General features: G+C 61.9%; 40 protein-coding genes (1 of these 40 running past the window's edge). 20 read left to right on the top strand and 20 right to left on the bottom strand.

What is annotated here, in order from left to right; all coding sequences use genetic code 11:
- The 3 genes in view from AC3EA7_RS16275 to AC3EA7_RS16265 are tightly spaced (at most 9 nt apart) and all read right to left on the bottom strand, a layout consistent with a single transcriptional unit that may run on beyond the window.
- A protein-coding gene (locus tag AC3EA7_RS16275; protein ID WP_488615127.1) for a molybdopterin-binding protein crosses the window boundary here: on the bottom strand, positions 1-862 show its 5' portion. Its footprint begins 128 nt before the window's first position; 862 of the gene's 990 nt are visible here — the first part of the coding sequence; the start codon lies at positions 860-862; the stop codon falls past the left edge of the window.
- A 9-nt stretch (positions 863-871) separates the two neighbouring features.
- Entirely contained in the window at positions 872-1498 is a 627-nt protein-coding gene (mocA, locus tag AC3EA7_RS16270; RefSeq protein ID WP_488615126.1) for a molybdenum cofactor cytidylyltransferase, read from the bottom strand.
- Positions 1476-3083, bottom strand: a complete 1608-nt coding sequence (locus tag AC3EA7_RS16265; RefSeq protein ID WP_488615125.1) for an ArnT family glycosyltransferase — start codon at positions 3081-3083, stop codon at positions 1476-1478. Before AC3EA7_RS16265 ends, mocA begins: the two co-directional genes overlap by 23 nt.
- 824 nt (positions 3084-3907) lie before the next feature.
- Between AC3EA7_RS16265 and secA the strand changes: the two genes are divergently transcribed.
- Positions 3908-6976, top strand: coding sequence for a preprotein translocase subunit SecA (gene secA, locus AC3EA7_RS16260; RefSeq protein WP_488615124.1), 3069 nt, complete (start codon positions 3908-3910; stop codon positions 6974-6976).
- 31 nt (positions 6977-7007) lie between these two features.
- Positions 7008-8582, top strand: coding sequence for a 2,3-bisphosphoglycerate-independent phosphoglycerate mutase (gpmI, locus tag AC3EA7_RS16255; RefSeq protein WP_488615123.1), 1575 nt, complete (start codon positions 7008-7010; stop codon positions 8580-8582).
- 2 nt (positions 8583-8584) lie between these two features.
- Here the strand turns inward: gpmI and AC3EA7_RS16250 are convergent, their stop codons facing one another.
- The 3 genes from AC3EA7_RS16250 to AC3EA7_RS16240 are packed head-to-tail and all read right to left on the bottom strand — an operon-like array spanning position 8585 to position 11829.
- A complete protein-coding gene (locus AC3EA7_RS16250; RefSeq protein ID WP_488615122.1) occupies positions 8585-9973 on the bottom strand; it encodes a vWA domain-containing protein in 1389 nt (462 codons plus the stop codon).
- Between the two features lie 9 nt (positions 9974-9982).
- Positions 9983-10963: an AAA family ATPase gene (locus tag AC3EA7_RS16245; RefSeq protein WP_488615121.1), complete on the bottom strand. Its 981-nt coding sequence runs from the start codon at positions 10961-10963 to the stop codon at positions 9983-9985.
- Between the two features lie 14 nt (positions 10964-10977).
- Complete coding sequence (locus AC3EA7_RS16240) at positions 10978-11829, bottom strand: metallophosphoesterase family protein (RefSeq protein ID WP_488615120.1); 852 nt, start codon at positions 11827-11829, stop codon at positions 10978-10980.
- A gap of 287 nt (positions 11830-12116) precedes the next feature.
- Between AC3EA7_RS16240 and AC3EA7_RS16235 the strand changes: the two genes are divergently transcribed.
- Positions 12117-12953 carry a SirB1 family protein gene (locus AC3EA7_RS16235; RefSeq protein WP_488615119.1) on the top strand — a complete coding sequence of 279 codons (837 nt, stop codon included), beginning with the start codon at positions 12117-12119 and terminating at the stop codon, positions 12951-12953.
- Positions 12954-13346: 393 nt separating this feature from the next.
- On the opposite strand, the gene AC3EA7_RS16230 is transcribed toward AC3EA7_RS16235, so the two are convergent.
- The 4 genes from AC3EA7_RS16230 to AC3EA7_RS16215 form a co-directional block, all read right to left on the bottom strand.
- A complete protein-coding gene (locus AC3EA7_RS16230; RefSeq protein WP_488615118.1) occupies positions 13347-14795 on the bottom strand; it encodes an aldehyde dehydrogenase family protein in 1449 nt (482 codons plus the stop codon).
- Positions 14796-15327: 532 nt separating this feature from the next.
- On the bottom strand, positions 15328-17172 hold the full coding sequence (locus AC3EA7_RS16225) for an APC family permease (RefSeq protein ID WP_488615117.1): 1845 nt from the start codon (positions 17170-17172) through the stop codon (positions 15328-15330).
- Between the two features lie 426 nt (positions 17173-17598).
- The gene (locus tag AC3EA7_RS16220; RefSeq protein WP_488615116.1) at positions 17599-20529 is read right to left on the bottom strand and encodes an FAD-binding and (Fe-S)-binding domain-containing protein; all 2931 of its coding nucleotides are present in this window, start codon (positions 20527-20529) and stop codon (positions 17599-17601) included.
- Positions 20526-22061, bottom strand: coding sequence for an acyl-CoA synthetase (locus tag AC3EA7_RS16215; protein ID WP_488615115.1), 1536 nt, complete (start codon positions 22059-22061; stop codon positions 20526-20528). The genes AC3EA7_RS16220 and AC3EA7_RS16215 overlap by 4 nt, the downstream gene beginning before the upstream one ends.
- Before the next feature lie 783 nt (positions 22062-22844).
- Here AC3EA7_RS16215 and AC3EA7_RS16210 point away from each other — a divergent pair.
- The 3 genes from AC3EA7_RS16210 to AC3EA7_RS16200 are packed head-to-tail and all read left to right on the top strand — an operon-like array spanning position 22845 to position 25368.
- Entirely contained in the window at positions 22845-24035 is a 1191-nt protein-coding gene (locus AC3EA7_RS16210; RefSeq protein ID WP_488615114.1) for a CaiB/BaiF CoA transferase family protein, read from the top strand.
- 23 nt (positions 24036-24058) lie between these two features.
- Positions 24059-24547, top strand: coding sequence for a hypothetical protein (locus AC3EA7_RS16205; protein ID WP_488615113.1), 489 nt, complete (start codon positions 24059-24061; stop codon positions 24545-24547).
- A complete protein-coding gene (locus AC3EA7_RS16200; RefSeq protein ID WP_488615112.1) occupies positions 24547-25368 on the top strand; it encodes a TlyA family RNA methyltransferase in 822 nt (273 codons plus the stop codon). Before AC3EA7_RS16205 ends, AC3EA7_RS16200 begins: the two co-directional genes overlap by 1 nt.
- A 520-nt stretch (positions 25369-25888) precedes the next feature.
- Here the strand turns inward: AC3EA7_RS16200 and AC3EA7_RS16195 are convergent.
- Complete coding sequence (locus AC3EA7_RS16195) at positions 25889-29956, bottom strand: LamG-like jellyroll fold domain-containing protein (RefSeq protein WP_488615111.1); 4068 nt, start codon at positions 29954-29956, stop codon at positions 25889-25891.
- A gap of 428 nt (positions 29957-30384) precedes the next feature.
- On the opposite strand from AC3EA7_RS16195, the gene AC3EA7_RS16190 reads away from it, so the two are divergent.
- Positions 30385-31434: a D-TA family PLP-dependent enzyme gene (locus AC3EA7_RS16190; RefSeq protein WP_488615110.1), complete on the top strand. Its 1050-nt coding sequence runs from the start codon at positions 30385-30387 to the stop codon at positions 31432-31434.
- 40 nt (positions 31435-31474) lie between these two features.
- On the opposite strand, the gene AC3EA7_RS16185 is transcribed toward AC3EA7_RS16190, so the two are convergent.
- The 4 genes from AC3EA7_RS16185 to AC3EA7_RS16170 all read right to left on the bottom strand — a co-directional run bounded on the left by AC3EA7_RS16185 (position 31475) and on the right by AC3EA7_RS16170 (position 36095).
- Complete coding sequence (locus AC3EA7_RS16185) at positions 31475-32116, bottom strand: Uma2 family endonuclease (protein WP_488615109.1); 642 nt, start codon at positions 32114-32116, stop codon at positions 31475-31477.
- A 177-nt stretch (positions 32117-32293) separates the two neighbouring features.
- Complete coding sequence (gene rlmD, locus AC3EA7_RS16180; RefSeq protein ID WP_488615108.1) at positions 32294-33601, bottom strand: 23S rRNA (uracil(1939)-C(5))-methyltransferase RlmD; 1308 nt, start codon at positions 33599-33601, stop codon at positions 32294-32296.
- The gene (locus AC3EA7_RS16175; RefSeq protein ID WP_488615107.1) at positions 33594-34964 is read right to left on the bottom strand and encodes a phosphoribosylamine--glycine ligase; all 1371 of its coding nucleotides are present in this window, start codon (positions 34962-34964) and stop codon (positions 33594-33596) included. The genes rlmD and AC3EA7_RS16175 overlap by 8 nt, the downstream gene beginning before the upstream one ends.
- Before the next feature lie 9 nt (positions 34965-34973).
- Positions 34974-36095 carry an STAS domain-containing protein gene (locus AC3EA7_RS16170; protein ID WP_488615106.1) on the bottom strand — a complete coding sequence of 374 codons (1122 nt, stop codon included), beginning with the start codon at positions 36093-36095 and terminating at the stop codon, positions 34974-34976.
- Positions 36096-36632: 537 nt separating this feature from the next.
- Here AC3EA7_RS16170 and AC3EA7_RS16165 point away from each other — a divergent pair.
- The 11 genes from AC3EA7_RS16165 to AC3EA7_RS16115 all read left to right on the top strand — a co-directional run bounded on the left by AC3EA7_RS16165 (position 36633) and on the right by AC3EA7_RS16115 (position 48756).
- Positions 36633-37511: a deoxyribonuclease IV gene (locus AC3EA7_RS16165; protein ID WP_488615105.1), complete on the top strand. Its 879-nt coding sequence runs from the start codon at positions 36633-36635 to the stop codon at positions 37509-37511.
- A 6-nt stretch (positions 37512-37517) separates the two neighbouring features.
- On the top strand, positions 37518-38201 hold the full coding sequence (locus AC3EA7_RS16160; RefSeq protein ID WP_488615104.1) for a DUF5679 domain-containing protein: 684 nt from the start codon (positions 37518-37520) through the stop codon (positions 38199-38201).
- Positions 38202-38370: 169 nt separating this feature from the next.
- Entirely contained in the window at positions 38371-39618 is a 1248-nt protein-coding gene (locus AC3EA7_RS16155) for a M24 family metallopeptidase (protein ID WP_488615103.1), read from the top strand.
- 180 nt (positions 39619-39798) lie between these two features.
- Entirely contained in the window at positions 39799-40611 is an 813-nt protein-coding gene (locus AC3EA7_RS16150) for an ABC transporter ATP-binding protein (RefSeq protein ID WP_488615102.1), read from the top strand.
- Between the two features lie 2 nt (positions 40612-40613).
- Positions 40614-42563 carry an AMP-binding protein gene (locus tag AC3EA7_RS16145; protein ID WP_488615101.1) on the top strand — a complete coding sequence of 650 codons (1950 nt, stop codon included), beginning with the start codon at positions 40614-40616 and terminating at the stop codon, positions 42561-42563.
- Between the two features lie 306 nt (positions 42564-42869).
- Entirely contained in the window at positions 42870-43751 is an 882-nt protein-coding gene (locus AC3EA7_RS16140; protein WP_488615100.1) for a branched-chain amino acid ABC transporter permease, read from the top strand.
- 15 nt (positions 43752-43766) lie between these two features.
- Positions 43767-44825 carry a branched-chain amino acid ABC transporter permease gene (locus AC3EA7_RS16135; protein WP_488615099.1) on the top strand — a complete coding sequence of 353 codons (1059 nt, stop codon included), beginning with the start codon at positions 43767-43769 and terminating at the stop codon, positions 44823-44825.
- Positions 44826-44846: 21 nt separating this feature from the next.
- Positions 44847-46097: an ABC transporter substrate-binding protein gene (locus AC3EA7_RS16130; RefSeq protein WP_488615098.1), complete on the top strand. Its 1251-nt coding sequence runs from the start codon at positions 44847-44849 to the stop codon at positions 46095-46097.
- Positions 46098-46500: 403 nt separating this feature from the next.
- Entirely contained in the window at positions 46501-47301 is an 801-nt protein-coding gene (locus AC3EA7_RS16125; protein ID WP_488615097.1) for an ABC transporter ATP-binding protein, read from the top strand.
- A gap of 11 nt (positions 47302-47312) precedes the next feature.
- Entirely contained in the window at positions 47313-48533 is a 1221-nt protein-coding gene (locus AC3EA7_RS16120; RefSeq protein ID WP_488615096.1) for a phenylacetate--CoA ligase family protein, read from the top strand.
- Positions 48514-48756 (top strand): hypothetical protein, encoded by a 243-nt coding sequence (locus AC3EA7_RS16115; RefSeq protein ID WP_488615095.1) that lies wholly within the window; start codon positions 48514-48516, stop codon positions 48754-48756. The genes AC3EA7_RS16120 and AC3EA7_RS16115 overlap by 20 nt, the downstream gene beginning before the upstream one ends.
- Positions 48757-49013: 257 nt before the next feature.
- Here AC3EA7_RS16115 and AC3EA7_RS16110 read toward each other — a convergent pair whose 3' ends face one another.
- On the bottom strand, positions 49014-49265 hold the full coding sequence (locus AC3EA7_RS16110) for a DUF433 domain-containing protein (RefSeq protein WP_488615094.1): 252 nt from the start codon (positions 49263-49265) through the stop codon (positions 49014-49016).
- A 173-nt stretch (positions 49266-49438) separates the two neighbouring features.
- Here AC3EA7_RS16110 and AC3EA7_RS16105 point away from each other — a divergent pair, with 173 nt between their 5' ends.
- The gene (locus AC3EA7_RS16105) at positions 49439-50836 is read left to right on the top strand and encodes an AAA family ATPase (protein ID WP_488615093.1); all 1398 of its coding nucleotides are present in this window, start codon (positions 49439-49441) and stop codon (positions 50834-50836) included.
- Positions 50837-50962: 126 nt separating this feature from the next.
- On the top strand, positions 50963-51418 hold the full coding sequence (locus tag AC3EA7_RS16100) for an RloB family protein (protein WP_488615092.1): 456 nt from the start codon (positions 50963-50965) through the stop codon (positions 51416-51418).
- A gap of 313 nt (positions 51419-51731) precedes the next feature.
- Here AC3EA7_RS16100 and AC3EA7_RS16095 read toward each other — a convergent pair whose 3' ends face one another.
- From AC3EA7_RS16095 to AC3EA7_RS16080, 4 genes are all read right to left on the bottom strand, one after another.
- Positions 51732-52772, bottom strand: a complete 1041-nt coding sequence (locus tag AC3EA7_RS16095; protein WP_488615091.1) for an endonuclease/exonuclease/phosphatase family protein — start codon at positions 52770-52772, stop codon at positions 51732-51734.
- Positions 52773-52851: 79 nt separating this feature from the next.
- Positions 52852-54186 (bottom strand): ABC transporter permease, encoded by a 1335-nt coding sequence (locus AC3EA7_RS16090; protein WP_488615090.1) that lies wholly within the window; start codon positions 54184-54186, stop codon positions 52852-52854.
- Positions 54173-54877 (bottom strand): ABC transporter ATP-binding protein, encoded by a 705-nt coding sequence (locus AC3EA7_RS16085; RefSeq protein ID WP_488615089.1) that lies wholly within the window; start codon positions 54875-54877, stop codon positions 54173-54175. Before AC3EA7_RS16085 ends, AC3EA7_RS16090 begins: the two co-directional genes overlap by 14 nt.
- Positions 54874-56766: an efflux RND transporter periplasmic adaptor subunit gene (locus AC3EA7_RS16080; protein ID WP_488615088.1), complete on the bottom strand. Its 1893-nt coding sequence runs from the start codon at positions 56764-56766 to the stop codon at positions 54874-54876. The genes AC3EA7_RS16085 and AC3EA7_RS16080 overlap by 4 nt, the downstream gene beginning before the upstream one ends.
- Between the last annotated feature and the right edge of the window lie 905 nt (positions 56767-57671).

The raw sequence follows: 57671 nt of genomic DNA, 5'->3' as shown, positions 1-57671 counted from the left end.
CAAGGATCGGCACACCCTGTTTTGTCCCATCGTCGAGGTACGCCAGCAACAGCAGATTGCCGGGTTCGACCGGCGCGCCGTAGTGCTCAATGTGCCCGCCAGCGATACGAATCCCCTGGGGGGTGACGTCGTCGCGGTCCATAATCGATGTCTCGCCCGCGGTGATCAGAAGGTCGCAGCCAGATGCGTGCAGCGCGGCAATGCCCTCTGCCACCTCCTCTTCATCCAGCCCGGCATACCGCACGACGGCGATAGTCGATCCGAGTTCGGTCACACGCCCTTCGATGGCAGGCAGCACGAGACGGGTAATGCGCTCACGCGCTTCCGGGCTGACGACCAGCAGCACACCGACGTGCCGTTGGAGCAACCGGCGCATCCCAACAACGCCTCCCGCTTCGGCGCCGATCTGCTCCGCTCGCTGGATCAACGCTTCAGGGATCGCAAAGGGAATGATCTTGATCGTCGCCACACGCTTGCGTTCACGCACCAGAGCATGGTTCGGCAGCGTGGCAATGGTCAGTCCATCGATCTCGTTGATCGCCAGCAGAGCAGGCACATCCACCTCGACCACGCCATCGGCCTCTGCCAGGAGATTGACGCGGCTGTGCACGGCGTCGGTCGGCACTATGCCCGGACGCCGCACGGCATCGGCGAGACGCTGTGCGGCATCGTCTTCGTGAACGTCGCCGGGTTCCAGCACCGCCACGCGCACGGTTGCGATCCCCAGCGTAGAGAGACGCGCCACGTCATCAACAGTAATGCGACGACCTTTGGGCAACACCTTGTGTCCGGCAGCATCGGCAATGTTGTGACGCAGAATGTGACCAACCGCCTGATCGATAGGAAGGGTTGTCAGAAACATGGCGCAACCTCACGTGGCGGATTCAAGCAACGCACGAGCGTCAGCATAGGTTTCAGGCGTATCGATATCGAGCAATGGACGGTCGTCATCGAAATGGACATAATGGACGCGCGACGGATTGCGGGCAATGACGCCGCGCGCCCCCTGATCGCCCTCGATGGTGAGCAGTTCTGTGAACACCGACCGGTCGAAGAGCACCGGGTTGCCGCGCATACCGGCGAACACCGGCGCGACGATTGGCGCCCGTTCATTGCACCAGACCCTGACTAACGTCTCGATGATCGTTGCTGTGACAAAGGGTTGGTCGCCAAGCAGAATGACCGCTGCTGCGGTCTCGGGCGATAGAGCGGCAATGCCAGCGCGAAGCGACGTGCTCTGACCGGCGGCAGCGAGCGGGTTCGGCGCCAGGCGCACCGGAAGATCGGCAAGCGCCGCGGCAACCTCTTCGCCTGCGCTTCCAGTGACGACGATCACCTCATCGAGCCTGGCGGCAAGCGCGGTTTCCACAATCGCGCGCACGATTGGGCGTCCCCGCCAATCGAGGAGTTGCTTGGGTTGCCCCATGCGTGACGATGTACCGGCTGCGAGGATGATACCAGCAATCACCGGTCGATCAAGGTGAGCGCTTTTGTTCATACAATTCCATGAGCGGTACACCAGACCGTTCAAGACGTAGAACCGGCTGGCGGTCGGCGATCCAGCGTTCAATTTTGGGATGAGCGGCAAAACCAGTTTGTCGATACGCCACAATGACATAATCAGCGTCGGCAATATCGGCTGGCGTCCCTTCCAGCCCATACCGGCTGAAGAGTGAGCCAGCGCCGGGCGCCAGTGCGATGCGCACATCAGGACGCAATCGCCCGAGAAACTGGTAGGTCAACAGCACATCGTGACTCCAATCCTCTGCCCATACTACCGCGCCGGGCGCGGCGTGCGTGTTGATGTACGGCAAGGCGGCAGCATACGTTTCGCACCAGTAGGTCGTTTCCAGCTTCATGCGCGTGGCGCCGCGCAATCCCCCCACAGTTTCGGAGTAGTAGGAAAGCAGGTGGGGGTACATCTGCGTCGCAGTGGCCAGATGCGGCGTAAACAGCAATGCACACAACAGCACAGCGACCGGTGTTGCGCTGTGCGCCAGCCCTCGCTGCGCGAACCTGCGGCGCAACTCGCATCCAATCCTGCCGAGACCGACGCCAGCCAGCATAGCAACGAAGAAAAATGCTGGCATAAACAACCGCTCATTGTCATACACCATCGTTCGCCCAGTCGTCAACGCCAGCAGCGGCACGATCACACCGAGCGACCAGAGTGCGATCTGCGCGCCCTGGTCGCGTTGCTCTGGTAAAGCGGAACGGAATGCACCAATGCCGCGAACAATGCCAGCAAGCGCCATGAGAGTGATTGCCAGCGGCGTGACTGCGATCAGCATGACGAACGGAAAGTGCCATGGCGGCGGCATCAACGCTTCACCAAAATACCACTGCGCGATCTTCCAGTGATCCACGGTAATGAAGCGGATGTATGCAATCAATCGCGCAATCGTATCGTGATACAGCCATGGCCACAATGCGACGAATGTCGGCAGACCGATGCCCCCGGCAACGATCACACGCCGCAGCAGGAACCCATGGCGGGCGAATGCCAGTGTCCAGACCAACAGCATCGGCAGGACGAACAGCGCATTGATTTTCGTCGCCAGCGCCGCGCCAAGCGCTACATCCCAACCCATACTGCGGCGCTGGCGCGTATGCCAGAAGAGCGCCGTCATCAGGAAGAACGCAACTGCCGCTGGAACATCGAGCGCCGCAAGGTGGGCATGAAAAAAGAAACGCGGCATCGTCATCAGCGCTGCGACTGACGCTACACCCGCCCAACCGCCAAAACTGCTCGCCACTGTGGTGTACAGCACCCCAATAGCAATGGCGACCAGCAACATATTCCCCAACCGATGCGCTGGCAGGTCGTCGAGGAACTGGCGGGCAACCTGCCAGACCATGCCCGACCAGATTTTGTCGAGCGGCGGATGTTCGTGGTTGGCTTCCCAGAAACGCTTGATTGCATCTGGTTGCAGTGCGTCGCCGGGATTGGCTGCCAGCAATTCGAACCAGCCGGCATATGAGCGCGCTGCTACGATGTACGCTGGTTCGTCCCACGTCAATCCGATCTGTGGTTCGGTAATGAATAGCAGCAACAGACTCAGCACCGCCAGAGCGATGGACACAACAGTACGGCGTGTAATAGACCTCTTTTGCGCGTCGTCAAACGCATGTAGCTGGGGAATAGACGAAGAAGGATCTGTCATGACTGCATTTGTCGCAGACGTTCTGTCTGCACGTCGCTTGTGCCTGGCGCAACACTATCATTGAACACCGCGCCTCCTTTTGATGATAGCACGCAGTGTGCGCCATCGCAACGCGGGCGCCGGTTTGGGGTGCAGGCACGATTTGTCAGGAAACGACGCTCCGGCTGCCAGCGATTGACATCGCCCCTGATGGACCTGCGGCCGACCGTCCGCCTGCGCGGACGGGAACGGCGGCATCCACTCGCGGTGAGCGTGCCAAACCGCGCAGGTGGACGCCCGTTTGAGAACATAATCCGGTATCGCTCAGTTACAGGACTGACGCGGTGGCGCATGTTCTGGCTTCGCCAGCGCCTGCGGAAGCGCGGCGCTCCTGGTTAGGTGGTGCGGTGCGGCGGCTTGGCCGCCGCACCGCACCAACAAAGAAGACAAATACCGCTCTGCCGAAGGCAAAAAGAGCCGTCACGCGGCTCATCCGTAAGGTGACCGCGTAACTCCTGTCAGCTAAGCCCGCGCAGGCGGGCTTCGCAACCGTAGCCTGCGACTTCACTCGCCGGGCTGCTACAACGTCGCGCGCGGACCCGCCGGATCCCTGCCAGTCAGAGATTGCGTATGCTATAATGCGAAGGGTATTTTACGCTTTTGCCCACCGGATGAACCGGCATTTTTCCCGTACAAACAGGGCTCGTTGGAACAACGATAATGACAGGCGCTTTATCCCATCCGCAGCACGCGGAGGAGATTCCATGAAAGCATTCTTCGAGAAACTGCTCGGCTTCGGTCCTGACCGTGCGATTAAGCAGATCGAGCCGATTGTGCGTCAGATCAATAGTCTCGAACCATCGATCGAGGCGCTTTCGGACGCCGAACTGCGCGCCAAAACCGATGAGTTCAAGCAGCGTCTCGCCGATGGCGAAACGCTCGATGATCTGCTTCCCGAAGCCTTCGCCGTGGTGCGCGAGGCTGCCCGGCGCACCATTGGTCAGCGCCACTACGATGTGCAGCTCATTGGCGGCATTGTGCTCCACCAGGGTAAAATCGCCGAAATGAAGACCGGTGAAGGGAAAACGCTGGTGGCAACGCTGCCGCTCTATCTGAATGCACTTGCCGGCAAAGGGTGCCATCTGGTCACCGTCAACGACTACCTGGCAAAAGTGGGCGCCGGATGGATGGGTCCGATCTACCACATGCTGGGTCTCAGCGTCGCCACGATCTCGCACGAATACTCGGCGATCTACGATCCAGACTACGTTGATCCGAAGGCGAACCCCGATGATCAGCGCCTCGTTCACTGGCGGCCATGCACGCGGCGCGAGGCGTACCTGGCGGATATTACCTACGGGACGAACAACGAGTTCGGCTTCGACTACCTGCGCGACAACATGGCGTGGGACCTCGCGCAACTGGTGCAGCGCGAATTGTACTATGCCATTGTGGACGAGGTGGACAACATCCTGATCGATGAGGCGCGCACCCCGTTGATCATCTCTGGTCCGGCGCAGGAAAGCGGCGACGAATATCACCAGTTCGCCGCGCTGGTGCGCCATCTCAAGCCCAGCCCCTACACGCCCGACCAGATCAAGAAGCAAATGATCGAGGACCCGGAGGGCGATTTTGTGATCGAGCCGCGCTCGAAGAGCATTCAGTTGACCGATCAGGGGGTGGCGCGGATCGAGCGGTTGCTGAAGATTCCCAAAGGCGAGTCGCTCTATGACCCGAAGTACTACCGCCTGACCCACTACCTGGACAACGCGCTGCGGGCGGAGTTTATCTACCAGCGCGACCGCGATTACATCGTCGAGAATGGCGAAGTGGTCATTGTCGATGAGTTCACCGGGCGTAAAATGATCGGTCGCCGCTGGTCCGACGGACTGCACCAGGCGGTGGAGGCAAAGGAAGGGGTGAAGATGCGCCAGGAAAATGTCACCCTGGCGACGATCACCTTCCAGAACTACTTCCGCATGTACCGGAAACTTGCGGGCATGACCGGCACTGCCTACACTGAGCGCGAGGAGTTTGCCAAGATTTACAACCTGGATGTCGTCGTCATTCCGACGCACCGCCCGATGGTGCGTAAAGATTACGATGACCAGATTTACCGCACCGAGAAAGCGAAGTTCGAGGCGGTGATCCGCGAGATTGAGGAAATGCATGGCATCGGGCGCCCGGTGCTCGTCGGCACCACCTCGGTCGAGACGTCGGAGCGGTTGAGCGAGATGCTGAAGCGCCGCGGCATCAAGCACCAGGTGTTGAACGCCAAGTACCACGAGCGCGAAGCGCGCATCGTCGCTCAGGCCGGGCGCAAAGGCGCCGTCACGATCGCCACTAACATGGCAGGTCGTGGAACCGACATCCTGCTCGGCGGCAATCCCGACGGCCTGATCGAAGAGATCCTTGCCCGACGCGGCATCAAGATCGAGCAGGCGACGCCAGAACAGGTCCGCGAGGCGCAGGAAGAAGCGCGGCGCATTACTGAAGCCGAAGGCGCAGAAGTGCGCGAATTGGGCGGGTTGCATATCATCGGCACCGAACGCCACGAATCGCGGCGCATCGACAATCAGCTGCGCGGGCGCGCCGGTCGCCAGGGAGACCCTGGCTCGTCGCGGTTCTATCTGTCGCTCGAAGACGACTTGATGCGGCGCTTTGGCCCAATGGATCGCGTCAAAGGGTTGATGGAACGGTTCGGCGTCGATGAAAGTCTGCCGATCGAAGCCGGGGTGATCAACCGTACCATCGAAAGCGCCCAAACGCGCGTCGAAGGGTACAACTTCGATGTGCGCAAGCATACCGTCGAGTTCGACGATGTGATGAACAAGCAGCGTACTGTGATCTACGCCGACCGGCGCAAGATTCTCGAAGGCGAGAACATGCGCGAGCGCGTGCTCGACATGATCACCGATGAGGTGCACGCACTGGCTGCGCGGTATTTGCCGGAAACCAAAGGGCGCGCCGACGATTTCGCGGAATGGGACCTCGAAGGATTGGTGCGCGCAGTTCGTGCCATCGATCCTATGCTGACCGACGAGAAAATCTCGCCAGAGCAGCTGGAACATCTTTCGCGCCAGGAGATCGAAGATGCGCTGGTAGACGCGATCGAAGAAGATTATGAGGCGCGCGAGCAGGCGATTGGCGAGGAGCGTATGCGCTCCTTCGAGCGGCGCATGATGCTTGGCGCGATTGACCGCCAGTGGGTCGATTATCTCACCGGCATGGAGGATCTGCGCCAGGAAATCGGGTTGCAGGCGGTGGCGCAACGTGATCCGCTCGTCGAGTATCAGCGCAATGCCTACGCAATGTTCGAGGAGTTGAAAACCAATATTCAACACGACATTGTGTATCAGATTATTCCGGCATCGTTCCAGTACGAGCAGTACCTGCGCCAGGTCGAAGCCGAGCAGCAGCGCCGCCTGATCGCCGCCCAGCATGCGGGAACGGCCGATGGCGACGGAAAAGCGCTGCGGACGGTTCGCCACAGCGTGCAGATGCCGGGACGCAACGATCCGTGCCCGTGCGGTAGTGGAAAGAAGTTCAAAGCCTGCCACCTGGGGCGTGAAGCGGAACTGGTTGCACTGTTGCAGCAGCGCCAGCAATCGGCGGCGCAAAACGTCTCGGTACAACTGGCAACGAAGCAACCCTCAGCAGGGCAGTCCGTAAACGCCCCGGCACAACCGGCGGCGAAACAACCTTCGCCGGGGCAATCCGCGAGTGTTCCGCGCGGGCGCGCGGCGCCTACGCCAGCCGCCAACCCGCAACAGCGCGGCAAGTCTCAAGCCCAGGCGCAGCGCGGGAAAGGCGCGTCTGCCAGAAAGAAGTGATATGCATGTACAAGAAAGGTGATAGAACCCTATGACACCTGTTTCACGTCCGCGCCCGGTGTTGCTGGTTATTCGCGACGGTTGGGGTGAACGTGATGACGTCGAAGGCAATGGCGTGAAACTGGCGCGCAAACCCTACGATGACCGCTGGCGCATCGAGTGTCCATTCACCTTGGTGCGCGCCGCCGAGAAAGACGTTGGCCTGCCGACCGGTCAGATGGGCAACTCCGAAGTGGGGCACCTGAACCTGGGTGCCGGCTTCGTGGTGCGCCAGGATATTACGGTTATCGACGACTCAATCGCCGATGGAACGTTCTTTACCAATCCGGTGCTCTGCAATGCTATTCGCGCCGTGAAAGAACGCGGCACGGCGCTCCATCTCATGGGGTTGCTCGGTCCTGGCGGCGTCCACAGTCACGTCAACCATACAAAGGCGCTCCTTGAACTGGCAAAGCGCGAGGGTCTCGAGCGAGTCTATGTCCACCTGTTCACCGATGGACGCGATACGATGCCGCAGAGCGGGATCGAGTTCGCCCGTGATCTGCTCGCATTTATGGAAGAACAGCAGGTTGGGCGCGTCGCGTCGGTGGTCGGGCGCTACTATGCGATGGACCGCGATAAGCGCTGGGAGCGCACGAAACAGGCGTATGACCTGCTGACAAAAGGCGTTGGCCGCCCTGCGCCCGATCCGCTGACGGCGATCCAGCGTTCCTACGACGACGACGTGACCGATGAGTTCATCAAGCCAGCCGTGATTGTGGACGAGTCTGGCAAACCGGTCGCCACCATTGGCGATGGTGACGCCATCGTATGCTTCAACTTCCGCGCCGACCGGGTGCGGCAGATCAGCCGCGCCTTCACCCTGCCCGATTTCGATGGTTTCGAGCGGGAGATGCTGCGTGACCTGATCTACATCGCCATGACCGAGTACGAGAAGAACATGCCATACCAGGTCGCCTTCCAGAACGACGATGTCGCCGTGCCGCTCGCAAAGGTGATCAGCGACGCCGGGTTGCGGCAGTTCCATGCAGCGGAAACCGAAAAATATCCGCACGTCACCTTCTTCTTCAACGGCGGGCGCGAACATCCTTTCCCCAACGAAGACTGGCAGATCGTCCCGTCGCCGAAAGAGGTGCCGACCTACGACCTCAAGCCGGAAATGAGCGCCTACGGCGTGCGCGATGTGGTGCTGCAAGCGATTGAGTCCGACGCATACGACTTCATCCTTGTCAACTACGCCAACCCCGATATGGTCGGGCATACCGGCGTCATTCCGGCAGTGGTGAAGGCGTGTGAAGTGGTGGACGAGTGCACCGGCGCGATCGTCGATGCAGTCGTGGCGCGCGGTGGCGCGGCGATCGTCATGGCTGATCACGGCAACGCCGAACTCATGATCGACCCGGAGACCGGCGGACCGCACACAGCGCACACGACCAACCCCGTGCCAGCGTACCTGGTCGCTGCTCCGGAGTTGGGGCTGGGCAAAGGGCAGGTGACATTACGCGACGGCGGACGCCTCGCCGATGTTGCACCGACGGTCCTCGATCTGCTGGGGCTCGAACCCGCGCCGCAGATGACGGGTAAGAGCCTGATCGCGCGAACATAGGACTACGAAAACAAACCATCCACCGCTGCAACCAGCTGGCGCAGGTTGCTCACCTGATGCACCGCATCGCACATCGGAGCGTAAATGTGCATGTGGTTGTCTTCACGTCCCCAGCGGTAAGGCGGTTCGGGGTTGAACCAGACGACCCGGTGCGCGCGTCGCTTGATCGTCTCGAAGGCGCGCGGATTCGGCGGCGACATGTGATCATCGCCGTCGCCAAGGAAGATCACCGTCGTGCGGCGGTCGACGGCATCGAGATGATCGCGCGTGAATGTCTCCAGGCATGATCCCAGGCTCGTCTGCCAGGGACCCCCCTGAACCCGATCCGGCACGACGCGGATCGCGTCTTCGGGGCGCAGTTGCTGAAAATCGGACTGGACATCGGCGATGGTGCGGTAGTAGACGAAGGGGCGGGTGCGGCTGATCTGATCCTGTAACGCATAGACGAGCATGAGCATGAAACCGGTAACGGCGCGCATCGAGCCGGAGACATCGCAGATGACGGTAATACGCGGCTTCAGGTGCTTGCGGCGGTGGCGGATGTCAAGCGGCACGCCACTGTAGCGCAGATTGGCGCGGATGGTGCTCTTCGCATCGAGCGTCCCTTTGTTGGCGCGTTTCTGCCGTAGCGCGACGCGCGTGCGCAACTGCGCCGCCAGGCGATTGATGATCGCGCGCATATTGTCGTCGTCCTGGTACTTTAGTTCCTCAAATGGGCGATCCTGCAAATCCTCGGCAGGGCGACGGCGGCGTTCTTCGGCTTCGCGCTGTTGCAGCCCATTTCCCACTTCTTTGCCGATCTGCTGCGCGAGCGCCTCGCGGTTCTCGCGCGCCTCCTGTTCGAGTTGCTGGAGCGCCGCTTCACTCACTCCCGCCTCGCGCAGTTTCTGGAGCAGCTCCTGAAGCAACTGCTCCAGGCGGTCGAACTGCAACTCGCGCAGAGCACGGCGGGTGGCCCACGGCTGGAAGCCAGTCGTCATCTGGGTGGCAGTTGTGTTCTCGTCGATGAACTGGCGCATCTGGCTGCCGCTCATGCCCTGTCCGGTCATCATCATCTCGAACAGGCGCCGGAGTTGCTCCGGCGTGAGCGACGCGAGCATCTGTTGCAGCATCTGCGCCAGTTGTTCACGTTCTTCGGGGGACATGCCGCCGCCGGGTTGCTGCAGCGGCGGCGGCGCGTCGAGACCAAAGAAACGCGGGAAGAGTTCATCGAACGTCGGCAGGTCGCGCGGCTCTTTCACCAGCGACGCGCGCAGCGCCGAACGGAAGAACTGCTTATCGGCGACGCCAGCGATTTCGACGCAGCGCATGGCATCGATGCTTTCGGCGAGCGAGATGCGCACCCCTTTCGCGCGCAGCGCGTGGATAAAATCAACAACCCGCTGATCCATATCGCCTCCCTAGTTGCCGCGAAAGCGACCACTCTCGTCGTCACGCCGCGGACGGCCAAACTCATCGCGTTCGCGTCGGGCGCGGTCGCCCTCATCGCGCACCATGGCGCGGCGCGCGCGCTGCAGATCGCCCTCGAATTTGAGCAGCACATTCAGCGTCTTCTCGATCGTCGCGCGGTCGAGGTGGCGGGCATTGAGTTCGAGCAGCGCGCGCGCCCAGTCGATCGTTTCGGAGACGCTTGGATGTTTCTTCAGGTCCATGCCGCGCAGCCGTTGCACCAGTTCCACCGCCTGCTGCGCCAGTTTCGGAGGAAGACCGGGAACTTTCAGGTTGACGATCTGAAGTTCCTGCTCGGCGGTTGGATAATCGACGTGCAGATAGAGACAGCGCCGTTTCAGCGCCTCGGAGAGTTCACGGGTATTGTTGCTGGTCAACAGCACCATCGGTTGGTGACGGGCGCGGATGGTGCCGAGTTCGGGCACGCTGACCTGGAAATCGCTCAGCACCTCGAGCAAAAAAGCCTCGAATTCAGCGTCGGCGCGGTCAATTTCATCGATCAGCAACGTGACCGGTCGCTCGCTCGTAATCGCTTTGAGCAACGGTCGCGGCAGCATAAAGCGGCTGGAGAAGAACACATCCTCCTCCGCAGCCAGCCGGTCAGCCGCTTCGGCAAGCGTCGTCACGCCAGCCAGGAGATCGTTGAGTTTATCGCGCAGCAACTGCGTGTAGAGCAGTTGCTTGGCATATTCCCACTCATAGAGCGCCTTGGTTTCATCAAGACCCTCATAGCACTGGAGACGGATCAGATCGCGTCCGGTCGCCGCCGCCCACACTTTTGCCAGTTCGGTTTTGCCCACGCCTGCCGGACCTTCGGCGAGGATTGGCTTACCGAGTTTCTCTGCCAGAAACACCGTTGTGGCAATTTCATCGGAAGGAATGTAGCGCTGCGCGCTGAGCGCCGCTGTGACGTCGCCAATGGTGGTGAACACTGCCGATAGCCTTTCTACTCCGGTTGTACACCGTAGACGGTGTGTTCCATGCGAACCGCGCCGTCTGTGAGATCGATCAAAACGCCGTGGAAACGGCGCTGATCGTGTCCTGGATTGACACACCAGGTTGCGCCAATTCGGGTGGTGTATGTTCCACTTAACGCGGGCGCTTCGTGAATATGCCCGTGCAGCGTGAGCGGCGGTTGATGCCGTTCGATGAAGGTGTGCAGCGCGCGGCTGCCGACGTGCCGCCGGTTCGACATCAGATCGAGCGGCGTATTGGCGGGTGGCGTGTGGCAGACATACACCGTGCGGCGCGGATCGCTGCGCCCGGCAAGCGCCGCCAGGTCTTCCGCGATCGATGGCAACTCCTCGAACTCATGGCGCTGCAATGGTCGAATCGCGCCGCCACGGCTGGTCAGCGCATGATCGAAATTGAACGGCGACGTTCGTCCTTCGTCACACCGCTCGAAGTCCTTGATGCTGAACGGCGTCGGCGGCACGCAGGCATACCCCGCAAGCCACAGATCATCGCTCAGTTGATAGATGCGCTCGTGGAGCGGTTGCGCCAGTCCTTCCGCCGCAAGCCCCTCCACAGCGGCATACGCCGCCATCCAATCATCATTGCCCGGCAACAGATAGACCGCCGTCGCCGGATGGCGCGACCGGAATGCGCGCAGCAGCGGCGCCAGATCACGCTCAACAAAGGTCCGCTGCATCGTCAGTGCATCGTCGCGCCGCATTGCATGCGGCAACAGATCGCCCCCGACAATGATGATGTTCGCTTCATAGCGCGCCGCAAACTCGCACAACGCGCGATAGTCGGACAGGTTGCCATGAAGGTCGGCGGTGTAGGCAATACGCATGCTTCAATACTGAAAGAACCGTCTGATAACGACCCTGAACGCACAGCGGACAGAAGCGGGGATCTGTCATGAATTATAGCATGGACAACGGCAAAATGGAGGAGGCACGCCTCATGGATCACCATCAATGGGCAGGCAGGGGCGGGTCTCAGACCCTCCCCCCAGCCGCCCCGCCGTCCGAAAGATGGCGACGGCGGGGCGGGTCTCAGACCCGTCCCCTCTGATCACGCATCACCGACATGTGGTATCATCAAAGGAGAAACGGTTATGCTCCATAGCGCGCTCTTATGACTTCACCCGCACGCCGTCGATTTCGCGCCATCGCCCGTCTTCCCGACGACCAGATCAATCTGGCGGAGGCGGCGCTCTGCATTGCCTGGGAAGATCAGGGAGACGGCAATCCGCTGGCATCGCTGCGAATCATCGATGCTATGGCTGCGGCGGTGCGGGAACGCATCACCGGCAGGCAGGGCGGACGCGCAATTGTTGCAGCGTTGAACACCTACCTGTTTGAGGAGCTCGAATTTCGCGGCAACTACTGGAACTACAACGATCCGGCCAACAGTTTCCTCGATCAGGTGATTGCACGGCGCGTCGGTTTGCCCATCCTTCTCTCGGTGCTGTACCTGGAAATCGGCTGGCGGCTGCGGCTGCCGGTTGTCGGGCTGGCGTTGCCAGGGCATTTTCTGGTCCGCTACATCGACTCCCAGGAGGGCGATCTGTATATTGATCCCTTCAACCGCGGCAGGTTGTGGTCGTATGCGGAGTGTCAACGACAGATCGTCGCATTTGCCAGTACAGCCAATCCTGCGCTGATCCGGCAGATCATGGCGCCGCCATCGCCACGGTCGATCCTGATACGAATCCTGCGCAACCTGAAGAGCGCCTACATTCAACGCGAACAGTTCGAGCGTGCGCTGGCGACTGCCGAACGGATATTGATCCTGGCGTTCGATGCCGGTGAGTTGCGCGATCGCGGATTATTGCGCGCTCGCATCGGGCAGTGGTCGGGTGCGCTGGCAGACCTCGAGCGCTACGCGCATCTGGCGCCGCAGGCGAGCGATCTGGAGGCGATCCGGCATCAGGCGCAGACGCTGGCGGATGCGCTGGTGCAGTACAACTGATGCGAATGCACGCTCATTGCCAGGGCTGCTGCTGCCAACGTGCAGGCGAAACCGGATGTCTTGCTCACGGTTCATCCGCCCGCAGCGTCATCGCACACCGGATGTCATCCGGCATCTTTGCGCCTTTGCGCCTTTGTGTGAGTCTGAGGCGAATGCGCGCTCATTCGGATACTACCGCCGGGCTGCTGCGGCAGGACGCCGCGCCGCTACGGGCGAAAGCCCTCGCTGAGGACGCGGTTCGACTGTGCTCACCGCAAGTGGAAGCCCCGCCAGGGCTGCTGCCGCCAATGCGCGGTTGTGCGTCCACGACATGCCTGCCGGTGCGCGTTGACCATTGCGCCTTGCACAACGAACGCACGAACATCTTGTCTGACTGAACGCCGCCTGGTATGACTATCCTGCGCCGCTGTTCCCCGAACCATACTGCACATACACGGCGCTTGTTTCGCTGAAGAAGTCGATCAGCGCATTGTGATTGACCGGCATCTGCGGCTCGTCGCTGGTGGTTGGCGCATTGATATGGATCGAGCGCGCGTTCATTTCGTCGACGAAGCGTAGCATGCGCGCGCCATCACGGGTGTAGATGCCAGCAGAGAGCACCGAATGCGGTCGGCCAGCATGCACCAGCGCCTCGGCAAAACTCTCGACGCGCGTCACCGCCAGCACCGGTCCTGGCGCCGGCTCGCGCGCAATCCGCATCTCCGGGCGCACCCGATCCACAATCGTTGGGCGCAGGAAGTAGCCATGCGCCAGCGCTTCATCCTGGGCGCGCGCGCCGCCGCAAAGCACTTCTGCTCCCTCTGCCTGCGCCTGCTGGATCAGAACGAGCGACTGCCGAATCTGCGCCTCGTCAGTGCACGGTCCCATCCCGACCCCTTCATTGAGACCGCTGCCCAGGCGGAGTTTGCAGACGCGCGTAACCAGTTCTTCGAGGAACGCATCCGCCACCGGATGCACAAGAATGACCCGTTTGGTCGCCGTGTGCGACTGACCGGCATTCCCAAAGGCGCCAGCGAGCACCCCTGCCAGCGCCAGGTCCAGGTCGGCGTCTTCGAGCACGACGACCGGGTTGACATCCATCTGCTCGCTCTTGAAGCGAATCATGCGCGCCTCCGCCTGTCGCCGTGCGCCGGCAATATCGGCGTGCGACCCGCCGATCCAGACGGCGCGCACCGACGGGTGGTCGATCAGGGTTGCGCCGGTTTCATCGGTGGCGCCATGGACCAGATTGACGACGCCGGACGGCGCGCCGGCATCGGCGAAGCAACGCACCAGCCATTCCGCAGTTTCCGGTGTTGCCAGCGCCGGTTTCAGCACGACAGTATTGCCGCACACCAGCGCCTGCGCCAGGCGCTCGAACGCCAGCGCCAGCGGAGACCATTCGGGCGTCAGCAGCGCCACAACGCCGAGCGCACGGCGGCGCGTATAGCCGAAATATGCGGGGGTGCGCAACGGAACCGTGACGCCGTCAATTGCAGCAGCGGCAGCGCCGCAGAACTTCGCATACGCGATGGCGCGCAGCGCCTCAGCGCGCGCTTCGGCGAGGGTTTTTCCCTGCTCGCGCACCATCACGCGCGCGACGTCTTCCGCGTGTTCCGCCAGCAAGCGCGCCGCGCGCAGCACCAGCGTCCCGCGTTCCGGCACAGGCGTCTGGCGCCAGGAACGAAACGCGTGCGCCGCCACTTCGACGGCGGCAATCGCTTCATCGCTGATCGAAAGCGGCGCCTCACCGATCAAGTCGCCAGCGTCGGCAGGGTTGATATTGGGTGCGTGGCGGCGCGCCAGCGATTCTATCCACGCGCCGCCGATGTAGTTGCGGTAAACTTTGATGTCTTTGTGCATGTCTCTGCTCTTGTTTCACTTCAATCGATCGGCTTGAGAGCGAACTCCTCCGTGATAGTGCAATCGCATGATTGAGTCCACTGCAAAAAGGCTTCACCACCAAGGACACGACGCGCACGAAGGTGAATAAACATGAAGCGCATTTCCTTTGTGTCCCTTTGTGACCTTCGTGTTTACAGCTTTTTGCAGTGAAGTTATGATTGGAATGGACCTCTGCTGCGCAAGCAGTATAGCATGGTTCGCTCGAACAAGCCCGAAGGCGGGAGAGGAGCGACCCCACCCCGATACGCTCAGACGATCGTGGATGGAGAAGCGAAGCCGATAGCGTCGCGGACGTGGTTGAGGAGGTTCTTACAGGAAGATCAACCGGATATGAGACAATCTCGTGATCGGCGTTGGCTTCGACAGGCTCAGCCAACGCCAACCGCTCCACAGATGCAAGCGTGTTTATCCAGGTCTAGATTGATCTTCCTCATCAGGTCTTGGTTCCATCTGGTCAGATCCAGCGGCGGCGGTTGCCGATGAGGTGCAGTCAGTGCTCCAGATGGTACGGCACGCTCGTTACCACTCTACCGCGGCTGAAGAAGAGCGCCGCTTTGAGTTGCAGCCCGGTCTGATTGTGGAGCATGTACTGCCACCACTTCGATGGCACGAACTCCGGCAGAATGATCGTCAGAACATCGTCGTCGTAGCGCGCTTCGACTTCGTCGATGTACTGGAGCAGCGGCTGCATGAGTGAGCGGTACGGCGACGACAGAATGACCAGCGGGATGCCACATCCCCACTCATTCCACTTGCGCCTGATCTTTTCTGTGCTTTCCGCATCGAGATCGACATACACCGCCGTCACATTGTCGGGTGCGATCGATAGCGCATACTGGAGCGCCGGAATGACGCCGCGATGAACCCCGCTGACCAGCACCAGCGCGGTGTGCCGCCGCACCGGCGAGGGGCGCGGCGCGCCTTCCAGCGACAATTGTTCGGCGACTGCGACATAGTGGTTGTGGATGCTCCGCAACACGATCACCATGATCGGAATGAGCAACAGCACTGCCCACGCCCCTTCGCGGAACTTCGTCACTGCCAGCACCAGCATGACGATGCCGGTCAGCAATGCGCCGAAGCCGTTGATCACGGCGCTGCGGCGCCACCCCGGCGTCTGTGCCCGTCGCCAGCGCTGCACCATGCCAACCTGCGAGATGGTGAACGAAATGAACACGCCAACCGCGTAGAGCGGCAACAACGCCTGTTCACGCGCATGGAAGGCGACCACCAGGATCGACGCGATCAGCCCCAGAGCCACGATGCCGTTGGAGAAGACCAGCCGGTCGCCGCGCTGGGTAAACTGGCGCGGGAAATAACGGTCGCGCGCCAGAAAGTATGCCAGCCGCGGAAAGTCGGCGAATGCCGTGTTCGACGCCAGCACCAGGATCGCCATGGTCGCAAGCTGGAGCAGAAAGTACAACGGCGACCCCGCGCCGAAAATGGCGCGCGCCAGTTGCGAGTTCGCCGTCTCCGGTTCGTGGCTGCCATCGGGAATGATGTGATACGCATTCGCCAGCACCGTGATGCCGAGAAACATGGTGATGAGCAGCGCCGCCATGATTGCCAGCGTGATCGCGGCATTGCGCGCCTCCGGCTTCTTGAACGCGGGTACGCCATCGGCAATCGCTTCGATGCCGGTCAGCGCCGTACATCCTGCTGCAAATGCGCGCAGAATAAGGAACAATGACAGCGCGCTGGTCTCAGCCGGCAGGTGCGGCGTCTGCGGCGGCGGCGCGGGCGTGACGTTGCCGGTCACGACATTCAACAGCCCTGTGCCGATCAACAGGAACATGCTGGCGACAAAGGTGTACGTCGGAATGGCGAACATAGCCCCCGACTCCTTCATGCCGCGCAGGTTCGCCAGGCTGACCAGACCGATCAACCCGACTGCGAGTTCGACGCGGTACGGATCTAATGCGGGCCATGCGGAGGTGATCGCCGCCACTCCTGCCGACATGCTGACTGCGACGGTCAGGATGTAGTCAATGAGCAGCGCCGACGCCGCCGTGAGCGACGGGATCGTGCCCAGGTTTTCCCGCGCAACAACATAGGTGCCGCCTCCCTGCGGGTAGGCTTTGATTGTCTGGCTGTAGGATAAGGCGACGGTCATCAGCAGCACGGCGATGCCGAGCGCCAGCGGGGTGGCAAGCCAGAGCGCCGCTGCGCCGGCTGCCGAAAGGACGATCAGGATCGCTTCGGTGGCATATGCCGTCGATGAGAGGGCGTCGGATGAGAAAACGGCAAGCGCCAGGCGCTTGGGCAATCGTTCGTGGACTAACTGTTCGTTGGCGAGCGGACGGCCAACGACCAGACGTTTGAGTTTTGCAATCATAGGCTTATTGTTGCTCCCTCGTACCGGTTGCATCACCAGAGGGACGAGATGTTCTCGAACAAAAAGCGGCCCGCGCTGCGGGGATCATCGTCGCTGATCACCACGCGCCGACCGCGCTATTGTTTTTGAACCGGGTTTGAGCGCCTATCCGCATTACCCGCCGTCGCCATCATTGCGCAGAACGTCAGCGATGACGGGGTGTTCTCTTGCGCAGGGAGATTGCTTTGCGATGCCTGCGGCGAGCGAAGCATGACAGTGGCGGCTCGCCATGACATCGCTCCCCTGGGTATTTGGACAGGTTCTTACTACTTTCGCTTCCTTGTCAAAAGGACGCCGCCGGGGTTTTCCCCCTTTGTGTTGGAAGATCATAGCACTCAGGGGCGAAATATCAAGAGAAGAAACTGCTATTCCTCGGTGACGGCATCGCTACTCCGCAAGAGCATCCGCCAACACTTCAGCGAGGTGCCGCGCGCGTCGTCCGGTTCCATCGGCGATCTGCTGGCGGCAACTGGTTCCCATTGCAACGATCCCGGCATCGGCAGACAATGCGCGCACCGCCGGGAAGAGCGCCCGCTCGCCGATCTTCTGCGAGATGGCGTAATGCTCCGCTTCGTACCCGAAGGAACCCGCCATGCCGCAGCATCCACTGTCAATATCGCGCACGTCGGCGCCGGGGATCATGCGGAGCAGCGCCAGCGCGTGCTGGCTGCCGATCAGCGCCTTCTGGTGGCAGTGCCCGTGGAACAGATACCGGCGCGACGCCTGATCGCGGAAGCGCAACGTTGCGCGACCGGCGCGCACCTCACGCGCCAGGAACTCGTCGAACAGGAACGACATCTGCGCCAGTGTCGCAGTGCGCGGGTCGTCGAGCAGATCGGGATATTCGTCGCGGAAGGTCAGGATACAACTCGGCTCAAGCCCAATGATCGGAATGCCGGCGGCGGCGTAGGGCCCCAGCGCATCGAGCTGGCGCTGCGCCAGCGCCTTGACTTCCTTCAACAACCCCTTCGAAATCTGCGGGCGTCCACAGCAAATTCGGCGCGTCGGCAGGAGCACGCGGTAGCCGGCGGCTTCGAGAACGCGCACCGCGGCCCGGGCAATATGCGGATCGTTGTAGTCGGCGAAGGTGTCGGGAAAGAGCACAACCGAAGGGTGTCCGCCATCGACCGGCGCCGGACGGCTGGCAAACCAGCGATGGAATGGTTGCGGCGCGAACGGCGGCAGGCGGCGGTAGCGACTGACGCCGATCAGCCGTTCCTGCAAAAGCGGAACGAACGGCAGCGCCAGCAGACGGTTCGCCAGCGGCGCAAGGCGACTGCCGAGTTCGTTGATCTTCCGAATGTTGCCGAACAGACGCGACCGTAACGGGATACCGTGCTGTTCGTAGTAGATCGACAGCCATTCCGATTTCAGGCGAGTCATATTGACCCGCGATGGGCACTCACCGGTGCATCCCTTGCATTCCAGGCAGAGGTCCATAACCTCTTTCATGCGCGCGCTGGTGAGCGCGTCGAGCGGGAGCGCACCGGAAAAGACCATGCGCAGCGCATTCGCGCGGCCACGGGTTGAGTGTTCTTCGTCGCGCGTCACCATGTAACTCGGGCACATCGTGCCACCGGTGACTTTACGGCACAGACCGTTGCCGTTGCACAATTCGACTGCGCCGACAATGCCGCCGGTGTCGTTGAAACGGAAGTGGGTGTGCAACTGGATCGGATGGTACTGCTCGCCGTAGCGCAGGTAGTGATCCATCTGCGGGGCATCGACGATTTTGCCAGGATTGAGGATTTCATAAGGGTCGAAGGCATGTTTGATCTCACGAAACGCTTCGTACAGCGTTTCGCCGAACAACTCGCGGTTGAACTCAGCACGCAGCATGCCGTCCCCATGTTCGCCGGAGAGCGCGCCGCCGAACGCGATCACCAGGTCTTTGATCTCCTCGGCAATCGTGCGCATGGTGCGCACATCATCGGCGTTCTTCAGATTGAGCAGCGGGCGGGCGTGGATGACGCCAACGCTGGCGTGCCCGTAAAAAGCGACCTGCACGCCATGCGCGTGGCAGATGTCGCGGAAGCGCCGCAGGTACACATTCAACTTCTCCGGCGGCACGGCAGAGTCCTCGACGAACGTTTCAGGCTTAACGTCGGGCGAGAGAGATTGGAGCAGCGGTAGCCCCGCCTTGCGCACTGCCAGCACTGCGCTCTTCTGGCGTGCATCAACCACACGGGTAATGGCGCTGCATCGGGGGCGTAGATGCTGCTCCAGCCGCAACAGACCGGCGCGCACGTCATCGTCGGTTTCGCCAAAGAACTCGACCTGCAACAACGCCCCCGGCGATCCCTGGACGAACATCGCCAGATACTGCGCATATTCGCGTGATTTGCGCGTCAGATCGAGCAGAATGTCGTCCATGAGTTCGACGGCTGCCGGCTGGCATTCCAGGCAGGGAACCACTGCATCGAGCGTGGCATCGAGCGTGTCGAACTCCAGGATGGCAATCGCGGTATGCTTCGGGCGCGGCACGAGGCGCACGCGCGCCGCCAGCACGAGCGCCAGCGTCCCTTCTGAACCGACGATCATGTTCGCCATGTTGAAGCGCCGGTCGGGCGAGCGCGCGCCGAACATGATGCCGTAGCGCGTGTGATCAGCTTCACTGACCGGCACAAACGCATCGAGGTTGTAGCCGCCGACGCGCCGCAGCACTTTGGGATAGCGCCGCGCAATCTCGTCGGCGTGTTCGCGCGCCAGGCGCGCCACGGTGCGGTAGATGCGCCCTTCGAGTTCGGTGTCGGCGAGTCTGGCATGGAGCTCCGCTTCGTCGAGCGGGCGAAAGGTGGTGATACTGCCATCCGACAGCATCACCTTCAACTCCAGCACGTGATCGATGGTCTTGCCATACACCAGGGAGTACATGCCGGACGAGTTGTTGGCAATCATGCCGCCGATGGCTGCGCGGTTCGATGGGGAGACATCCGGCGCAAACTTCAGATCATGCGGCGCCAGGGCTGCATTCAACTGATCGAGGATGATCCCCGGTTCGACCCACGCCCACTGCTCAGCGACATTCACTTCCAGCAGGCGGTTCATATATTTGGTGAAATCGAGATGGATGGCGCGCCCGACCGCCTGCCCCGCCAGGCTGGTGCCGCCGCCGCGCGCCACAATCGGCAGGCGCCGCAGGCGCGCCAGTTGCACGACTGCCGCGACGTCCGCCTCGTCCTTCGGCAGCACCACACCCAGCGGCTCGATCTGATAGATGCTCGCGTCCGTCGCGTAGAGGGCGCGTGAAATGGCATCGGTCTGCACATCGCCTTTGACGCATTCGCGCAATTCGGCGGCAAGATCATCATAATTCATTGCGGCGTCCTTTCCGGTTGCGCCTGCTGAAGGTGCTGTTGCACCATATGCTTCTGCACCTTGCCCAGCGCGTTGCGCGGCAGCGATGCGGTGAAGACGATTCGCCGCGGTTTTTTGTAACTCGCCAGGCGCGCGCGGCACCAGTCGATCAATTCCTGTTCCAAACCGACGGTCGCTGGCGTTGCCAGCACAACCACCGCCACCACCTGCTCGCCAAACTCTGCGTCGGGCAGACCGACCACAGCAGCCTCGGCAACGGCGGGGTGCTCCTGCAACACTTCCTCGACCTCGCGCGGGTAGATGTTGTACCCGCCGCTGATGATCAGTTCACGGGCGCGCCCGGTGATCGTGAAATATCCGTCGGTGCTGCGCCATCCCAGGTCGCCGGTATTGAACCAGCCGTCGGCGTCGAACGCTTCGGCGGTCGCCTGCGGGTTGCGCCAGTACCCGGCGAACACATTCGGACCGCGCACCTGGATTTCGCCAATTTCGCCATCGGGGAGCGGCTGACGGGTGCACACATCGACGATGCGCGCTTCCTGCCCCGGAAATGGCATCCCGACCGTTCCGGGACGGCGTTCGCCATCGTAGGGGTTGGTCAGGTTCATGACCGTTTCGGTCATGCCGTAGCGTTCCAGGATGCGATGACCAAACAGTTCCTCGAACTCGGCGAAGGTCTGCGGGCTAAGCGGCGCCGACCCGGAGACGAACAGGCGCATGCCCTCAACGCGCACTGGCATTCCGGCTGCACGCCGCCGATGCGCTTCGGCGATCAGGCGGGTATACATCGTCGGCACCCCGAAAAACATCGTCGTCTCGCCGCGCGCCAGGGCATCGAGTACATCCGCGGCATCGAAACCGCGCCGCAGATCGACCGTGCTCATGGTGCAGAGCGTCCCATTGAGACCGACACCAAGACCGTGAATGTGGAAGAGCGGAAGGGTCAGCAACAGGCGGTCATGTTCCGTCCAATGCCACGCGCGGGAGACGGCGGCGCTATTCGCCATGAGATTGGCATGAGTGAGCATGGCGCCTTTGGAGCGCCCGGTCGTCCCCGAGGTATACCCGATCAGCGCCAGATCGCCCGGCGCCGGCGCAAGCGTCCAATCGGGCGCCTCCTCCACGCCTTCCAGCGCCACGTCGGAGGCGAAGACAACCGCGCCAGGCGCCTCCGCCTGCTTCAGCAAATCGGCGTGCTCCTGGTCGCCGGCGATGACGGCTTTCGCTTCCGAGTCGGTCAGAATGTGACGCAGTTCGGTCTGACGATACAGGGTATTGACGAGCACCACGATTGCGCCGATCATGTGCGCGCCCAGGTATGCTGTCACGAACGCCGGGCTATTCTCCAGAAACAGCGCCACGCGATCGCCGCGTTCGACCCCCACGGTTCGCAATCGTAACGCCCAACGGGCAACAATCGCAGCGATATCCTCATATGAGAATGATCGCCCCTCAAAAAGCAGGAACGGGCGTTTCGGCGCGTGCGCCACTGCGCGTCGCAGGGCGTCGATGGTGGTCAAGGGAGTGTTCATCTTGCGAATCATATCATAGATGGACACGGATACGACGGATTCGCACGGATATGCGGTGGAAAATCCGCCCGCCGGCTGATGGACTTTGAATCATTCTTCCGCTATCCGCTCGTCCGCCCGGCGGCTGAAGTCGCGGGCTACGGGAAGCGAAGCCCGCCTGCGCGGGCTCGACCGGGCGATACCGGATGAGTGCTCAAGAACGCTAAGCCTTGCTCAGATCAGGCCAGCCCTCTGGGCTTTCACGCGCTCAACGCGGGCTCCAGCTCGCCGCGATACCGCGTTTCCCGGCGCCTCCGCCTGCACCTCACACAACGGGTCAAAGCATGAATTGTCAGGCGGCAACCCACCGTGCCGCCCGACGCTGAGCCATCGGACTCATCGAACGAAGGGCGCTGCCACGCCCTCGCCCCGGCGTAGACTGAACCAGCCCCGCGTCAGCGGGGCTTTGTGCGCTCAACGCGGGCGTTCACGTCCGCGCGGGCTTACGCAACGGTCACCTTTGTCACGACTCCCCTGCATGGTATAATATCTGGTAACAACTTGCACGTCCAAAAATAATGTGTCACTGTTCACAGCGGGGGTCCATAGCGCTGCTGGCTGCCCACATGGAGGTTCGGGGAAACCCTCAAAAAGAAGAGTCGGCGGCGGAATGGTTCTAACCAGCGCCAACGCACGGCGTCCCGCCGACCCAAGATATCTCTTATGCGGGTGCGATGCTCGCACTCCCAGAAGCAGCGTGAACAGTTACCATAGCGCCATGTACGCGCTTATGTGGGGAAATCGATGACTCTGCCGCTCGAAGGATTGCGCGTCCTCGATCTGAGCCGCGCGCTTGCCGGTCCTTTCTGCTCGATGATGCTCGGCGATCTTGGCGCTGATGTCGTCAAAGTCGAACAGCCGGGCATTGGCGACCATACCCGCGCGTGGGGACCGCCTTTCGAAGGCGAGGAGAGTACATACTTTCTCAGCGTCAACCGCAACAAGCGCAGCCTTGCGCTCGACTTTCGTGACGAACGCGGCGCTGCCGTGCTGCGCCGCCTGATCGCCAGAAGCGACATGCTGCTGGAGAACTTCATTCCTGGCACACTGGATCGGCGCGGCTTCGGTTACGAAGCGTGTCGCGCCATTCGCCCCGATCTGGTGTACTGCTCGATCTCCGGGTTTGGTCAGACGGGACCGGATCGCGAGCGCGCCGCCTACGATCAGATCGCCCAGGGATTGGGCGGGTTGATGAGCCTGATCGGTGAACCTGGCGGACCGCCGATGCGCGTCGGGATTGCGATCACCGACATTATGGCGGGGATGTTTGCGGCTTATGCCATTCTGGCGGCGCTCTACCATCGCGCGCGCACCGGCGAAGGGCAGCGGGTCGATACGTCGCTGCTGGAAGGGCAACTGGCGATGCTGACGTATCAGGCGGGCAATTATTTTGCTACCGGTCGCGCGCCGGAACGACCGGGCAATCAGCATCCCTCAATTGTGCCATATGGCGTCTATCGCGCCGCCGACGGCTACTTTACCCTGGGTGTCGGCACCGACGACCTGTGGGGGCGTTTCTGCGACGCGCTGGAACTGTCGGCGCTCCGCGACGATCCTCGCTTCCGCACGAATGTGTCACGCCTGGCGCACCGCACCGAACTGAACGCGCTCCTCGAACCGGTGTTTACATCTCTGCGCGTTGCCGACATCGAGCACAAACTGAATGCGGCTGGCGTGCCGTGCGGCGCTGTGCGCAATCTGGCGCAGGTGTTCAACGATCCGCAAGTGCAGGCGTTAGGAAGCGTTGTGACTGTCGAACATCCAACAGCGGGCAACATTCGTGTTGTGGCGCCGCCGTACCACTTCTCCGCCACGCCGCCGGTCATCTGCCGACCGCCGCCGCTCCTTGGGCAGCATACCGATGAGATTTTGACCGAAATCGGCTACAAACCGCACGAGATTGCGACACTCCGGTCTGCTGGCGTTGTCGCATAACCTGTTGAGAAAGGGGGAAACGTATGACCGAGCGACAGGGATTGTTCACCGTTCAGACCAGCCTGTATCTCTCGCCTGAAAACCGGGCGCGCCTCGAACATCTGGTACGTGAGCGCCGCAGCGATCCGCCGGACGTCGTTTCTCAGATCCTCGCCGACTATCCGCTCACCCGGCTTCCCGAAGACACGAATGGGATCGAAGGCGAGCCGATCCATATGCGCATCTATCTCACTCCTGAGCAGCGAGCGGCGTTCGAGACGCATCTTGCTGCACACAAAATGACCCTGTCGGCGCTGGTCTCGCGCATCGTCGCCGATCGTCTGGCAGACATGCCGGCGCCGCCGGCAGCGCCGCCGCCACCCCGCCCCAAAGCCGATCTGTCGAAGCGCCGCGCCAATCTTGCCCGCCTGAAAGCGCGCCGCGATGAGGCAGGCAAAGATGCGCCCGCCTGGCTGCATGCCTACATTGCGCAAATGGAAGTCGAACTGCGCCGTCTGGAGCGTGAGGGGTAGTGGCAACGAAGGTGCGGCTCGATCAGTTGCTGGTGCAGCGCGGTCTGGCGGAGACGCGCGCCCGCGCCCAGGCGCTGATCCTGGCTGGCGAGGTGTGGGTCAACGGTGTCACCCGGCATAAAGCCGGTGAACTCATACCCGACGATGCCGAGATCAAACTGCTCAGCGCATTGCCATATGTCAGCCGTGGCGGCTACAAACTGGCGCATGCGCTCGATACCTTCGCACTTTCTCCTGCAAACCTGACGGCGCTCGATGTTGGGGCATCGACCGGCGGCTTTACCGATGTGCTGTTGCAACGCGGCGCTACCCGCGTGTATGCCGTTGACGTCGGGTATGGGCAGATCGACTGGCGGCTGCGCCAGGATCCGCGGGTGGTTGTTCTTGAACGCACCAACATCCGCTACCTGGAAGCCTTGCCTCCACCGGAGGGAATGGAGTCCCCCGCCGCTCCCGTCCTCGTCGATTGCGCCGTGATCGATGTGTCCTTCATATCGCTGAAACTGGTGCTGCCCGCCGTGCAGCGCCTCATACGACCGGGCGCATGGATTGTCGCGCTGGTCAAGCCGCAGTTCGAGGCGGGACCGGCGCAGGTGGGGAAGGGCGGCGTGGTGCGCGATCCGGCGGTTCACGCAGCAGTGCTGCGCGATGTGCTGATGTTTGCCGCCGGTATCGACCTCCCGCCCCACGGTCTCACCCGCTCACCGATCACCGGACCAGCCGGAAATGTCGAGTTTCTGGCGTGGCTCGGCGGTCCCGGACCAACGCTCTACGTCGAGCAGGCAATCGAGGAAGCCGTGAGAAAGACGACCGGCGACTGACAGCGCCTGTGAAGGTCCTTCGTCCAACCACTTACCCTGCAACAAGGGCGCGTCCGTGCTCTTCGTATGGTCAGCCCAAGAGTCATGATTCTTGATACTAACGTGCGATCAGTCAGACAAGACGTTCGAGCGCCTGGTTCGCACGGCGTAAATCCACAACGCGCGGTGGCGGTCGTAGACGTATGACTGCGCCTCGGCGTCAGCAGCCCTGGCGGGGCTTGCACTTGCGGTGAGCATGGTCGAACCGCGTCCTCAGCGAGGGCTTGAGCCCGCAGCGCCCCGGCAATATGGTACGAATGACCGCGCATGAGTATGAGAAATAATCCAGCACTGCGCACACGAGCCTGCGAAGGCACGCTCCGCTTCCTGCAGCCTGCGGCTTCCACCGCCGGGTGCAGCGTAAATGCCAGATGTGGTTGCGCCAAGCCGTGATTGCGCGCCGGTTTGACGCTTCCGCCGCCGGGCGCAGAGCGGATGCCACAGGACGCCACTCTTGCGCTCGCAGGTCATATATACCCCTCTACGGCGTCGTCGACGCCACCCACAACGGGTCGGCGCTATCGGCGGCGCCGGTTGCGCCAAGCGTCAGGTGGTAGCCGTTGCCCGAAGCGTCAGCAGTGGTCTGCCCGCTCCCCTCATCGAGCCGGTAGAGCGCGCGGGTATTCGCATCCGCCGGATGCGCCGTTGACGGCGGCGTAAACGCGCCGCTGTAACGCGCGACGTTCGAGATGCGCACATCGTCGAGGTCGCCGTTGAAGAAGCCGTACCCCGTCAGCCCGCCGATGCGCAGGAATGGTCCTTGCGTGATCGCGCCGATAGTGGCCGCTGAACCAGGCGCGCCGTTGACGAACACCCGCGCCGTCGCGCCATCATATGTCACCGCAACGTGATGCCAGGTATTGGCTGCCAGCGCCGTTGGGTGCTGCGCCGCGCGCCAGCCAGACGTCGAGGCGACCCACCAGGTGGCGCGGCCGCCGTTCAGTTCGAACGACCAGCCCGTGTTATCATCACCGTGGGCGATGATGACGCTGTTCTGCCCGTTGGTCACCGGACGCACCCAGAGTTCGATCGTCTGTGCGCCGCCAAGCCCGGCGATTTGCCCGCCGCGCACCTCATCGTTCACTCCGTCGAAGCGCAGCGCGCCGCTGCCGGAAGGCGCCGTTGTCGCCGTTGGCGTCACGGCAGTGGGCGTGGCGCTTGGCGGCGGCGTCGCCGTTGGCGTTACCGGCGTGGCGCTCGGACCAACCGTTGGCGTGTTGGTTGGCGGTGCAGGCGTAGCGCTCGGCGCGAGCGTGGGGGTGTTGGTTGGCGGCGCAGGCGTAGCGGTCGGGGTGGCAGGCGGCGGCGTGCCATCCATCAGCACTTCGCCATACTCCAGCACCTCGCGCAGGTCAAATGTCTGCACCAGCAGCGGCGCCGTCGAAGGCGGCGGCGTGCCCAGGGTGAACTGCACCGTCTTCGGACCCACCGGCGCACCGTTGGGCAGGCGGATGAGGAGTGCGCCGCGCGCCGCGCCGCCAGAGGCGGCATCAGTCACCGCCGCCGGGTCGGCAACCAGCATTGCGCCTGCGCCAAAGCCGCTGATCGCGCCAGGCGTCACCTGTGCAAAATCAACATCCGGCGGGAGGGTGATCAGGACGCTGCCGCCAGCCGGGATGAAGGACGCGGTCGTGAAACTAAGCGTATACAGGTTGCCGGACACATTCAGCGCAACTGAACCAAGCGGCGCGCCTGGAGTCATCTGCGCCAACCCGAAGCGCTGTGCGTTCGGGCGCGTACTGACCGTGTAGTATTTGCGGTAACTGCTGCCCAGTTTCAGCGCGCGCGCCGCCCATATGCCATCGGGCGAAAATGTGCCGGGATCATCGGCGCCGGTGAAGACCGGGTTGTTCGGCGTTGGGCGCACCCAGTTGATGCCATCGGTCGAAACGACATACCCGGTTGTGAAATCGGTCCTGGCATACGATTTCGCTTCATACCACATGCGGAAGAATGCACCGTCCTTGATCACCGTCGGCACGCCGACGCTGTTGCTGTCGAAGTCGGTAAGATTGTTGATGCGCGCAAAGACAGCGCCGCCGCCGCTGCTGCCAAGCACCCGCGTCCAGTTGATTCCGTCGGGGGATACGGCATAGCCAACAGCAAAGATGTAGGCGCTGACATTATTGACACCTTCGTACCACATGCGGTAGCAGCGCCCGCTGGTGCGCCCATTCTCGCACGGCAGCGCGGGAGAGGCTTCATCGATCAGCACCGAAGGCGCCACGATATAATCCTGATCGAAATCGCTGGCGCCGCCGCGCTCGACCAGAACGGCGTTGCGGTTCGGCGCAGCGACTCCGGCGGTTCCCGGCACGCGCGTCCAGGTGATGCCATCCGGCGATGTCGCATACCCGATACCCTCGATCGCGCCGGTATTGCCGAAGCCGCTGTACCACATACGGAAGGTATTCCCGTCCCGCACAACGTACATCGTTGTGACGCCCGTGCTATCGAAGTCGCCGGGTATGCCCGATGGTCCGAAGACGCTGCCGCCGACCCCTGAGCCAATGTAGCGCGTCCAGGTGATGCCGTCCGGCGAGAGGGCATGCCCGATGCGCCGCGTACCGCTGCCGTCCACGCCGACATACCACATGCGGTAGCAGACGCCGCTGGTGCGCCCATTTTCGCACGGCAGCGACGGTGTGGCGGTATCACGCAGCACCATCGGCGGGAAGATTTCCGATGTATCGAAACTGGCGCCGCTGCCGCCGCAGTTCTGGCCGGAAATGGCAAACACTGCACCCTCAACGGATGCCGGACACGTGCCGGGGATGTGCAGCCACGGCTGGCGGTTCGACGGATTGGCGGTCGGCGCCGGCGTCGCCGTCGGCGGTTGCGGGGTGCTGGTCGCCGTCGGCGACTGCGGGGTGTTCGTCGGCGCCGGCGTACTGGTCGCCGTCGGCGGCTGCGGAGTGGCAGTCGGCGTTGTAGTCGGTCCCTCGGTGGCGGTCGGAGTCGGCGTTACCGGCGTGGGAGACGGCGGGATGGGGGTTGGCGTCGCAGTGGGTCCGGTATTCGTCGCCTGTGACAGATCGATGGTTGCATATTCGATCACTTCGCGCCCATCGAATGTCTGCACTGTCATCATTGCTGTCGTCGCCGGCGGGTTTGCCAGCGTGAACGTGATCGTCTTGGCGCCGGCGGGAGCGCCGTTGGGCAGCCGGATGACGAGCGCCCCACGCGCCGCACCCTGCGCAAACGCATCGGTCACTGCTGCACTTTCGGCAGTGAATGTGGCGCCGGCGCCAAACCCGGTGATCGTCCCTACGGTCACGTCGGCGAACGGCAGGGTGGCGGGCAGCGCCAGCAACACGCTCCCGCCCGCCGGAATTGCCTGGGTGGTCAGCGAAAGGGTGTATTCGCCAAGATTACGGGTCAACCCTGGTGCAGGCAGCGGCGTTCCCGGCGTCAGCGTCGCCTGCCCGACGCGCACGGCATTCGGACGGCTGCTGACGGTATACCACATACGGAAGGCGGCGCCTTCCTTGATGACGAACGGCGTCCACACATTGTCGGGGGAGAGCGTGCCCGGATCGTCGGCGCCGCGATACACCGCCTGGTTCGGCACAGGACGCCCCCACGTCACGCCATCGGTCGACACGACATGACCAATGCTCTGGTTCGACGCCTGGCTGTTGTACCACATGCGGAAGAATGCGCCATCCTTGACCACCACTGGTGCGCCGACGCTGCCGGAGTCCCATTCGCCAGCCGCGCCAACGCCGAGCACCGGGTTCCCGCTGGCGGCGCGCGTCCAGTTCACGCCATCGGGAGAGAGCGCATAGCCGATGCGAAAGACATTTGCTGCGTCTGTGCCCTGGTACCACATGCGGTAGCATGCGCCGCTGGTGCGCCCATTTTCGCAGGGGAGTTGCGGCGAAGCTTCATCACGAATCACGGCAGGAGCGGCCACGATCGACTGATCGAACGTAGAAGCGCCGGTTGGACGCAGGACGGCGCCCTGGGTCAGCGGTCCCGCCACGCGCGTCCAGTTCACGCCGTCGGTCGAGGTGGCGAAACCGATCGTGAAGATCGAGCCGTTGAAGCCGTTGTACCACATCTCGAAGGCGGCGCCATTGCGGATGACATACGGGAACGAGACGCCAGCGCTATCGAAGTTGCCCGCCGGTCCTGGCCCGAGCACTGCGCCGCCGCCGGCAGTTCCCGGCACGCGCACCCACGTCGTGCCATCCGGCGAGACGGCATAGCCGATGCGCCGCACGCCGCCAGCATCGAAGCCGGTGTACCACATGCGGTAACATACAGCGCCCTCGGCGATGCTAGGGCAGGGCGCTGCGGCGGTTGCGACATCGCGCAGGATGACCGGACCTTCGACGTTGTTGCTGTCGAACGTTGTGCCACCCCCGCCACAGCCGTCGCCAGAACGACCGAACACCGCGCCTTCGAGCGCAGGGCCGCACGTTCCCGGCGTATGCGCCCATGGCTGACGATTGGGGATCGTCGCCTCACTCACCGACGGCGCTGCCAGTGCAATCACCAGCAACGCGCCTATCAGCGCCCCAACAACCCACAGACGAGCACGCATATGCCACCATCCTCGCAAAAGATGCCACATTCAACGCACAACCGGACGCAGAACAGAGGACCCGGAGAGAAGAAATTGCTGCGCTCAACGCCAGAAGCCACAGAGGTATCCTGCCATCGAGCATCGATCTGAATATGTCGGACGCACAGCCGTATAATGCTGTCGGAGACAGTGTAGATCGCACGTATGACAACCAGATGAGAAAATGCCTGTGCAAAAGTACACAACTTATCAGACCGTCATCTTTACTAGATGACGCACACAGTACAATAGAATGAGTCCACTGCACAAAGGCTTAACCACAAAGGGCACGAAGCGCACGAAGGTGAATGATGAAGCGCATTTCCTTTGTGTTCCTTTGTGACCTTCGTGGTTGCTTGTTGCAGTGAAGTCATGGAATGCATTCCATCAGCAGAGAGGCAACCAATATGCGCATCGACGACCTCGATACCCCGGCGGTTGTGATTGACCTTGACCGTCTGGAGGCGAACATTTCACGTTTCCAGGCGTATCTTGATCGGCATGGCATCGCCAATCGTCCGCACATTAAGACGCACAAGATTCCACAGATTGCACAGATGCAGATAGCGGCAGGCGCCGTCGGCATCACCTGCCAGAAACTCGGCGAGGCGGAGGTGATGGCGGATGCCGGCATGACCGACATCTTCCTGCCATACAACATCGTTGGCGCCGCCAAACTGGAGCGGTTGGTCGCCCTTGCCCGCCGGGTGCGGCTGAGCGTTACCGCCGACTCTTCAGTTGTCGTCGCCGGCCTCGGAGCGGCGATGTCCGGGGCTGGTCTCGAACTGCCGGTGCTCGTCGAATGCGACACCGGCATGGGACGGTGTGGCGTCCAGACGCCGATGGAAGCGGTTGAACTGGCGGCGCAGATTGCGCGCACGCCAGGACTGCGCTTCGGCGGGTTGATGACCTATCCCTCAAGCCCCGCGATTGGTCCGTTTATGCACGAAGCAGTCCAACGCTTGCATGAGCGCGGGCTTGCGGTCGAGCGGGTGAGCGGCGGCGGCACGGCGGGAATGTGGAGCGCGCATGAGCACCCGGAAGTCACCGAGTATCGCGCCGGTATGTACGTCTACGGCGACCGCTACACCCTGCGCGCTGGCGCGTTACGACTGGAAGAGTGCGCCATGACCGTGCTCACGACCGTCGTCAGTCGTCCGACGCCGGATCGCGGCGTGATCGACGGCGGCAGCAAAACATTCTCCTCTGACCTTCTTGGTCTGGAGGGGCATGGTCTCATTCTGGAATATCCCGAAGCCAGGATTGTCGGCCTGTCCGAGGAGCATGGCGTGGTGGATTTCAGTGGGTGTGCGCAGAAGCCTGCGATTGGCGAACGGCTGCGGGTGCTGCCCAACCACTGTTGTGTGGTGAGCAATCTGTTCGATGAAGTCATCGGCGTGCGCAACAGGAACGTCGAGACCGTCTGGCGGGTTGCAGCGCGGGGCACGGTGCGGTGAGCGTTCTCACCTTTCCCCGAGGCGCACGAGCGGCGCCACATCACATCCGCCGCGTCTCACGGAACAGTTGCGCGAGCGGGTACTGAAAACCTGGAACAACGTCAGCGCCGTCGAGGGTGTCGGCGCTCGTGTACAGGCGCATCGCGCCGCCGGCGCGATACTCGACAACGGTGTGCGTCTCGGGGTAGACCAGCCAGATAAGGCGCGATCCGGCAGTCAGATAGTCCTGCACCTTCGCCTGAACCTGCACGGCTGTCTCGGAGGGCGAAATGATCTCCACAACCAGGTCTGGAGCAAGCGACCAGAATCCGCTCTCGTCCTCCGGCGGCGGAATGCGTTCTTTCTGCACAAATGCAACATCCGGCGCGCGCACGACCGCATCCGGTTCGGGTTGAAGTTGAAACCCCGGCTCAGCCGTGTAGACTTCGCCCAGATCGTGCGCCTCGACATATTGTTGGAGTGCGCTTCCCAGCCGCATGGCGTATCGTCCCTGCTTCGGACTTGCCGGACTCATCATCAACAGATCTCCTCGCACCAGTTCATAGCGTTCTTCTCGCCCGGCGAACTGTTGCAGGTCGGCGACCGTCCACGGACGACCGGGCCGGGGCACGATGATCGGTTCCGCCGCAACAAGCGGAAGCGTGAGCGTCAGTGTGGCTGGGTGTCGAAGCAGCGTGTTCATATAACCATGATACCACGTCGTCCAGAGATCATCATGCCCGCCAGTGTGGGCTGGTTTGAGGCCCTTCTGTGAACCAGAGCAATGGCGCACGAGCGCCCGTCGGACCATCAGCCCGGCGGTTCAGCTGATCGGTTACGCCGAAATCAGACAGCGAAAGGGTGGGTTTGAGACCTCCCCCTACGCTTGTGCAGACTCTGCGCGCATGAGCGCCACCACACTCTCAACGTGCGGCGTTTGCGGGAAGAGATCGACCGGAGTTGCGCGCACAACCGCGTAGCCGCCGGCGATGAGGGTTTTCAGATCGCGCGCCAGGGTCGCCGGATGGCACGAGACATAGACGATCCGGCGCGGGGCACGGTCGAGGAGCGCGCGCAGCACGCGCGGATGGCAACCGCGTCGTGGCGGGTCAAGCACAACGGCGTCGAACCGACCGTCGAGATCGGCAAGCACTGCTTCGGCGCTACCGGTGATGAAGCGCACATTCGAGATATGGTTGACGGCGGCGCTGCGCTCTGCATCGGCGACGGCGCCAGCGTACTCCTCGACGCCGACAACGTCGATAGCATCACGCGCCAGCGGAAGCGTAAAGGCGCCTGCGCCGCAGTAGAGATCGAGCAGACGCCCACGCCCATCGTCGCCGAGACCGGCGCGGATCAGGGTCAGAAGCGTCGTTGCCGCCGCGACATTGACCTGAAAGAAGGTCGTCGGACGCAGCAGGAATGTCAGGTCTTCCAGTTCCTCAACCAGCGTATCGGCGCCGAGCGGCGGCAGGGTATTGGGCGGCGGAACGGTAAAGACGACGCCTGCCAGCGCAGGGGAGCGCGCCCGCCAGCGCACCGCCAGATGCCGGCGGTCGCCGCGCCCGCGCAGCGCGGCGACGCAGTACCCATGCGCTTCGCTTACGCGCAGCGTTACCTCCAGCGGCGGCGCATCGTCAGGTTCGTCGGCGAGCGCGCTCCGTAATGCTGCCAGCGTCTCATTCAACGTCGGATGCAGCAACGGGTCGTGATCGAGTTCATAGATCGACTGCGTATCAGCCTCGTAGTACCCGACCTGGCGCCCGTTGCAGTGCAGGCGCGCATTGTTGCGATACCCCCACGGTCTCGAGGCGGGCACTGTTGCTTCAACCACGCCGGGATCGACGTTGGCGAACTTGGCGATCTGATCGGCAAGAATCTGGCGGCGCAGGCGTTGTTGCGCTTCGAACGCAATATGCTGCCAGGGCATGTGGCTCGCGCCAGGGACCCGCGGGGCAACACGCTCGGGTGAGGCGGAAAGCACGTCAATCACCTCGCCGCGCGCATACGCTTGCTGCCGTTCCCGTAACCGCACAACAACGCGCTCGCCGGGGATGCCGCTGGCCGCGAACACCACGCGGTTCTGCCAGCGCCCGACGGCCTCGCCGCCCTGCGCAATGCCATCGAGCGTCAGTTCCAGCGTGTCGGGCCAGGGGGAAGATGGGGTTTGCTCAGCAGAATCAACCAAAGTCGCGCTCGCCAATATCGCTGCGGTAGGTGCGCCCCTCGAACTGCACCCGGTCGGCGTTGACCAGCGCCCGACCACGGGCGCCGGGCAGTGAGACACCCTGCGCCACTACGGTGGCAACCAGCCCGCCAGTGGTGCGCAGCCCACCCCACCCCTGCGGCGCACCACCCATGCCGAGCAACCCGCCAATCATCGAACTGAGGGCGTCGGTACTGCCACCCCGGCTGCTCGCCATGCGTGACGTGTACGGTACGGTCGCCGCCGGATTGGTCGTGGCGCTGTGAAAGACCATCACGCCCGGTTCGACATCCTCAAACCCGCGAACCTGCCCGCCAGTCGGGAAGAAATTGGGGTAGCCACGCGCCATGAGTCCCAGACCGACGCTCGATGTAGCGGACCATGTTGGCGGCGGCAGTTCGTGAAGGCGTCTGGTGATCGAGGCTTCAATCCATGGGATCAGATCATCGTCCAGGCGCGGCAGCACCACCTGCGCCTCTCCTTCGCGGAAACTGAACCGGAGCGCGGTTGCGCGGGGACCCTTGCCGGTGATGATGCAGTCCACGCCGATCAGCCCCCAGCACGGCAACCCCTCCTTCTCCAGACCTGCCACGAACGGCAGAATGAACTTTTCGTGCAGGTAGCGCGTCAGGCGCTGTGCAAAGGTCGAGTTACTCGCGTGCGCCCCAACGCCGCGCGCCTGAGCGCCGCGATCGCCCTCTTCGACCCGATCATACAGCCGGGTTGCCAGGAGCGGGACGGCGGTGCGTCCATCGGTCAGCGCCGAGAGCGCCACCCGTGGACCGCGGAGCACTGCTTCGATCACCACGCCTGCGCCGCCATCGAGTGAGCGCGCGGCGAACAGGCGTCGCAACCCTTCGAGCGCGGCAAACCGGTCGTCGAAGATGTCTTCGCCACCTGACGGGTGATCGGTCTTGATCATCACCGGCAGCGGCAACGTCGCCAGATAGCGCTCCGCAGTCGCCAGATCGGTGAACGGTCGTCCGTGCGCTGTGGGAATGCCGTGACGGATCATGAACTCCTTTGCCTGGCAACGGCTGCGTTCGAGCGCAGCTGCGCGACGCGATGCGCCCCAGACGCCGATGTGCAGCGAAAGAACCTCATCGACCAACCCGGTGTGCAGCGGCTCACTGGAAGCGGGAATCACCAGATCGATCTGTTCCTCGAAGGTCCAGCGGCTCAACCCCGCAGCATCAGCGCCATCGAGCGTCACCGAGGGGGCAAACGGCGCCGTCCCGCCATTGCCCGGCGCGCAGATCACTTCCGGCGACCGGGGACTGTTGATCAGTTTCCACGCCAGCGCATGGGCGCGACCATCGTCGCCGAGCAGAAGGATCCTCAGCATATGCCGTTCCTACGACCGTGCTGCCAGACGCAGCGATCCATTGGCGGGCCTGCCGCCCGACAGTTCCAGCCCTTCCTGCAATGTTGCCGCTGTGCGCAACCCCAGGTGAATGCCAAGCCCGATGAGCGTCTGCGCCACTTCCGGGCGAATGCCGACCAGTATCGTTTCGGCGCCCATGAGCCTGGCGGCGCTGGCGGTGCGCACCAGCGCCTGCGCCACCTGCGTGTCAACAATGGACACACCGGTAATATCGATAATAACGGTGCGTGTGTGGCGCTGCTGAACCGTATCGAGCACACTCTTCGTCAATGTCTCCGCCCGTGTGCTGTCGATGGCGCCGGAGAGCGGCACGACTACCGTTCCCTCCCGCACCGGGATCACCGGCAAAGAAAGATTGAGGATCAACTGGCTCAACTCCTGTTGCGCTGCCAGACTGCGCCGCAACTCGTCCGCCAGCGCCTGCTGCGCCGCCAGGGTCTGGGTCAATTCCGCCGTGCGCTCGGCGATGCGCTCTTCCAGCGTGGCGTTCACCTGCGCCAGTTCTTCCTGCATCCGTTCCGCCACCTGGCGCGCCTGTTGCGACTCACGAATGGTGCGCCGCGCAATCCGCGCGCCAATGTACGAAACAAGCCCGACAACCACAAGCAGAACGCTGCTGTTGAGCACATCCTGGCGAACATCGGGAAGATTCCAGAGATCGGGATGGGTCAGGCTCAACGTCAGCAAAAAACCGCTCACCACACCGCCGGTCACCAGCCAGAGTTGCGGCGGCGTAAGCGTCAGACTAGCGATGACAATCAGAACGGTCAGAAAGTATCCGACTCTTACTCCTTGTTCAGGCGCCGAATGAGCCACTGCAACCAGCGCTCCGGCGAGAAAGGCGCCAATGACGATCCACGCTGCAACACTGGCGCGCCCTTGCCGCGCTACTGCATATGCGCCGACAAAAAACAGGCTGCTGGCGATCGGTATCACAGGGTTGCCGCCCACGGGCGACAGCACAGCAAGAACCAGAAAGAGCGCATTCGCCGCCAGCATCATGACGATCAACTGCATCACGATCAGTGCGCGGCGTTGCACGTCGGGATCGGTCGCGCGCGTTGCCATGATGGTGTTGAGCCGGTTCCCCATATCATTCTCCGTAGCGTCATTCCTGCGTGCTGAGAAACGTATTCGGCATCATGATGCCACTCGTCCGATGCAGCGGCAACGATCGCGTCTTGCATGGCGCTGCATTCCGGGCAGCAGCCCAACCGCTCTCAAGGGCATCTTCATCATACCATGCGTATCGTGACCTGCTGATGCAGGGTAATGATCAGGATGGAAACATTTCCGCAATATTTGCATCGCCCGATTGCTTTTATAATAGGGAGACGCAATCGATTACGAGGCAGCATCGTTCTGACCGATAGAGCGTCCATCCGAACAATTGCCGTGCAAAGCCGGGCATGGGTAGGCGAAGGCATTGCCTTCGCCTACCCGGGGTTGTCTGGGGCGTGGAGATCGGTAGCCATAGGTGTGTTGCAATGCCTTCGCCTACCCGGGGTTGTCACCGCGCACGAAGCGAAGCAAACGCTCTGCTCAACTGGCGATCCGCTCGGACGCTGGCGCGCCCTGCAATGACGGCAAGAGCGTGGTTTTCGGACAGGCGCCTGCCTGGGGATGATCATGAAACAGCGACGTTTCGGCGCGCACATGTCGATCAGCGGCGGGTTGTACACCGCGTGTGAACGCGGACGGCGCGCCGGTTGTGATGTGGTGCAGATTTTCAGCAAAAACCAGCAGCAATGGCGCGCCCGACCACTGACCGACGAGGATATTGCACGTTTCAAGGAAGTGCAGGTCGTCGAAGGCGTACCGGTTGTGATGGTGCACGACTCGTACCTGATCAATCTGGCGGCGCCGGGCGATGAGTTGTGGCACAAATCGCTCGAGGCCTTCCGCGAGGAACTGGAACGCTGCGCACTGCTCGGCGTTCCGTACCTGGTCACGCACCCCGGCGCGCACGTTGGGTCTGGAGAAGAAGCCGGATCACGCCGCGTCGCCGACGCACTCGACCGGGTGTTTGAATCTGGCGTCGGCACAGACGTTATCGTGCTGCTGGAAACAACCGCCGGTCAGGGGAGCAGTCTGGGACGCCGCTTCGAGGAACTGGCGCGCATCATCGAATACTCCCGCTATCCTGAGCGCCTTGGCGTGTGTGTCGATACCTGTCATATCTTTGCAGCCGGATACGATATTCGCACGCCTGAACGCTACGCGGTGACGATTGAAGAACTGGATCGCGTGATCGGCATCGCGCGCGTGAAAGCCTTCCACCTGAACGACTCGCAGAAGGACCTGGGGAGCCGGGTGGATCGCCATACGCACATCGGCGAGGGATGCATCGGTCTGGAGGGGTTTCGCGCGCTGGTGAACGACGAGCGCTTCGCCGATCTGCCGATGGTGCTGGAAACCCCGAAAGGGGACGATCTTGCCGATGACATTCGGAACCTGACGACGCTGCGTAATCTGAGCGCTGAGGTTGACGGGGCGCAGAAAGGGTGACGTGCTATGCCTGTTCCTCCCGGTTTCCTGATGGACATCGCCATCCTGATTGTTCGTGAATACTGGCGCAGCCGCAGGCGACGCACTGCGCCAGCCATCGCACGAGCGCCTGCGCCGTCGAAAACGTCTGTCAGGCGCCTGTCGCCGGTCGAGCGCGTGCTGCGCCTGGCAGTGATTGCGGGTGTCTTGTGGCTGATCTGGCGCGAAGTCGCCCGGCGACGCGCGGCGCTGATCGAAGCGCGTCGCGCCTCTTTCAGGCGGGCGGCAACGCCGCCCGCCACGTCGCCGACCATCCCTCCGGCGCTTGCTGAACCAGCGCCCGCATCCGGCGATGCCGCGCCCGCCACGTCGCCGACCATCCCTCCGCCGCCTGCCGAACCAGCGCCTGCATCCGGCGATGCCGCGCCATCCGTACCGCCAGTCGAGCTGGTGGAACATGCGGTATCGGGCGCCGACGCCAGCGCCTCCTCACCATTGGAACACGCAGCGCCAGAAGGCGACGAAATCAAAAACGGCGCGCTGATCGGCTGGTGCGCCCGCTGCCGTACACGCCACCCAATGCAGCAGGTGACGTTCGAGGTCAATGCCAGCGGACGTTTCATCGCCCGTGGGACCTGCCCCGTCTGCGGCGCGGGGATCACTCGCTTCGTTGCGCGTGAGCGGATGGAACGGGGGAACGTTGAACGTTGAATGTTGCACGTTGCACGTGGGAAGGTGAAGTAAGGCATGAGGCGAGGGGCGCGAGGTGCGAGGTGCGAGGTGAGAGATGAGAGGTGGGAAGTCTAACTCCTAACCCCTAACTCCTAATCTCTAACCCCTGGTTCTCAGTTCTCAGTTTCCGCCCCACACACAGGAGGACATGTTGAAACACGATCTTGACCGATTGATGGCGGAACGAAATCTGGACGCAATCGTTGTGGAAGGACCGGACGGACTGGAAAGCGCCAATCCCGACTACAACTACTTTGTGGGCGGGCGGCACATTCCCGGTCTGATCATCAAAAAGCGCGGCGAACCGGCGATGCTGCTCCACGGACCGTGGGAGCAGAACGAAGCCGAACAGACCGGTCTCACGCTGGTGTCGCTCAATCGCTGGAATCTGCGCGAGATTCTCCACGAGTTTCCTGATGATCGCCTGGCGGCGCGCGCGGAACATCGCCGTCGCATCTTCATCGACCTCGACGTGCGCGGGCGCGTTGGCATTTACGGCACGGTCAAAGCCGGACCGTTCTTTGCGCTCATGACCCGTCTGGCGCAACAGATCGACGGACTGGAGATCGTGGCTGAACTTGATCGCGATGTGATTTCGATGGCGCGCCTGACCAAGGATGCCGACGAGATCGAACGCATGCGCGCCGTCGGGCGCAAGACGTGCGCCGTGGTTCAGGCAGCGGTCGATTTCATCCGGGCAGGACGGATCGATGGCGACCGTGTCCGCAGCGCCGACGGCGCGCTGCTTACCATCGGCGATGTGCGGCGGGTGATGCTGCGCGAGATTGCTGCGCAGGGGCTGGAAGCGCCAGCCGGGATGATCGTCGCACAGGGGCGCGACGCCGGCCTGCCGCATGCGCGCGGCGACGACGACATGCCGTTGCGTCCAGGGCAGGCGATTGTGATCGACATCTTCCCGCGCGAGGCGGGCGGAGGCTATTACCACGATATGACCCGCACCTTCGCAATCGGGTATGCGCCGCCGGAACTGCAACAGGCTTACGATGACGTGCTCGGCGCATTCAGAATGGTGACCGCCGCATTCGAGATGGGGGCGCCGACCAGGAAGTATCAGGATATGGTGTGCGACTACTTCGAGGCGCGCGGTCACGACACGGTTCGCCGCACCTATCCTATCGAGGAAGGCTACATCCACTCCCTTGGTCACGGTCTGGGGTTGGAAGTCCACGAAGACCTGAGCTTCTCATCGCTGGTCGACCGCGGCGACGTCATCGAACCCGGCGCGGTATTCACCGTGGAACCGGGGCTTTACTATCCGAGGCGCGGTTTTGGCGTGCGGATCGAAGACACGTACTATTGCGCGCCGGATGGTCGCTTCGAGAGCCTGACGCCATTTCCAAAAGATCTGGTGATCCCTGTGCCCGATAGGGATTGAACGAAACGGGAAAACCCGTTATAATAGAGGAAATATTTACTCTTACTTTCCGCTCCTGTATTACCAGAAAATCAGCAACGTTGGCCAAGCGTCGCGCTACAATAGCCGACCTGGAACACACTCTTTCGGATAGCAGTCTGCTCGACGTTCATCTCCGCACCAGCGTCGGGAGCAATTGACATGCCAGAGCGCAATGGAGCGTCGCTACCACGACCGCAGCTGGAAATCGATGGCGTGAGCCTCGATTTCGGTGGGGTGCGCGCGCTTTCCAACGTGCAATTCAACGTCTACCCTGGAACCATTCAGGCGATCATCGGACCGAACGGCGCCGGCAAGACCAGCCTCCTCAACTGTATTAGCGGACTGTATCGACCGCAACACGGAGCGATCCGCTTTGAAGGGCGCAACATTATTGGCATGGCGCCGCATCATATCGCCCGCCTCGGTATCGCGCGCTCCTTTCAGAATATCGAACTGTTCCGCCATATGACCGTACTCGACAATTTGATGCTCGGTCGTCACGTCCATATGCGCAGCGGCATCCTGAGCGGCGGCATCTACTGGGGGCGCGCGCAGCGCGAGGAGATTGCGCACCGTGAGATAGTGGAGCAGGTGATCGACCTGCTCGAAATCGAGTCCATTCGAAAGAAGGTTGTCGGGGCGCTTCCGTATGGACTCCAGAAGCGCGTCGAACTCGGTCGCGCACTGGCGATGTCGCCGCGTTTGCTGCTGCTCGATGAACCAATGGCTGGCATGAACAGTGAAGAAAAGGAGGACATGGCGCGTTTCATTCTCGATGTCAACGAAGAGTGGGGCGCCACCATCGTCCTGATCGAGCACGATATGGGGGTGGTTATGGACATCAGCGACCGGGTCGCCGTACTGGAGTTCGGTCTGCTGATCGCCGACGGCACACCCGCTGAGGTACGATCCGATCCGAAAGTAATCGATGCCTATCTTGGTCGTGAGCATACAATTCGTCAGGGATGGTGACCATGCGAATGGACGAGATGACTCTTTCGCGCTTGTTGATGCACAACGCGCAGCGTTTCGGTGATCGGGTTGCATTACGCGAAAAGGATTTCGGCATCTGGCAAACCGTCACCTGGCGGCAATTTGCCGATCATGTGCGGGCGTTCGCTATGGGATTGCGGGCGTTGGGCGTGCAACGGGGCGATACGGTTGCGATCATTGGCGACAACCGACCTGAGTGGCTGTACGCTGAACTGGCCACACAGGCCATCGGCGGCGCGTCGATCGGCGTGTATCAGGACTCGGTGGCCGAGGAGGTGCGTTACCTGGTCGAGGCAGCCGATGCGCGAGTGATAGTGGTCGAGGATCAGGAGCAGGTCGATAAGATTATTGAAATCTGGCCCCAACTGCATGGCGTCCTCAAGGTGATTTACTACGAGCCAAAGGGGTTGCGCAGGTATGAGGAGCCGTATCTCGCCGGTTTTCCCGAGATTGAGGAACTTGGACGCGCCTATGATCGCGAGCATCCCGGTCTGTTCGAGGAAGAACTGAACCTGGGACGATTGGACGATGTCGCCATCCTCTCGACAACATCCGGCACTACCGGCAAGCCCAAACTGGCGATGCTGACCCATCGCAACCTGATCAATCAGGGATCGGGGCTGCTGGCGGTCGATCCACTTGGACCGGAGGACGAGTTTGTGAGTTTTCTGCCGCTCGCCTGGGTCGGTGAGCAGATGATTACGGTGGCTGCCGGTCTGCAATGCGGACTGACCATCAATTTCCCTGAGTCCACCGACACGGTGCAGGAAAACATTCGCGAAATCGGTCCGCGGGTCATGTTCTCGCCGCCGCGAATCTGGGAGAATATGCTCTCGCAGGTGCAGGTCAAGATTCAGGACAGCACACGGCTCAAACGGGCAGTCTACGAATGGGCGCTGCGTCAGGGGTACGCCATGGCAGACACGCGCTTCAACGGCGTAGCGCCCGATCCGTTCCTGCGGCTGAAATATGCGCTGGCGCGCATCCTTGTCTTTGAGGAACTGAAGGATCATCTGGGGCTGCGGTTTCTCAAGCGCGCCTATACCGGCGGCGCGGCGCTTGGACCCGATGTGTTCCGGTTCTACCATGCGATCGGCGTCAATCTCAAACAGGTCTATGGGCAGACCGAAAGCGCCGGGCTGAGCGTAATCCACCGCGATGGGCAGATCAAGTTTCAGACGGTCGGCACGCCCCTGCCCAACACCGAGATTCGTATCGCCCCCAATGGCGAAATCCTGGTCAAAAGCCCATCGGTGTTCATCGGATACTACAACAACCCCGAGGCGACCGCCGAAACGCTCAGGGATGGCTGGCTGCATAGCGGGGATGCCGGCTACTTCGATGAGGACGGGCATCTGGTGGTCATTGATCGTGCAAAAGACGTGATGACGCTGCGGGATGGGACGATTTTCTCGCCGCAGTTCATTGAGAATAAACTGAAATTCAGCCCCTACATCAAGGAAGCGGTGGTCTTTGGCGGTAACTGGCCCTTTGTCACCGCTATCATTAACATCGACTTCGCCAATGTGGGCAAGTGGGCGGAAAATGCTCAGATTTCCTATACCACCTACACCGATCTTGCCCAGAAGCCGCAGGTCTATGACCTGATCCGCAAAGATGTCGAGCGCGGGAACGCCGATCTGCCCGCTGCTGCGCGCATCCGGCGCTTTTTGCTGCTTCACAAGGAACTCGATGCTGACGATGGCGAATTGACCCGCACCCGCAAAGTCCGTCGTCGCCTGGTAGCGGAACGCTATCACGATATCGTCGAGGCGCTGTACGGTGATCGGCGCGACATCGAGGTCGAAACCACGATCACCTATCAGGACGGGCGCACGGCGCTGATCAAGACGCGGCTGCGCATCGAGGATATGGAGGAATCAGAGGTCGTCGCATCCGACGGTCGGATGGAACGTGTGCTGGCGAGGTGATGCCGGCGAGGGGTGAGATGTGCGGCATGTGACGTTCGCTCCGCTCTGGCGGGTTTCTTATAGCGGTCAGTCAAGCAAAATGTTCGAGCGCCCGGTTCGCAAGGCGTAACGATTCCACAACGCGCGTTGGCATCAGCAGCCCCGCAGCGCCCCGGCAGTATTGTACAAATGACCGCGCATTAGTATCAGAAAGGCTGACGCAAGAGAGTATTGATTGCGAATCTTTGCGCCTTTGCGTTAACCCTTTCAAGAAGCGCCGGACGAGCAGAGAAGCCGTGAGTCGTTCGTACATTGTGGAGCAAGTGTGTGGAAAAAATCGTGCAACTGACCCTGAGCGGAATCGCCAATGGCGCCATTTTTGCGCTGGTTGCGCTTGGCTTTGTGCTGATCTACAAAAGCAGCGACGTGATCAACTTTGCTCAGGGTGAATTGCTGTTGATCGGCGCCTATCTGACGTATACTACGGTAGAGATGATCGGACTGTGGTGGCCTGTCGGCGTCATTGTCGCCGTGCTGCTGGCAGCGCTCGTCGGCGTGCTGATCGAGCAACTCGTGCTGCGCCCGCTCATCGGCGAGCCGGTCATCTCGGTCATTATGGTCACTATTGGGCTTTCGTCGTTGCTGCGCGCCATTATCGGCGGGGTATGGGGGGTGACGCCACGGACGGCGCCGCAGTTCCTTCCCCGCGATACGATTACGCTGTTCGGCGCCAGCGTTGGAGCGGATCGCCTGTGGGCGATTGCGCTGGCGCTGATCCTCTTCGCGCTGCTGACCCTCTTCTTTCGCTACAGCCGCGAAGGCATTGCGATGCGCGCCGTGGCGGATGATCAGCAGGCGGCGCTGAGCATGGGCATCAGCGTCAAAAAAGTGTGGGCAGTCGCCTGGGCAATTGCCGCCGTGACCGCCTCGGTCGGCGGCATTCTTTTGATGAGCATCTTCGGCGGCGTCTCCGGGCAGATCGCGCGTGTCGGCCTGCTTGTCTTCCCGGTGGTGATCCTCGGCGGTCTCGATAGCGTCCCCGGCGCGATTGTCGGCGGGCTGATCATCGGGTTGCTGCAATCGTTTGCAGGCGGGTACCTGCCGCCTGAACTCGGCATGGGCGAGGTCGTCCCCTTCATTATTCTGCTCCTCATCCTCCTGATACGCCCATACGGTCTCTACGGTCAGCGGATTATCGAGCGCGTGTAGCAATGGGACATCTTTATGCAAAGCGGAACGTTTCATACGTCGTATGCCGGCGATATGGCATTGCGACCGTACTGGGTCCAGCGGTTGCGGATTGCGCTGGTGCTGGTTGTCGTCCTGGCATTTCCATGGTTCGCCGATCGCTACTGGTTGAACCTGGCTAATACCATCGCGCTTGCCGCCATCGGGGCGATTGGTCTCAACATCCTGGTGGGGTACACCGGTCAGATCAGTATCGGTCACGGCGGTTTTCTGGCGGTCGGCGCCTACACCGCCGGTCTGCTCGCGGTGCGCCTCGATATGCCGATGTGGATCACCGTCCCGGTCGCCAGTTGCGTTACGGCGCTGGTGGGCGCCTTCTTCGGGCTGCCATCGGTGCGCCTCAAGGGTCTGTATCTGGCGATTGCCACGCTGGCGGCGCAGGAGATCATCATCTGGCTGCTGACCCACGGCAAGTTGCTCGGCATCGGCGAGTCGCTCACGCTGCCGCGCGCAGCAAATAATCTCTTCGGCATATCCCTCGCCGATCTGGGGAACAATGATTTTGTCTTCTACTGGATTACAGTCGGATGTCTGATTCTCACCGTCATCTTTGTCAGCAATCTCTTCCGCAGCCGAACCGGCCGCGCATTCGTGGCGATCCGCGACCAGGATATTGCGGCGCAGGTCATCGGCGTTGATCTCTTTCGCTACAAACTCCTGGCGTTTGCGACTTCATCGTTCTTTGCCGGGCTGGCCGGCGCGCTGACGGCGCACTACCGCGGCATCATTTCCTGGGAGCGTTTCACGATTGACACAAGCATTCTCTACCTGGCGATGATTATCATTGGCGGGCTGGGCAGCGTTTCGGGATCAATCTACGGTGCGGCGTTTATGACGCTGTTGCCGGCGCTGCTCTCGAACCTGGCGCGCGCTACGAGCGATGTCGTGCCGAATATCAACTTCTATCTGCCCTACATCCAGCAAGGCGCGTTTGGGCTGGCGATCATCCTCTTCCTGATCTTTGAACCCGAAGGGATCGTCAAGATGTGGCGCAATGTCAAAGATTACTTCCGGTTATGGCCGTTCAGTTATTAGGTTCATGACAAGGAGGACGGAATGCGCAACGAACGACGACGGTTCACCCTGCTGGCACTGGTGCTGGCACTGGCGACGCTCCTGGCGGCATGCGGAGGTCAGCCGCCAACGCAGCCGCCAGCAGGCGGCGGCGGAACGGGCGGCGGAACGGGCGGCGAGACGCCATCCGGCGGTCCGCCGATTAAGATTGGCGCAATTTTCGATCTCACCGGCGCGACGGCGGATGTCGGAGCCCCTTACTCCAAAGGACAGATTGCCTTCATCGAATGGAAGAATGCCAATGGCGGCGTGGCCGGTCGCCAGTTGCAACTCGTCAGTCAGGACTACGCCTATGAGGTGCCGCGCGCGGAGGAACTCTACACGCAGTTCGTCACGCAGGACGGCGTGGTGGTCTTCTCCGGCTGGGGCACCGGTGACACTGAAGCGCTCAAGGGCAAGATCACCGAAGACAAAATCCCCTTCATTTCGGCATCCTACTCGGCAGCGCTGGCAAATCCAGCAGAAACGCCCTACAACTTCCTGGTCGCGCCGACCTACTCAGACCAACTGATCATTGCGATGAAATGGGCGCTGGATGACTGGAAGGCGAAGGGGAAGAGCGGTCTGCCCAAATTCGCATACCTCATCAACGATAGTCCCTTCGGGCGCTCGCCGCTTGCCGACGGCACTGCATTCGCCCGGGCGAATGGCGTTGAAATGCCGCTGGAAGTGCCTTCGCCGCGCGGCGCCACCGACCTGACGCCGCAGTTGACGCAGATCCGCGATTATGGGGCTAACTACGTCTTCATGCAGAATGTCTCCAGCCCGGCGGCACTGGCGCTTAAGAATGCGAAGAGCCTGGGTCTCGATATCCAGTTCGTGTGTCTCAACTGGTGCGCCAACGAACTGCTGATCAAACTGGCAGGCGCCGATGCCGAAGGCGTGGTTGGCGCCGTGCCATTCAGCCCGGAGGGTGAGGGCGCGCAGGTAGCGCTCAACTTTGCAAAGGAGAAAGGGATCGATTATGGCGGCGCCGACAGCACCTTTGTGCAGGGCTGGACCGCTATGTCGATCCTGGTCGCCGGCATTGAACGGACGCTGAAGGATGGGAAAGAGTTGACCGGCGAGAATATCAAGAACACCTTCGAGACGATGGGACCGATTGACACGGGCGGCGTGACTCCGCCGGTGGTTTTCAGCACAACCGACCATGCAGGCGCCAAGGCGCTGCGCATGTTCCGCGTCGAGAACGGCAAGTGGGTGGCGATCACCGACTTTATCAGCGCGCGGTAGCTGCGGGGATGCGCCTGGAGGCGACGCAAGCGCAGGGGCGATCCTGTGTTTCGCGAGGATAGCGTTTTCTGGCAAGCCCCTATGCGCGTTGGGCGTCACAGCGCCCCCCGCCCTGGACGCTCAAGAGGCTATCTGCAAACCTTACGCGACGTGTGGCCGGGGGTGGGCGAAAGCAATCGGGTAGGCGAAGGCCGTCGGGGTAGGCGAAGGCCGTCGGGTAGGCGAAGGCCGTCGGGTAGGCGAAGGCCGTCGGGTAGGCGAAGGCCGTCGGGTAGGCGAAGGCCGTCGGGTAGGCGAAGGCCGTCGGGTAGGCGAAGGCCGTCGGGTAGGCGAAGGCCGTCGGGTAGGCGAAGGCATTGCCTTCGCCTACCCGACGTCACCTGTCTGAGGAGATCGGGTTTCCATGCAGCCAATGCTTTCCCTCAACAATATCGAGGTCATCTACAATGACGTCGTGCTCGTGCTCAAAGGGTTGTCACTCAACGTATCGGAACGGAGCATTGTCGCCCTCCTTGGGTCCAATGGCGCCGGCAAGAGCACGACGCTCAAGGCGATCTCTGGTCTGCTCAAGCCAGAGAATGGCGAGGTGACCGACGGCGAGATACGCTTTCTCGGTCAACCGATCCACAAAAAGGACGCCGCCGAGATTGTGCGGATGGGCATCTTTCAGGTGCTGGAAGGTCGGCGGGTCTTCGAGCATCTGACCGTCGAAGAGAATCTGCGCGCCGGAGCGTATACCCGCAGCCTGCACGGCTTCGATCAGGACCTGGATCTGGTGTATAGCTACTTCCCACGCCTGAAAGAACGGCGGAAACAGATTGCCGGCTTTCTCAGCGGCGGCGAGCAACAGATGCTCGCCATCGGTCGGGCGCTCATGGCGCATCCCCGGTTGATCCTGCTCGATGAACCCTCGTTAGGGCTGGCGCCACTCCTGGTCGAAGAGATCTTTCGGATTATCAGACAGATTAACAAAGAACGTCAGACGACGCTCCTGCTGGTGGAACAGAATGCGCGCCTCGCGCTCGATGTCGCCGACTACGCCTACATTATGGAAAATGGTCGCATTGTGCTGGAGGGGTCGCCCGCCGACCTGAAAGACAACCCCGATGTGCGCGAGTTCTACCTGGGCCTCAACGAAGTCGGTCGTCGTAAGAGTTACCGGGAAGTCAAGACCTACCGGCGTCGGAAACGCTGGCTTTCATAGAGGTTTGCTTCATGGATATCAACGATTTCTACGCAGGCTTTGATCGGCGGGTGCGTGACATCGTCGCCTATGGCTACGACCGCTCTCCGGCATTCCGGCAACGGATGGAGGCTGCCGGGTTGACGCCGGACGATATCCAGGCAACGGCGGATCTTGCCAGGTTGCCCGTTTTACGGAAAGAGCAGCTGGTCGAGATACATCGCCAGGGTCCGGGGTTAGGCGGTATGCTCACCGTTCCGCTTTCCGGCTTGCGGCGGATCTTTCAGTCGCCAGGACCGATCTACGACCCGGAGCCGGACGAGCCGGACTCATGGCGGTGGGCGCCCGCCTTCCGCGCTGCCGGATTTGGTCCCGGCGATATTGTGCTGAACTGTTTCGGATACCATCTCACCCCTGCCGGGGTCATGTTCGAGGAAGGCGCACGAGCAATCGGCTGCGCGGTCATTCCTGGCGGGATTGGCGGTCAGGCGCAGCAGATCGACGCCATGGCCCATCTTGGTGTCACCGCGTATGCGGGGCTGCCCAGCTATCTGAAGGCGTTGCTTGAGAAAGCCGTCGAACAGGGGCACGACCCGCATTCCTGGCCCCTCAACAAAGCCTTCGTCGCGGCTGAGCCGCTTCCGCCCTCGCTGCGGGCGCTCTTTGAAGAACAGTACGGCATTCTGGTCTATGACGGCTACGGCACGGCTGAAACCGGTAACCTGGGGTACAACGGTCCAGAACGACAGGGGTGGCATCTCCCGGATGATGCACTGGTCCAGGTTTGCGATCTGAACACGGGTGAGCCGCTGCCCCCAGGTCAGACCGGCGAAGTCGTGGTGACGCTGTTTCGCCAGGATTATATCCTGGTGCGCTTCGCCGTCGGCGATCTGTCGGCGCTGATGGAACCGGGGGCGCCGACGGTCATTCCGACGCCGCGCCTGGTCGGGTGGCTCGGACGCAGCGGCGACAGCGTCAAGGTGCGCGGTCTTTTTGTTCATCCCCGGCACGTGGAAGAAGCCATCCGTCCTCTGCACGGAGTAACAGCCTATCAGGCGGTCGTCGTCCGCGAACACCACCGCGACGACCTGATCTGCCGGGTTGTTCCGGCGGCTGACGCCGATACAACCGCTCTGAAGCAGTCTGTCGAACAGGCGCTGCACGACGCGCTCAAACTCCATTGCCGCGTTGAGATTGTGTCTGCCCTGCCCGCAGGCGCCCGCCCCTTCGTCGATGAGCGCACATGGGAGTGAGGGTGAGGGCAGAACATCGCGCCAGGGCGCGTCTGACCTTTATTCGCTCCTGGAGTATCGCATCGACGGCAAGATCGTGCGCAACGACGCCTCATTCGAGAAAGACTACATCCTCGGGCGCTACGGCGCGATCCCCTTTATCGGCAATGTGCGTGACCTGCCTGGAGCGCGTGATGGGGAGGCGGAAGGAAGACAGCAGAGCGCTCCTGCTGCGGACGGTTGACCCGAACGAGTTGTCCTTGCAAGGACTCCAACACGCTCACTGTCTCGTGGATGAGTCCACTGCACAAAGGCTTAACCACCAAGGACCCGAAGCGCACGAAGGTAAAAAATGAAGCGCATTTCCTTTGTGTCCCTTTGTGACCTTCGTGGTTCGCTTTTTGCAGTGAAGTCGTGGATGCGATATGCGAGGGCGACAAAATCGGGATCATAGGTACAGACAACAATGCCGGCGTGATCGGGCGTCGATCCATCCATAAGCTATGCGTCTTCGCGCTCCCTGATCTGCTGATCGATTTCTTTCCGATGCAAGCGATAGAATGCCCATGCGTGAGCGAGATCTTCAGCACAAAGAGTCGGGTAGGCACGAAGCACGTCCGCCTCTGAACTGCCCAGACGCCTCGCCTGAACCGACACCCATACCGGGATGCGCGTCCGAACGATGCATGGTTCTCCGCCGCACACGCCAGGTGCGCTCTCGATGCCGGGAAAAGCATCTCCCAGATCACGCACAATCCCCTCCAGCACCTGCGCCTTCTCCGCACGCGTCAGGGTTTCAAGCAGTTGCTCCGCGCTCAGCCACGCGGAACTTACACAAGAACAGATGTGTTCTTTGACAAACCTCCTCGCTGAAGATACAATTTGTGTGAAATTATCACACAGAAGTGCTTTTCACGCACAAAATCATGCTCATCGAATTCAGTGTCGGCAACTATCGTTCATTCCGCGATCGCAAGACCCTCAGCATGGAAGCAGCAGATATCTCGTCGCAACCGTCGCATCTTGACAAGCGGAACGTCTTTGCGGTCAACCCGGAATTGCGCCTGCTCACAAGCGCTGTGATCTACGGCGCGAACGCGAGCGGCAAGAGCAATCTCGTCGCAGCCATCAACTTCATGCGCCAGTTTGTCCTGAACTCCTCACTCCTGACCCGATTCGGTCAACCGATCAATGTCGAACCATTCCGCCTCAGCACAGTGACCGACAGCCAGCCGTCGGAATTCGAGATGGTCTTCCTGATCGATGGCGTGCAGCACCGGTACGGTTTCGCAGTTGATCGCCGCGAAGTCGTCAGGGAATGGCTCTACCGCCTGGGAACGATACGTGAGTCGACGCTGTTCACACGCGCCGGACAGACGATCGAGGTCAATCGGCGCGCGTTTCGCGAAGGGCGCCGTCTTGAGGTTCGCACCAGACCCAATGTGCTCTTCCTCTCGGTCGTTGCGCAGTTCAACGGTCCTGTCGCTCAACGAATAACCGAATGGTTCGCCTCGCTCGATGTCAACACCGGCGTTACAGATTGGGAAGATATGGCATGGACGCTCGCCAGGTTCGATGACTCGCCCTACCGCTCGACAATCGAGAAACTCATACGGCGGCTCGATACCGGGATCGAGCGTTTGGAGGCGAGGCGCATCCCTATAACCGAGGACATTCCGCTTGATATGCCTGATGAGGCGTCTCAGCCGGTGCAACGAACGTTCGACATACCTTCTGAGGTATCTGACGTCGTAACCCAATCGATGCGCAGGTTACTGGACGAACGTTCACGCTTCGAGAAGATTGAGCGTGTTCATATCAATACCTACCATCAGCGTTTCGACGGCGAAGGACATCCGGTCGAAAGCGTCGCCTTCGATCTTGAACAACACGAATCGGCGGGAACACAGCGCCTTTTTGTGCTGCTGCACCCCATTGTACGCGCGCTCAAAGAGGGTGGCGTGCTGGTCATTGATGAGTTCGATGCGCGCATCCACCCCAATCTGGCAGTGGAACTGGTCCGCCTGTTCAACGATCCGGCGACCAATCCGCACCATGCACAACTCATCTTCACGACCCACAATACCAATCTGCTGAACGCAAAACTCTTCCGCCGCGATCAGGTCTGGTTCGTCGAAAAATCACGTCAGGGCGCGTCTGATCTCTACTCGCTCCTGGAGTATCGCATCGACGGTAAGATTGTGCGCAACGACGCCTCATTCGAGAAAGACTACCTCCTCGGGCGCTACGGCGCGATCCCCTTCATCGGCAATGTGCGTGACCTGCTTGGAGCACGTTATAGGGAGACCGAGACGGAGGAGTGAACGCATCCGCGGACGACGCGGACGCACTGCCAATGTGCGCCACGTGCGGCAGCGGTTTCTGATCGTCTGTGAAGGCAGTCAAACCGAGCCGAACATTTTCAAGCGTTCGGGGTTCCGGGGTGTATTGTGGAGGTCAGAGACACGACAAAACGCGGAGTACAGCTCATTGAGGAAGCTATCAGGCGCCGAAGCGACGATGAATATGACCAGGTCTGGTGCGTCTTCGACCGTGACAATTTGCAGCCCCAGCAGATTGCCGCCGCTTTTCAACGCGCACAACAAGAAAATATCAATATCGCCTTTTCCAACCAGGCATTTGAGTTATGGTATCTGCTGCATTTCAATTACCATAATACCGCCATACCGCGACAGGATTACTGCACACGATTGCAACGCCATCTTGGGCAATATGCAAAGAACAGTACAGCCATGTATACCCATCTGCTTCGTTGGCAGCAGACAGCCATCGCCAACGCGCGCCGTCTACATCAATCGTACAACCCCTGGAATCCGGCAACCGCCGATCCTTCAACAACAGTGTATCTGCTTGTCGAGGAGCTCAACCGGCATCGACGACCGTAGAGATGCCTCTAACAGAGCGATCAACCGGGTGTTGCACAATACTCGCCCGTGCTAACCGTCTTGCGGCTGACGTCAGCCGCTCCACGTCCTTATACAGGCTCGGGGCGCTGCGGGCTAAAGCCCTCGCTGAGGATGCAGTTCGACCATGCTCACCGCACGTCCCGCTGGGGCTACTGATGACGATGCATGGTCATACCATCCCCGACCGACGCTGCGCGTTGACCGTTGTGCCAGGCACAACGAATGCTCGAACATCTTGTCTGACTGACTGCAATGATGCGATGGTCCAGGTTTTGGTTGATCGATCTCTAAGTCAATTGCTCAGCCCGAACGCTAGCGTTGCCGCCACTGCGCGATGATCCGAAACGCCGTCCCACGGACCGACGGTTGCACCGACGCACGTCAGGTCGCCGGAGATAAAAATGTAGTCGATGCGCACCAGCCACGATGGTATGGGAATCCCTAGGAGCGTGCGTTCCCCGCCGGGCCAGGTGAACCCCGCCCCGCCGCCGTGCTTCTGCCAGACGTCGATCAGCTCGCTTTCGAGAATCCGGTATGCCCGGTGGAACGGCGTCGCATTCATATCGCCGGCGACAACCAGCGGTTTGCGGTGGTCGCGCGCGAAAGCGGCGATGGCTTCCATCTGCCGCTCACGTTCGCCGATGGCCCACGTCATCCAGTCGCGCGGTCCGACCGGCGGGATCGCATGGACATTCAACAGCGTGATCGTTCTGACCGGAGTGTCAATCTCGACCACCTGCGGCGCGCCGATCCAGTGCTCTCCTGGCAGTTGCACTGCGGAGCGCTGCAACGGAAACCGGCTGATCACCCCCATGCCGGTGACGCCCCAGTGCGGATCGAGCGCCCGGTAGGGGTATTCACCCTTGAGATCGCGTTCGAGCGCAGCGGCGATAGCGGGGTTGAGTTCCTGGAGGGCGACGATGTCGGGGCGCGCTTCGCGGATTGCCGCGATGACGCGATCCGGGCGATCATTGCCGCCGTTGATATTGAACGTCATCACCCTGAACTCTGATGCTCGCGGGGCAAAGCCGGGCGTGATGGACGGCATCCAGGGCGCCGCCAGCAGCGGCGCTCCGGGCACGAGTAGGAGAATGCTGAAGGCAATGGCAAGCGGACGACGGACGATGAGCGCAAAAAGCAGGATAAAGGGGAGCGGCAGGAGCATGTAGGGCGTTCCGGCGTTGAGCACGAAAAGCCACCACCAGCGATCCTCGTAGACCGTCCGCGCCGCCAACCATACGGCGATGAAGAGCAAGTAGATGAAAACCGGCGCCAGCAGGAGGCTCACGAACCAGTGGCGTTGCTGGCGCAGCTGGGATGGTGCAGGGTGCATGCGAGCGTTCCTTTCGAGAACTCGGCTTGTGCCGCCATGACCATGAACGCTCGCGGCGCCGGTTTTGTTTCCTCTTGCCTTACTCGTCATGCAACGCCACGACCGGGTCGAGACGTGCGGCGCTGCGTGCAGGCGCGATGCCGAAGAAGAGACCGACAGCCAGTGAAAATCCGAGCGCCAGCAGCGCCGAGTCGAGGCTCAGACTGGTTTGCAGGCTGCTGAACTGGCTGACGGCGAGCGCGATGACTGCGCCGGTCAGTAGTCCAATCAGCCCGCCAATGCCGCTCAGCGCCAGCGCTTCGATCAGGAACTGGATCAGAATATCCTGCTCGCGGGCGCCGAGCGCTTTGCGCAGCCCGATCTCGCGCGTTCGCTCCCGCACCGACACCAGCATGATGTTCATGATGCCGATACCGCCGACCAGCAGCGAAATTGCGGCGATCGCCGCCAGAAGCAGGGTCAGCATCTGCGTCGTCTGCGCCACCGTCGCCAGAATATCCGCCTGATTGATGATGCTGAAATCATCGCTGCCGCCGTCGAGCGGCAACCCGTGCTCCTCGCGCAGCACCGTCGCAACCGCTTCCTGGGTCGCGTCCATTGCGCCGGCGTTGCGCGCCTGCACCACAATCGTTGAGACCAGCAGCGATCCGCCGCTGATCGCCCGCCCGCCGAACAACCGGCGCTGCGCCGTGGCGAGCGGGACGATGACGCTATCGTCGACCGAACCAAACCCGCTGCCGCCCTGCGTCTCGAGGACGCCGATCACGCGAAAACTTTGACCGCCAAGGCGCACGCGCTGACCGACCGCATCGCCATCGGGAAACAGGGTATCGGCAACGTTGGCGCCCAGCACCGCTACGCTTGCGACCGAGCGCGCATCATCATCGCCGATGAATTCGCCTTCGGCAACTGTTGTGTTGTGAACCGGAGCGTATGCAGGTTCGGCGCCGATGACGCGCACGTTCAGGTTGCCGGATGCCGCGACGATCTGCGCATTCCCGTAGTACTCCGGCGACACGAACGCGGCGTCTGGCACGCGCGCGGGATCAGCAAGCGCCCGCGCATCGTCGATGGTCAGCGACTGCCCCTGCCCGATGGCGCCGCCAATGCCCCCCTGGTTGCTGGCGCTGGCGCGCACTGTGAGGAGATTGGCGCCGTTGGCGGTGATCATCGAGGTGATCGACTCCTGCGTGCCGCGCCCAATCGCAACCAGGGCGACGACCGCCGCCACGCCGATCATGACGCCAAGCGTCGTCAGAATGCTGCGCAATGGATAGTTGCGCACACTGGCAAGCGCGAATCGCAGGGTGTCGCGCCAGCCGATGCCGTAGGAGCGCAGATCGGCAAGGATATCGTCGGACAGTTCAGCGGTGTCATCGACCGGCGCCGGACTCAATCGTTCAGTTTCGATCATGGCGTTCCTCCGCAGAGTCGTGGATCAGCAACCCGTCGCGCAGTTCCAGCACCCGCCGGGCATACTGCGCCACGTCGTGCTCGTGGGTGACCAGAATAATCGTCACGCCGAAGCGGTTGAGATCGGCCAGCAGGTCCATCAATTCAGCACTGGTGCGCGTGTCGAGCGCGCCGGTCGGTTCGTCGGCGAGCAGCAACGCCGGTTCGGTGACCAGGGCGCGGGCAATGGCGACGCGCTGCTGCTGCCCGCCCGATAATGCGTGTGGCCGGTGATCCTTGCGGTGTCCAAGCCCGACCCGTTCGAGCGCGGCTGCAGCGCGTTCGAGCTGTTCGGCGCGCGGGATTTTGCCGCGATACGCCAGCGGCAGGGCGACGTTCTCCAGCGCTGTGTTGCGCGCCAGCAGGTGGAACTGCTGAAAGACGAATCCGATCTTCTTATTGCGCACCGCTGCAAGGAGCGCTGCGTCGAGCCGCTCGACCGGCAGACCGTCGAGATGGTAGGAACCGCCGGTTGGAGTATCGAGACATCCGATCAGGTTCATCAGGGTCGATTTGCCCGATCCCGACGGACCCATGATGGCGATGAACTCTCCGCGCTGAATGTCGAACGACACACCCTGCAATGCCTTGACTTCGACCTCGCCCATCAGATAGGTGCGCGCGAGGTGACGCACGCTGATCATGGCGTTCATGGCCGTCCTCCGCCGACGCCGGGAGGCGGTCCGCCATCCAGCGGGATCATGCCGTTCTGTGTCGTGGTGCGTTGGGAGGAGGTCGTTGCGGGAACGACCACCGTATCCCCTTCCTGGAGGCAAAGATCGCCGGTGTCCACACATCGCACGATTTCCGTCCGCCCATTGCTGCTCAGACCCGTCTCGACGCGCACCAGTTCGTCCGCGCCGCCGGAACGCACCAGAATGAACTGAGTTCCTCGCTGCGTCTGAATGGCGCGGCTCGGAACTGTGAGTACGTCCGCGTGTTCTTCCACCAGGATGTCGCCAGTTGCCGACATGCCGATTTTGACCGGAACGGCGCCGGGATCGAACTGCACCTGCACCATGTAGGTCACGACATTCTGTTGCGTGCTGGCAACGGGCGAAATCGACTCGACCTCGCCGCGCACCGTGATGTCGGGCAGCGCGTCGAAGAAGAGGGTCACCGGTTGCCCGACCGCCACCTGCGCAACGTCGGTTTCACTCAGGTTCATCTCGATGTGCAGCGTTGCGGGATCGATCAGGGTTATACCGGCATTGCCGCTGACCCGCGCGCCTGCTGTCACATTCACGGCAGCGACGATCCCGTCGAAGGGCGCGCGCAGCGTTGCCGCTTCGAACGCGCGTTTTGCGCTTGCGTACTGTGTGCGCGCCTGAGCGACCGCCGCTTCCGCAGCAGCGATTTCCGTCGCCGATGCGGGGGACGTGAGTTTCTCCAGCGCCAGTTTTGCCTGTTCGACCTGAATCTGCGCCGCAGCAACATCGAGCGCCGAACCGCTGCCGGTCAACTTATCGAGTTGCGCCTGCGCCTGGACAACCGCCGCCCGCGCCTGGGCAAGATCGCTGCCGGAAGGATTGAGCAGCGCGTCGTACTGCGTCTGCGCGTCGCGCAATGCCTGTTCCGCCTGTGCCACATCCACGACTTCCTTCTGGCGCGCGGCGTCGTAGGCGATCTGCGCCTGTTCGACCGACGCCTCAGCGCTGCGCAGCGCCGCTTCAGCCTGTACAAATGTGTCATAGTACTGCTGGCGTTGCGCATCGTTGAGTTTGTTGGGAATACTTTTGCCGCTGGCATCGGCGCGTTCAGGCGTGATTGGATCCTGCCCTGTCGCCTGGACGAACTCCCAGTTCTGTTTCGCAGTCGCATAGCGCGATTGCGCCTGCGTGAGCGCCGTCACCGCCTTTTGCAAGTCGAGTTCGGTGCGGGTTTTGCTGGTCGAACTGGTATCGCGGGTATTCTGGAGGTTCGCTTCCGCCTGGCGCAGTTTCGTTTCAGCGGCGCTTAGCGACGCCTGGGAGGGATTGGTCAACGCTGCGAGGCGTGCGCGCGCCGACTCGAGGTTTGCCTGCGCACTGCGAAGGTCGGCGGCGGTTGCATTCCCTTTGCTGACCTTCGCCAGTTGAATCTCGGCGGCTTGCAGCGACAGCTGCGCCTGACGAATCTCCAGCGCCGATGCGCCTTCACCGCGCGCCGACGCCAGGCGCGCCTCCGCCGACTTCAGGTTCGCCTCCGCCTGCGCCAGTTGCAATTCCAATTCCGTCGTATCCAGCCGCGCCAGCGCCTGACCGGCGCGCACCGTGTCGCCAGTTGACGCCAGCACCTCAGCCACCTCACCCGATGTGGCAAAGACCAGATCGAGTTTGCGTGCGGGTTGCACCGAGCCGCTGCCACTGACCGTTTCCGTCAACGTTTCCCGCAGCGCCGGGACGGTCGCCACAGAGACGGGAGCAACCGTTGCGGCGCGCCACGCAAACCACACAACGCCTGCAAGAACCAGCAGCAGCGGGATGATCCAGAGCATCCACCGGTGCGGCAGGCGCTGTCGCCGAACACCGGCTGCCTGTGGAACCGATGATGTCGCCTGCATATCCGAACCTTTCTATCAGCATCTCAATTTCTTTGGCACGACTGTAGCAAATGATTCTTCAGAAAATGCGAAGGATCGATGAATCATCGAAGTATGCGGCGGATGCCCGTTCGTCGCCTCTACGCCACCCGCTACGCACCTGGTTTTTGAACCACAGAGGCGCAGAGGACACGGAGAACATAGAGCAACCTTCGCACCTTCCTATGCGGAGCGTTCTCGAGGGCGCACAGCGGGTGCAGGCATGATTGGACAGGAACCACTGCGGTTCTGGCAGACGGCGTCCGCGCGGACGTGATGGAGTTTGATTAAATATTCCGCTATCCGCCTACCTGCCCGGCGACTGATTGGTCAGTAAACGAAGTTTTCTGACTTTTTCAGCTCTGAGCGCAACGAAGGTTATCCTGCATCAGGACAAGGCGGATTCTTCGCCACACGCAACCGATGAAGCACCGGAAGGGCGCCGGCATAATGGGTCAAGACACGACGCTCCGGCGGCCAGCGATTGACATCGCCCCTGACGGGCCTGCGGCCTCCCGTCCGCCTGCGCGGACGGGAACGGCGGCGTCCACGCGCGGTGAGCGTGTCGAACCGCGCAGGTGGACGCCCGGCGGAACGACTGCCCGGCGCGACTTCAGTCGCCAGCCCAGGCGCAGCGCCACCTGCGCGCGTTGCATCGGCGCCGTGTGCGAGGGGACACCAGCGGCGCACCCCTACCGGTTACCGGCGCGTGTTGCATCGGCGCCGGGCGCCTGGGCGCGCCCGCGGCGCGCCCCTACCTTCCACCTGCTTCCCTCTCGTCTCGTACGATTTACAACCCTTCTTTTTCCACCTCTCAAATTTCGACTGAACTAATATATTGGCGTAAGCAATTACACTTTTCGCAGACATAAACGCCCTCTTTCCCT

The sequence above is a fragment of the Roseiflexus sp. genome, assembly GCF_057785375.1.
Note: the sequence above shows the minus strand (reverse complement) of the source record. Positions and strands in the feature narration are given on the sequence as shown.

Bases quoted from the DNA above. Each gene is read 5' to 3' on its own strand.
- AC3EA7_RS16130 (WP_488615098.1), top strand. From the start codon at position 44,847: ATGCGCAACGAACGACGACGGTTCACCCTGCTGGCACTGGTGCTGGCA.
- AC3EA7_RS16165 (WP_488615105.1), top strand. From the start codon at position 36,633: ATGAAACAGCGACGTTTCGGCGCGCACATGTCGATCAGCGGCGGGTTG.
- secA (WP_488615124.1), top strand. From the start codon at position 3,908: ATGAAAGCATTCTTCGAGAAACTGCTCGGCTTCGGTCCTGACCGTGCG.
- mocA (WP_488615126.1), bottom strand. From the start codon at position 1,498: ATGAACAAAAGCGCTCACCTTGATCGACCGGTGATTGCTGGTATCATC.
- AC3EA7_RS16080 (WP_488615088.1), bottom strand. From the start codon at position 56,766: ATGCAGGCGACATCATCGGTTCCACAGGCAGCCGGTGTTCGGCGACAG.
- AC3EA7_RS16175 (WP_488615107.1), bottom strand. From the start codon at position 34,964: ATGCTGAGGATCCTTCTGCTCGGCGACGATGGTCGCGCCCATGCGCTG.
- AC3EA7_RS16170 (WP_488615106.1), bottom strand. From the start codon at position 36,095: ATGGGGAACCGGCTCAACACCATCATGGCAACGCGCGCGACCGATCCC.
- AC3EA7_RS16145 (WP_488615101.1), top strand. From the start codon at position 40,614: ATGCGAATGGACGAGATGACTCTTTCGCGCTTGTTGATGCACAACGCG.
- AC3EA7_RS16105 (WP_488615093.1), top strand. From the start codon at position 49,439: ATGCTCATCGAATTCAGTGTCGGCAACTATCGTTCATTCCGCGATCGC.
- AC3EA7_RS16250 (WP_488615122.1), bottom strand. From the start codon at position 9,973: ATGGATCAGCGGGTTGTTGATTTTATCCACGCGCTGCGCGCGAAAGGG.
- AC3EA7_RS16240 (WP_488615120.1), bottom strand. From the start codon at position 11,829: ATGCGTATTGCCTACACCGCCGACCTTCATGGCAACCTGTCCGACTAT.
- AC3EA7_RS16090 (WP_488615090.1), bottom strand. From the start codon at position 54,186: ATGATCGAAACTGAACGATTGAGTCCGGCGCCGGTCGATGACACCGCT.
- AC3EA7_RS16095 (WP_488615091.1), bottom strand. From the start codon at position 52,772: ATGCACCCTGCACCATCCCAGCTGCGCCAGCAACGCCACTGGTTCGTG.
- AC3EA7_RS16135 (WP_488615099.1), top strand. From the start codon at position 43,767: ATGCAAAGCGGAACGTTTCATACGTCGTATGCCGGCGATATGGCATTG.
- AC3EA7_RS16220 (WP_488615116.1), bottom strand. From the start codon at position 20,529: ATGAATTATGATGATCTTGCCGCCGAATTGCGCGAATGCGTCAAAGGC.
- AC3EA7_RS16190 (WP_488615110.1), top strand. From the start codon at position 30,385: ATGCGCATCGACGACCTCGATACCCCGGCGGTTGTGATTGACCTTGAC.
- AC3EA7_RS16160 (WP_488615104.1), top strand. From the start codon at position 37,518: ATGCCTGTTCCTCCCGGTTTCCTGATGGACATCGCCATCCTGATTGTT.
- AC3EA7_RS16215 (WP_488615115.1), bottom strand. From the start codon at position 22,061: ATGAACACTCCCTTGACCACCATCGACGCCCTGCGACGCGCAGTGGCG.
- AC3EA7_RS16085 (WP_488615089.1), bottom strand. From the start codon at position 54,877: ATGAACGCCATGATCAGCGTGCGTCACCTCGCGCGCACCTATCTGATG.
- AC3EA7_RS16210 (WP_488615114.1), top strand. From the start codon at position 22,845: ATGACTCTGCCGCTCGAAGGATTGCGCGTCCTCGATCTGAGCCGCGCG.
- AC3EA7_RS16125 (WP_488615097.1), top strand. From the start codon at position 46,501: ATGCAGCCAATGCTTTCCCTCAACAATATCGAGGTCATCTACAATGAC.
- AC3EA7_RS16185 (WP_488615109.1), bottom strand. From the start codon at position 32,116: ATGAACACGCTGCTTCGACACCCAGCCACACTGACGCTCACGCTTCCG.
- AC3EA7_RS16155 (WP_488615103.1), top strand. From the start codon at position 38,371: ATGTTGAAACACGATCTTGACCGATTGATGGCGGAACGAAATCTGGAC.
- AC3EA7_RS16225 (WP_488615117.1), bottom strand. From the start codon at position 17,172: ATGATTGCAAAACTCAAACGTCTGGTCGTTGGCCGTCCGCTCGCCAAC.
- AC3EA7_RS16235 (WP_488615119.1), top strand. From the start codon at position 12,117: ATGACTTCACCCGCACGCCGTCGATTTCGCGCCATCGCCCGTCTTCCC.
- AC3EA7_RS16115 (WP_488615095.1), top strand. From the start codon at position 48,514: ATGAGCGCACATGGGAGTGAGGGTGAGGGCAGAACATCGCGCCAGGGC.
- AC3EA7_RS16150 (WP_488615102.1), top strand. From the start codon at position 39,799: ATGCCAGAGCGCAATGGAGCGTCGCTACCACGACCGCAGCTGGAAATC.
- AC3EA7_RS16205 (WP_488615113.1), top strand. From the start codon at position 24,059: ATGACCGAGCGACAGGGATTGTTCACCGTTCAGACCAGCCTGTATCTC.
- AC3EA7_RS16230 (WP_488615118.1), bottom strand. From the start codon at position 14,795: ATGCACAAAGACATCAAAGTTTACCGCAACTACATCGGCGGCGCGTGG.
- AC3EA7_RS16120 (WP_488615096.1), top strand. From the start codon at position 47,313: ATGGATATCAACGATTTCTACGCAGGCTTTGATCGGCGGGTGCGTGAC.
- AC3EA7_RS16195 (WP_488615111.1), bottom strand. From the start codon at position 29,956: ATGCGTGCTCGTCTGTGGGTTGTTGGGGCGCTGATAGGCGCGTTGCTG.
- gpmI (WP_488615123.1), top strand. From the start codon at position 7,008: ATGACACCTGTTTCACGTCCGCGCCCGGTGTTGCTGGTTATTCGCGAC.